At 45.3% G+C, this 57,671-nt stretch carries 47 protein-coding genes, 2 tRNA genes and 1 other annotated feature (1 of these 50 running past the window's edge); of the genes, 6 read left to right on the plus strand and 43 right to left on the minus strand.

Annotated elements, in window-relative coordinates; translation table 11 throughout:
* Window positions 1-606: 606 nt before the first annotated feature.
* Window positions 607-1,701, plus strand: a complete 1,095-nt coding sequence (gene ychF, locus KVG29_RS01310) for a redox-regulated ATPase YchF (RefSeq protein ID WP_252225906.1) — start codon at window positions 607-609, stop codon at window positions 1,699-1,701.
* A 35-nt stretch (window positions 1,702-1,736) separates the two neighbouring features.
* Here ychF and pgeF read toward each other — a convergent pair whose 3' ends face one another.
* The 33 genes from pgeF to KVG29_RS01470 form a co-directional block, all read right to left on the minus strand.
* Window positions 1,737-2,570, minus strand: a complete 834-nt coding sequence (gene pgeF, locus KVG29_RS01315; RefSeq protein WP_252225907.1) for a peptidoglycan editing factor PgeF — start codon at window positions 2,568-2,570, stop codon at window positions 1,737-1,739.
* Window positions 2,571-2,590: 20 nt separating this feature from the next.
* Window positions 2,591-3,055: a transcriptional regulator NrdR gene (gene nrdR / locus KVG29_RS01320; RefSeq protein WP_252225908.1), complete on the minus strand. Its 465-nt coding sequence runs from the start codon at window positions 3,053-3,055 to the stop codon at window positions 2,591-2,593.
* Window positions 3,056-3,288: 233 nt separating this feature from the next.
* A complete protein-coding gene (locus KVG29_RS01325; RefSeq protein WP_252225910.1) occupies window positions 3,289-3,540 on the minus strand; it encodes a YlmC/YmxH family sporulation protein in 252 nt (83 codons plus the stop codon).
* 208 nt (window positions 3,541-3,748) lie between these two features.
* Window positions 3,749-4,522, minus strand: a complete 774-nt coding sequence (sigG, locus tag KVG29_RS01330; RefSeq protein WP_252225912.1) for an RNA polymerase sporulation sigma factor SigG — start codon at window positions 4,520-4,522, stop codon at window positions 3,749-3,751.
* Window positions 4,523-4,619: 97 nt separating this feature from the next.
* Window positions 4,620-5,351, minus strand: coding sequence for an RNA polymerase sporulation sigma factor SigE (sigE, locus tag KVG29_RS01335; protein ID WP_420840508.1), 732 nt, complete (start codon window positions 5,349-5,351; stop codon window positions 4,620-4,622).
* Between the two features lie 20 nt (window positions 5,352-5,371).
* Window positions 5,372-6,286, minus strand: coding sequence for a sigma-E processing peptidase SpoIIGA (spoIIGA, locus tag KVG29_RS01340; RefSeq protein WP_252225914.1), 915 nt, complete (start codon window positions 6,284-6,286; stop codon window positions 5,372-5,374).
* A gap of 257 nt (window positions 6,287-6,543) precedes the next feature.
* Window positions 6,544-7,590 carry a cell division protein FtsZ gene (gene ftsZ / locus KVG29_RS01345; protein WP_420840512.1) on the minus strand — a complete coding sequence of 349 codons (1,047 nt, stop codon included), beginning with the start codon at window positions 7,588-7,590 and terminating at the stop codon, window positions 6,544-6,546.
* Between the two features lie 332 nt (window positions 7,591-7,922).
* A complete protein-coding gene (locus KVG29_RS01350; protein WP_252226195.1) occupies window positions 7,923-8,270 on the minus strand; it encodes a small basic family protein in 348 nt (115 codons plus the stop codon).
* Between the two features lie 4 nt (window positions 8,271-8,274).
* A complete protein-coding gene (locus KVG29_RS01355) occupies window positions 8,275-9,018 on the minus strand; it encodes a DUF881 domain-containing protein (protein ID WP_252225916.1) in 744 nt (247 codons plus the stop codon).
* A gap of 10 nt (window positions 9,019-9,028) precedes the next feature.
* Window positions 9,029-9,757 (minus strand): DUF881 domain-containing protein, encoded by a 729-nt coding sequence (locus KVG29_RS01360; protein WP_252225917.1) that lies wholly within the window; start codon window positions 9,755-9,757, stop codon window positions 9,029-9,031.
* The gene (locus tag KVG29_RS01365) at window positions 9,757-10,497 is read right to left on the minus strand and encodes a cell division protein FtsQ/DivIB (protein WP_252225918.1); all 741 of its coding nucleotides are present in this window, start codon (window positions 10,495-10,497) and stop codon (window positions 9,757-9,759) included. Before KVG29_RS01365 ends, KVG29_RS01360 begins: the two co-directional genes overlap by 1 nt.
* Before the next feature lie 39 nt (window positions 10,498-10,536).
* Window positions 10,537-11,796: a UDP-N-acetylglucosamine 1-carboxyvinyltransferase gene (gene murA / locus KVG29_RS01370; protein ID WP_252225919.1), complete on the minus strand. Its 1,260-nt coding sequence runs from the start codon at window positions 11,794-11,796 to the stop codon at window positions 10,537-10,539.
* Between the two features lie 112 nt (window positions 11,797-11,908).
* The gene (gene spoVE, locus KVG29_RS01375) at window positions 11,909-13,018 is read right to left on the minus strand and encodes a stage V sporulation protein E (protein ID WP_252225920.1); all 1,110 of its coding nucleotides are present in this window, start codon (window positions 13,016-13,018) and stop codon (window positions 11,909-11,911) included.
* Window positions 13,015-14,382 carry a UDP-N-acetylmuramoyl-L-alanine--D-glutamate ligase gene (gene murD / locus KVG29_RS01380; RefSeq protein ID WP_252225921.1) on the minus strand — a complete coding sequence of 456 codons (1,368 nt, stop codon included), beginning with the start codon at window positions 14,380-14,382 and terminating at the stop codon, window positions 13,015-13,017. The genes spoVE and murD overlap by 4 nt, the downstream gene beginning before the upstream one ends.
* Before the next feature lie 259 nt (window positions 14,383-14,641).
* Window positions 14,642-15,631: a phospho-N-acetylmuramoyl-pentapeptide-transferase gene (mraY, locus tag KVG29_RS01385; protein WP_252225923.1), complete on the minus strand. Its 990-nt coding sequence runs from the start codon at window positions 15,629-15,631 to the stop codon at window positions 14,642-14,644.
* The gene (locus KVG29_RS01390; protein WP_252225924.1) at window positions 15,619-17,016 is read right to left on the minus strand and encodes a UDP-N-acetylmuramoyl-tripeptide--D-alanyl-D-alanine ligase; all 1,398 of its coding nucleotides are present in this window, start codon (window positions 17,014-17,016) and stop codon (window positions 15,619-15,621) included. The genes mraY and KVG29_RS01390 overlap by 13 nt, the downstream gene beginning before the upstream one ends.
* Window positions 17,016-18,470 carry a UDP-N-acetylmuramoyl-L-alanyl-D-glutamate--2,6-diaminopimelate ligase gene (locus tag KVG29_RS01395; RefSeq protein ID WP_252225926.1) on the minus strand — a complete coding sequence of 485 codons (1,455 nt, stop codon included), beginning with the start codon at window positions 18,468-18,470 and terminating at the stop codon, window positions 17,016-17,018. Before KVG29_RS01395 ends, KVG29_RS01390 begins: the two co-directional genes overlap by 1 nt.
* Before the next feature lie 61 nt (window positions 18,471-18,531).
* Window positions 18,532-20,754, minus strand: a complete 2,223-nt coding sequence (locus KVG29_RS01400) for a stage V sporulation protein D (protein WP_252225927.1) — start codon at window positions 20,752-20,754, stop codon at window positions 18,532-18,534.
* Window positions 20,755-20,782: 28 nt separating this feature from the next.
* The gene (locus KVG29_RS01405; protein ID WP_252225929.1) at window positions 20,783-21,232 is read right to left on the minus strand and encodes a cell division protein FtsL; all 450 of its coding nucleotides are present in this window, start codon (window positions 21,230-21,232) and stop codon (window positions 20,783-20,785) included.
* Between the two features lie 49 nt (window positions 21,233-21,281).
* Window positions 21,282-22,208: a 16S rRNA (cytosine(1402)-N(4))-methyltransferase RsmH gene (gene rsmH, locus KVG29_RS01410; protein ID WP_252225930.1), complete on the minus strand. Its 927-nt coding sequence runs from the start codon at window positions 22,206-22,208 to the stop codon at window positions 21,282-21,284.
* 19 nt (window positions 22,209-22,227) lie between these two features.
* On the minus strand, window positions 22,228-22,659 hold the full coding sequence (gene mraZ / locus KVG29_RS01415) for a division/cell wall cluster transcriptional repressor MraZ (RefSeq protein ID WP_252226197.1): 432 nt from the start codon (window positions 22,657-22,659) through the stop codon (window positions 22,228-22,230).
* A 258-nt stretch (window positions 22,660-22,917) separates the two neighbouring features.
* Complete coding sequence (locus tag KVG29_RS01420; protein WP_252225931.1) at window positions 22,918-24,702, minus strand: ABC transporter ATP-binding protein; 1,785 nt, start codon at window positions 24,700-24,702, stop codon at window positions 22,918-22,920.
* A gap of 6 nt (window positions 24,703-24,708) precedes the next feature.
* Window positions 24,709-26,520, minus strand: a complete 1,812-nt coding sequence (locus KVG29_RS01425) for an ABC transporter ATP-binding protein (RefSeq protein WP_252225932.1) — start codon at window positions 26,518-26,520, stop codon at window positions 24,709-24,711.
* Between the two features lie 201 nt (window positions 26,521-26,721).
* Window positions 26,722-27,735, minus strand: a complete 1,014-nt coding sequence (locus KVG29_RS01430; RefSeq protein WP_252225933.1) for a LacI family DNA-binding transcriptional regulator — start codon at window positions 27,733-27,735, stop codon at window positions 26,722-26,724.
* A 14-nt stretch (window positions 27,736-27,749) separates the two neighbouring features.
* Window positions 27,750-27,872: a hypothetical protein gene (locus KVG29_RS12350; protein WP_276576335.1), complete on the minus strand. Its 123-nt coding sequence runs from the start codon at window positions 27,870-27,872 to the stop codon at window positions 27,750-27,752.
* A 286-nt stretch (window positions 27,873-28,158) separates the two neighbouring features.
* Window positions 28,159-30,069 (minus strand): threonine--tRNA ligase, encoded by a 1,911-nt coding sequence (thrS, locus tag KVG29_RS01435; protein WP_252225934.1) that lies wholly within the window; start codon window positions 30,067-30,069, stop codon window positions 28,159-28,161.
* A gap of 417 nt (window positions 30,070-30,486) precedes the next feature.
* Entirely contained in the window at window positions 30,487-31,455 is a 969-nt protein-coding gene (gene ytxC, locus KVG29_RS01440; RefSeq protein ID WP_252225935.1) for a putative sporulation protein YtxC, read from the minus strand.
* Window positions 31,456-31,613: 158 nt separating this feature from the next.
* Window positions 31,614-32,918, minus strand: a complete 1,305-nt coding sequence (locus KVG29_RS01445; protein WP_252225936.1) for a PHP domain-containing protein — start codon at window positions 32,916-32,918, stop codon at window positions 31,614-31,616.
* A gap of 88 nt (window positions 32,919-33,006) precedes the next feature.
* A complete protein-coding gene (locus KVG29_RS01450) occupies window positions 33,007-33,924 on the minus strand; it encodes a YncE family protein (protein ID WP_252225938.1) in 918 nt (305 codons plus the stop codon).
* 108 nt (window positions 33,925-34,032) lie between these two features.
* Window positions 34,033-34,272, minus strand: a complete 240-nt coding sequence (locus KVG29_RS01455) for a hypothetical protein (RefSeq protein WP_252225940.1) — start codon at window positions 34,270-34,272, stop codon at window positions 34,033-34,035.
* Between the two features lie 111 nt (window positions 34,273-34,383).
* Entirely contained in the window at window positions 34,384-35,673 is a 1,290-nt protein-coding gene (locus tag KVG29_RS01460; RefSeq protein WP_252225942.1) for a bifunctional folylpolyglutamate synthase/dihydrofolate synthase, read from the minus strand.
* 20 nt (window positions 35,674-35,693) lie between these two features.
* Window positions 35,694-38,348, minus strand: a complete 2,655-nt coding sequence (locus KVG29_RS01465) for a valine--tRNA ligase (RefSeq protein ID WP_252225944.1) — start codon at window positions 38,346-38,348, stop codon at window positions 35,694-35,696.
* 18 nt (window positions 38,349-38,366) lie between these two features.
* On the minus strand, window positions 38,367-38,567 hold the full coding sequence (locus tag KVG29_RS01470; protein ID WP_252225945.1) for a hypothetical protein: 201 nt from the start codon (window positions 38,565-38,567) through the stop codon (window positions 38,367-38,369).
* A gap of 37 nt (window positions 38,568-38,604) precedes the next feature.
* Window positions 38,605-38,911 (minus strand) — a binding site (T-box leader).
* A 254-nt stretch (window positions 38,912-39,165) separates the two neighbouring features.
* Here KVG29_RS01470 and melA point away from each other — a divergent pair.
* A complete protein-coding gene (gene melA, locus KVG29_RS01475) occupies window positions 39,166-40,491 on the plus strand; it encodes an alpha-galactosidase (protein WP_252225946.1) in 1,326 nt (441 codons plus the stop codon).
* A gap of 179 nt (window positions 40,492-40,670) precedes the next feature.
* Here melA and pgsA read toward each other — a convergent pair whose 3' ends face one another.
* The 4 genes from pgsA to KVG29_RS01495 form a co-directional block, all read right to left on the minus strand.
* Window positions 40,671-41,195: a CDP-diacylglycerol--glycerol-3-phosphate 3-phosphatidyltransferase gene (pgsA, locus tag KVG29_RS01480; protein ID WP_252225947.1), complete on the minus strand. Its 525-nt coding sequence runs from the start codon at window positions 41,193-41,195 to the stop codon at window positions 40,671-40,673.
* 137 nt (window positions 41,196-41,332) lie between these two features.
* A tRNA-Pro gene (locus KVG29_RS01485) sits at window positions 41,333-41,409 on the minus strand.
* Window positions 41,410-41,415: 6 nt separating this feature from the next.
* Window positions 41,416-41,491, minus strand: a tRNA-Thr gene (locus KVG29_RS01490).
* 331 nt (window positions 41,492-41,822) lie between these two features.
* Window positions 41,823-42,917 carry an IS30 family transposase gene (locus tag KVG29_RS01495; protein ID WP_252225948.1) on the minus strand — a complete coding sequence of 365 codons (1,095 nt, stop codon included), beginning with the start codon at window positions 42,915-42,917 and terminating at the stop codon, window positions 41,823-41,825.
* 553 nt (window positions 42,918-43,470) lie between these two features.
* Here KVG29_RS01495 and KVG29_RS01500 point away from each other — a divergent pair.
* From KVG29_RS01500 to KVG29_RS01510, 3 genes are all read left to right on the plus strand, one after another.
* Window positions 43,471-43,938 carry a MarR family winged helix-turn-helix transcriptional regulator gene (locus KVG29_RS01500; RefSeq protein ID WP_252225949.1) on the plus strand — a complete coding sequence of 156 codons (468 nt, stop codon included), beginning with the start codon at window positions 43,471-43,473 and terminating at the stop codon, window positions 43,936-43,938.
* A complete protein-coding gene (locus KVG29_RS01505) occupies window positions 43,935-45,683 on the plus strand; it encodes an ABC transporter ATP-binding protein (RefSeq protein WP_252225950.1) in 1,749 nt (582 codons plus the stop codon). The genes KVG29_RS01500 and KVG29_RS01505 overlap by 4 nt, the downstream gene beginning before the upstream one ends.
* Window positions 45,684-45,783: 100 nt before the next feature.
* Window positions 45,784-47,670, plus strand: coding sequence for an ABC transporter ATP-binding protein (locus KVG29_RS01510; protein ID WP_420840513.1), 1,887 nt, complete (start codon window positions 45,784-45,786; stop codon window positions 47,668-47,670).
* 143 nt (window positions 47,671-47,813) lie between these two features.
* Here the strand turns inward: KVG29_RS01510 and KVG29_RS01515 are convergent, their stop codons facing one another.
* The 4 genes from KVG29_RS01515 to bglX all read right to left on the minus strand — a co-directional run bounded on the left by KVG29_RS01515 (window position 47,814) and on the right by bglX (window position 53,174).
* The gene (locus tag KVG29_RS01515) at window positions 47,814-48,320 is read right to left on the minus strand and encodes a 4Fe-4S binding protein (RefSeq protein ID WP_252225952.1); all 507 of its coding nucleotides are present in this window, start codon (window positions 48,318-48,320) and stop codon (window positions 47,814-47,816) included.
* A 108-nt stretch (window positions 48,321-48,428) separates the two neighbouring features.
* A complete protein-coding gene (locus KVG29_RS01520) occupies window positions 48,429-49,337 on the minus strand; it encodes a radical SAM protein (protein WP_252225954.1) in 909 nt (302 codons plus the stop codon).
* Between the two features lie 154 nt (window positions 49,338-49,491).
* Entirely contained in the window at window positions 49,492-50,955 is a 1,464-nt protein-coding gene (locus tag KVG29_RS01525) for a sulfatase family protein (RefSeq protein ID WP_252225956.1), read from the minus strand.
* 62 nt (window positions 50,956-51,017) lie between these two features.
* A complete protein-coding gene (gene bglX / locus KVG29_RS01530) occupies window positions 51,018-53,174 on the minus strand; it encodes a beta-glucosidase BglX (RefSeq protein ID WP_252225958.1) in 2,157 nt (718 codons plus the stop codon).
* 1,433 nt (window positions 53,175-54,607) lie between these two features.
* Between bglX and KVG29_RS01535 the strand changes: the two genes are divergently transcribed.
* Window positions 54,608-55,603: a LacI family DNA-binding transcriptional regulator gene (locus KVG29_RS01535; protein ID WP_252225959.1), complete on the plus strand. Its 996-nt coding sequence runs from the start codon at window positions 54,608-54,610 to the stop codon at window positions 55,601-55,603.
* Between the two features lie 325 nt (window positions 55,604-55,928).
* Here KVG29_RS01535 and KVG29_RS01540 read toward each other — a convergent pair whose 3' ends face one another.
* Both KVG29_RS01540 and KVG29_RS01545 read right to left on the minus strand, forming a co-directional pair.
* Window positions 55,929-57,536 (minus strand): extracellular solute-binding protein, encoded by a 1,608-nt coding sequence (locus KVG29_RS01540; RefSeq protein WP_252225961.1) that lies wholly within the window; start codon window positions 57,534-57,536, stop codon window positions 55,929-55,931.
* A 73-nt stretch (window positions 57,537-57,609) separates the two neighbouring features.
* A protein-coding gene (locus tag KVG29_RS01545; protein ID WP_252225963.1) for a carbohydrate ABC transporter permease crosses the window boundary here: on the minus strand, window positions 57,610-57,671 show its 3' portion. It continues 847 nt past the right edge of the window; the window shows 62 of its 909 coding nt (coding positions 848-909); its start codon lies off the right edge, out of view — the gene reads right to left on this strand; its stop codon occupies window positions 57,610-57,612.

Here is a 57,671-nt window from a genome sequence, read left to right on the forward strand (position 1 = left end):
GCCAGGATCAAACTCTTCACTTAAAATCTATATCCTAAACTCATATCACTTGCCGCAAATCAGTCTTACCTCTCCAGAATTGACCTGGCCTTCCAACCACTGTTCAGTTTTCAAGGACCATTTCCCTCCGCCGCCCCCTCCAGAGCGGCGAATTATATACTATCAAATCAACTTTACTTTGTCAATACCCTTTTTTTGTTCCTTTTATTACGCTCTCTTAAGCCGCCATCAGCTCCCTTGGCCAACAGCCGTTATAGATTATCATACACAACCCCTGCTTGTCAATACCCTTTTTATTGATTCAAGTAATCCTCATTTTTAGTTTTTCCCGCAGAGCTGCTTTTATGATAAAGCACACAAAGACAAAAGTATCTATATCACAAGCTTAGCAAATTGATTTAAAAGGCCAAATTGTCTTTTCGTAATATAGTTGCTATCTTCGCCCTCACGTACAAACATATGATATCAAAAAACGGCATTTTATTCAACATTTTAAGACATTCCCAACGCTGCTGCCTGCGATTTAACATTGATTATTTTGGGCAAATAATATATAATTCTTCAGATGTAAACGTCTATATTAACAGTATTTGGAGGAGTATGAACATGAAGCTGGGAATAGTAGGGTTACCCAATGTAGGAAAGAGCACCCTGTTCAACGCCATAACGAAAGCCGGAGCGCAGGCCGAAAATTACCCCTTCTGCACCATAGAGCCCAATGTAGGGGTGGTACCGGTTCCGGACCCCAGGCTGGACAAGCTAGCCGAAATGTATAAGCCCGAAAAAGTCACCCCTGCGTTCATCGAATTTGTTGACATCGCGGGTTTGGTCAAAGGCGCCAGCAAAGGCGAGGGACTGGGCAACAAGTTTCTGTCTCATATACGCGAAGTGGACGCCATCGTGCATGTAGTCAGATGCTTTGAAGATGAAGATATAACCCATGTGGAGGGAAGCGTTGACCCTATCCGCGATATAGAGATTATAAACCTGGAGCTCATATTTGCCGACCTGGAAAGCCTAGAGAGGCAGATGGTAAAAGTGCAAAAAATGGCAAAAAGTGGGGATAAGCACAGCATAGAAAAGTTGCAGATAATGGAGTACATAAAGGAAAACCTGGAAAAAGGAATTCCTGTAAGAAGCCTCACCTTCTCAGAAGAACAGCAGGATTTTGTAAGACAGCTGTTTTTGCTCACCTCAAAGCCTGTCATATACGCGGCAAATATATCCGAAAAGGACGTAGGCAATGCTCAGGATTCCCCGCTGGTCAAAAAGGTCGTAGAATACGCCCAAAAGGAAAACGCTCAAGTAGTGGTCATATGTGCCAAGCTCGAGGAGGAAATCGCGCAACTGGATAACGAAGAAAAACAGATGTTTCTGCAAGAGATGGGTTTGGAAAGCTCGGGGCTGGACAAGCTGGTATCGGCATGCTATAGCCTGCTGGGCCTCATAAGCTTTTTGACTGCCGGTCCCAAAGAAGTTAGAGCTTGGACAATCAAAAAGGGCACCAGAGCTCCTCAAGCCGCAGGTAAAATCCACAGCGACTTTGAGAGGGGTTTCATCAAAGCCGAAGTCATCCCCTATGACACTTTGGTAGCCGTGGGGTCCTATACAGCCGCAAAGGAAAAGGGGCTGGTAAGGTCTGAAGGCAAAGACTACGTCATCCAGGACGGCGACGTGGTGCTGTTCCGCTTTAACGTATAACAGCAGAACATACTGGTATTGTTGCTTATTTAGCCTTAACCCTTTAACATCAATATAGCGGCCATTCTACCTGTATTGCCTTTATCCCTGCGATGAGAAAAGAACAGGTCTTGATTGCAGCTAGTACACATGTCCGCTACAGTTATGTTGTGGTGTGGAATCCCCATTTCTTCCAACTGCAGGGCATTTGCCATCCACAAGTTTACGTAATACCTGCTCGGTTTCTGACCGGGCTTTATTATTATATCCTTATATTTGTCAAAGACTTTTGCAAATTGCTCTGCCACCGGAAGGTCCACCTCAAAACAACAAGGGCCTATAGATGGGCCAATCCCTATCAGGCACTCCTCGGGGCGCGTACCAAACATCCAGCGCATGCCCTCCAACGTCTTTGCGCCTATGCAAGCTACCGTACCCCTCCATCCTGCATGGCTTAAGGCTATGGCCCTGCGAACAGGATCTAAAAAGAACAGAGGCACGCAGTCGGCATAGAACGTCACCAAAGCCACCTGCGGCTCTTGAGTTATAAGGCCATCCACCTGGAGTATATCGCTCTCCTTAAAGGCACCCTTCCCCCTATCACCGGCGCCAACCACAGCTACTTTGTCGCTGTGTACCTGGTCGGAGAACACTGTATTATGAGGGTTTATATCCAGCGCACGGCAAAACCTTAAAAAGTTTTGCATAACCGCATCACAAGAATCGCCTTTCTTAAATCCCAAATTCAAGGTGCTATACTGTTGATCGCTTACTCCTCCCTTTCTGGTGCTGAAACCATGGTTCACCAATCCGGTCCTTTCAAAACTTGGTATAACGCAGTACCATACGCCTTGTCTTTCTTTCAGCTCAAAACCCATATTGAATTCCATGCCTGAACATCCTTTTCCCTTCATTCAGTCATTTTTTCCTTCAAAAGCTTGTTTAGCTCTTCCATAAAGGTATTTATATCCTTGAACTGTCTGTACACCGATGCAAACCGCACATACGCCACTTCGTCCAGCTTCTTTAGCCTTTCCATCACCATCTGGCCAATTTGCTGACTGGTAACCTCCTGCTCAAGGGAATTGAAGACCTGCTTTTCGACATCCTGAACCAGCGCTTCTAAATCCTTGAGGGATATAGGCCTCTTTTCACAGGCTTTCAACAGCCCCCTCATGATCTTATCCCTATCGAAGGATTCCCTTCTGCCATCTTTCTTGACGACAAATACCGGCAGCTGCTCAATTTTCTCATAAGTAGTAAACCGCTTGCCACACTTGGTACACTCACGCCGTCTGCGAATGGTAAGGCCTTCATCGGTAGGACGAGAGTCCACCACCTTGCTCTCCATGTGGTAGCAAAAAGGGCATTTCATGGCTGGCCAATCGAGCATCTAAACCTCGCAAATATACGCCGGTTTAGATGGTTAGGGTATTTATAATCCGCCTTTTTAAAGGCTGCCCCACCCCCAACAGGCGGTATTTGGGACAGCTAAGCAAGAAAGCAGGGCTAAAAGCCTCGCCTTCTTTTTTATTATTATAGCCCTTTTAGGTCAGCTCGTCCACACTTATGTGTTTTTAAAGCCACACTGCCCTTCCCTGGATAGATTTACCTCTTTATGACTGCCGGATCCACATCAACCAGTATAACATCATCCCCTATCTTCTTTATATTCTCCCATGGGATGACCAGGTCCTGATCCCCTTTTAAAAATCCCAGCCACCGGCTGGGGCCAGGCACCACAATGGCTGTAATCCTCCCGCTTTGCAGGTCAAACTCCATATCGACTATTACACCCAACCGCCTGCCATCTCTGATATTGATAACCTCCTTCTGCCTGAAGTCAGAAGTTTTCTCCATGGTAACCCTCCCCCGTTTTTATCCGCGTTTTCGTCCAATTAAAGTTTATTCACATTGGAACTTGAAAATGCCATATAGCTCCATATGAAATTCAATTACATCTACAACGTTCATCCTTCGAACAGGCATTGAGCAAAACAAAATGACAAAAAGAGAAGCCTTACACAAAAGCAAAGGCTTCTCTTCTGAATCTGATTTTAAATTAACATCATATATACTTCCTCATATGTGCAAGGGCCGTTTTCTCAAGCCTGGACACTTGGGCCTGTGAGATGCCTATCTCCTTCGCCACCTCTACCTGGGTCCTACCTTCAAAAAACCTTAGGGTCAATATGATCTTCTCTCTCTCGTTAAGCTTCTTCATGGCCTCCCTTAAAGCTATCCCCTCAAGCCAGCTCTCGTCCTCATTTTTCTCGTCTTTTACTTGATCCATCACGTAAATGGCATCCCCTCCATCATGATAGATGGGCTCAAAAAGGGAAATCGGGTCCTGGATGGCATCCAGAGCAAATACCACCTCTTCCCTTGGAAGGTTGAGCTCGTTAGCAATCTCGGTTATGGTAGGTTCCTTAGCGTTTTTGCTTATGAGTTGATCCCGTACCTGCAGTGCCTTGTATGCGATATCCCTCAACGAGCGGCTAACCCTTATGGAATTGTTGTCCCTCAGGTACCGCCTTATCTCTCCGATGATCATGGGTACAGCATAGGTTGAGAATTTTACATTTTGAGAAAGATCAAAATTATCAATAGCCTTAATAAGTCCGATACACCCCACCTGAAAAAGGTCATCGATGTTCTCCCCTCGGTTGCTAAACCTTTGAATCACGCTTAATACCAGCCTGAGGTTTCCCTGGATGAATTCGTCTCTCGCACTTTTATCGCCTGCATGCATCCGTTCAAACAACTCTCGCATCTTTTCGTTGGAAAGTACCGGTAACTTGGATGTATCCACGCCACAAATCTCAACTTTGTTTGCCGACATACCAAAAATCCTCCATCCCTTTCACGCGATGTTGCTGCTAACTCTTCGAACAGATTCTATTGAAAGTATTACCTTGGACAGAGGATTTTATTCAGCATCACACCATGCGACTAATTTCCTTTTTTAACCTTTTTATTATCCTTTTTTCTAACCGCGATATGTATGATTGGGAAATTCCTAGCATATCAGCCACTTCTTTTTGCGTCTTTTCTTTGCCGTTACCCAGCCCGAACCTCAGCTCCACTATGCGCTTCTCCCGCTTTGAAAGCTTGTTTATAGCCATATCCAACAGCTCTTTCTCCACTTCGTCTTCAATGCTTCTATAGACCAGATCGTTATCGGTCCCAAGTATATCGGATAGCAGCAGTTCATTGCCATCCCAGTCCACGTTCAAAGGCTCATCAAACGATACCTCTGCTTTCATCTTGCAATTTCTTCTAAGGTACATCAAAATCTCATTCTCGATACACCGTGAAGCATAGGTGGCCAGCTTAATCTTCTTTGATGGATCAAACGTATTAACTGCTTTAATAAGCCCGATGGTTCCAATTGAAACCAGGTCTTCCACCCCAACCTTTGTGTTTTCAAACTTCCTGGCAATATACACCACCAATCTTAAATTTCGCTCAATCAACGTGCTCTTTACAGAGGTATCGCCCTTTTCCAACCGATGAAGAAGCTGATCCTCTTCCTCATTGGTAAGGGGAGGCGGAAGGGCTTCGCTCCCGCTTATGTAGAAGATGGGCAAGCCTTCTAGTGGGGAAAATTTAATGAGCAGTTTCATGATGAAAAAGTAGTATTGCATGGTAAGCCTTTTGCAAAATGTCATTTTACAATTCCCCCCTTTTTTCAAGCGACTATCTCTGGATGGACCAATGCCTGGTAATGCTCACTCTTCGACAATTTATTGTTATATATCCCAACAACAACGTTTCCAACGGTATACCATTTTCCGTTTTTTAATACTAAAACCTCATCGGGCTTAAAACCCATCAACAGACCACTAGGATTCCCTACCGTGGTATATGGAATTATTCTAAATCTCTCAATCCACCCTGACTTGCTGACAACCTGGACCACCGTATGAAAGTCACCCTCCAGCGACCTAGTAAATATCTCTCGTATTTCCTGAGGCAACAACTCCTTAACCCTTGAAAACTCTACCACCATAACAGGGTGCTTACTTATGGGGTCTAAAAGCATGTTGCCAGTATCAAGCAGTGCATCAACCATGACTTCCTTCCCATCAAAGTGTATTTTTACCTTATACAGCAGCTCGTCTTTGGAAAAGTGCAGGCGAATAAACCGCCACATGGCATGCATTAAGATTATGACTAGCACCCCGGTTACTATCAGCTTATTGACAGGGTAATCTTTTATCACAAAAACGCCTTTCTCGATAGCCATATAATCCTGTGTAAAAAAATACAGCCCCAGCGCAACGCCTCCAAAAACAAAAGTAGTAGCATAGAAGAAAGTGAATGCCTTAAAGAAGTCTTTAAAAGTGTTAAACTTAAATGCTACCAGCAACATTATCAACGATAAAGCTATTTTGAGGAAAAAGCTATGCAAAACTTCAAATCCCGGTATAAAAAATATGATTGCATATAAAGCCCCTATTCCCGCTGAAATCCACAACCTCCAAAGAGAACCCTTTACCTTAGATATCCTGAAGGTAATCCACAGTATCGAAAAATTTATTACAAAATTATCTAGCCATAATATATCCACATATCTGTACTCTACCCCATACAGCATCCCCATTCCCCTTACCTTCACCTTTATTATAAAGCAGGGCATGTTTAAAAATTTGTAAAAATAGGTCTGATAAAACAAAAAAATAAACGACAATAAAAACAATTTTTATTGTCGTTTTGCACCTTTGAACTAAAATTCCCTCTATTTTTGTATGTTACAACAAATACGCATAAACTACCAGCCACCTGTAGATGTGGTGGCTCACACGAAGCGATGGGGTCTCCTTGCGTACTTTTAACCAACCCTACATGAAAAGCCTCCTATCATCTAGTTCTTCTTAAGAAAATGGGTATATCCAGGTCATCGTCATCCCGGGTACTTGAAAAGAGCTTTTCTGCCGCCCGTTCTATTTTCTTTTTCCCGTCGTCTTTCTTATTCTTTTCCTCAAAACCGGTAGCAATTACGGTTATTCGTATTTCGTCCTGAAGGCTTTCATCGATCACCGCTCCAAAGATTATATTGGCATCCGGATCTGCAGCCTGAGCCACCAGCTCTGCTGCTTCATTGACCTCATATAGGCTTAAGTTTTCGCCTCCGGTTATATTCAGCAGCACGCCTCTGGCACCTTCAATGGTGGTCTCAAGCAGCGGGCTTTGGATGGCCTGTTTGGCCGCTTCTAAAGCACGTCCTTCACCGCTGGCCCTGCCAATGCCCATGTGTGCCAATCCCCTTTCTTTCATAATGGTCCTCACATCGGCAAAATCCAGATTGATTAAGCCCGGAACCGCTATGAGGTCGGAAATACCCTGCACGCCCTGCCTTAAGACATCGTCCGCTATTCGGAACGCTTCTAACACAGAGGTACGCTTTTCGACGATCTGCAACAGCCGATCATTGGGTATGGTGATCAAGGTATCAACCCTTTGCTTGAGTTCCTGAATCCCTTTTTCGGCGTTCATCATCCTCTGCCTACCTTCAAACGCAAAAGGTTTGGTGACCACCCCTACCGTCAAGATCCCCAGTTCCTTGGCGATCTCGGCAATAACCGGAGCAGCCCCTGTCCCAGTACCTCCACCCATGCCTGCTGTTATGAATACCATATCAGCCCCTTTTAGTGCCTGCGTAATCTCCTCTCGGCTCTCTTCAGCTGCCCTCTGTCCAATCTCGGGATTGGCACCGGCACCCAGGCCCTTTGTCAGCTTTTCGCCAATCTGTATCTTCTGGTTAGCCTGGGAAGCAAATAAAGCCTGCTTATCGGTATTTACGGCAATAAACTCTACACCCTTCAGGCCAAACTGTATCATCCTGTTTACGGCGTTGTTTCCTCCGCCCCCTACCCCGACCACCTTAATTTCAGCAAATTGTTCCATGTCGATATCAAACTCTATCAAAATACACCCTCCCCTTTACAACCTAAAAGATTTCACTCAACTGATTTCAAGGTAGTCGACACTACCTTTATCTTCAAAGGATATTCGTAGATGCAGCACTGGCTGTCTGCTCATTCACAGATTGGTCAGCACAATCGAGGCATATGTACCTGCCTTTATTTTCATTGCTTATTTTTACCAATCAACTAAACATGCTTTTGTATAAGGCATGTCCCCTATCAATTTAGTATAAACTGACAAATTTACTATAATAGTATGTTACCACATAATTGAATAAAATTAAATCTCTTTATAGCAATTTTTATTTAATCTCATTGCCTTAATCTTTCACGCCAACGATTCAAAAGATAGCGCCTAATCATGGCAAAATTCTGAAAAAGCCTGGTACCAAAAGCAAAGATGGCTGCCAGATATATAGGCACGTCCAGCCTGTCTCCTATATAAGCCAGACCTGCAGCTAGAAATGCATTGCCAAAAAATCCGGATATAAAAGCATCTGGCTCAAATTTTTGTTCGAGGCTTGCCCTTATCCCACCGAAGACCGAGTCTAAAGCTGCAAGGACAGCAATTGACATGTAGGATGAATACGCCATGGGTATATGTATAGGCAACGTTAACCCCAGTATTATGCCCACTAAAATTCCGATAATGGGCAACAACAAACTACTCACCTCCTTCAACGGGCCTGGCGTAATCGAAATTCACTTCCCCATAATATCGGGGTATCTTTACATTATCAAGCTTTTTGATGCTGAACTCAAGGCCATAAAAGGTAAGTATATGATATACACTATCAGGTCGTTTAAAATAATCAGCAAGGGCATCGGGATCACCGATAGCATGAATGATAAACGGCGGAGCAAACCGTTGGCCTGCTCCAACGGTGATGGTAGGCCCCCCGCAGCTTATCCTGGATGTGGCCAAAATCCTTGCACCGTTTATAGCAATGGCCTCGGCACCCGCTGCCTTAAGCTCATTGACCACCTCTAACAGGTCTATATCATGCACGATAAAATCGGAAATAGAATAAGGCTCATCTGGCATGATGGTATCTTTTTTTCGATCATTGAGTATGACTTCAATTCCAGGCCCTTCCAAATCAGTAAGCCCTGCCAGTATCCTTGCCTGTTCAAGCTGCTTTCTAATCTCCTCTCCCCTATATATTCTTTCTGTAGCTTCCTTTTCATACTTATTGAGTACAACCTCTTTTTGGCTTAGGTCATCCTTCAGTTGACGGTTTGTCTCTTGCAGAGCCTTAAGCTGGCTCATCAATTCCTGAATCTTGTGTACAGAAGTTGTAACCCCTATATCATAGCCTATCCTCTGATTGTCAAAACACTTCACAATGAAGTAACTCAAAAGCATGGCCATAAAGCTTAAAATTAACAAGTCCTTCCTTACCTTCATTCCCTACCCCTCAACTCCTGGCATCTGTATCCTGAACCGGCTTTGCAAATTTATACTGAAAAGTTCCCCTGTATTTAGGAATCCTGATATTGTCCACCCTCTTGATGTTGATCTGCAAATATACACCAAGGTCATCGGCAACTCCTCCTAGCAGCTTGAGAGCCGCCTCCAACGTGTCAGGATTTCCAATTGCTTTTATCTCAAAGGGCGCCGAATAGCGATTGGTATTTATGACTATATAGTCGCCTGCATTCCGTATTTCAGTGGTGGCAATTATTCGCTCGTCATTGATTGCAATTGCTTCGGCACCGGCAGCGTTGAGCTCGTTCACCAACTTTAGCAGGTCATCATAGCGTACGTTTTGAACGATGGCATCCTGCCCCCATTCGTTTACATATTTAACATTGACAGTCACCACCACGCCAGGGCCCTGGACGTCTACAAGGCCAGCCAGCATCCTGGTACGCTCCAGCTCCTCGTAAATCAGCTTATTGCTCTGGCCTTCGCTCTGAACCGCATTCTCAAACTCCTTTATCCTCCTCTCATACTCCTCTATACGGGCTTCCAACGCTTCATTTTCCTGCTCCAGCTTTTGTACCTGCCGTGTAAGTTCCTGGGTCCGCTGCAGAGAGACGCTTCCCCCTACTCTTTGAACGTTTTTGAACTGGGCAGCCAAAGCCAGTCCTAATATCAAGCTTACAAGAGTTACCGACAACTGGGCACTTAAGGATTTCTTCATTAGTCCACCTCTTCCTCCAAAGGTTTGAATATTGCCTGATTTGCAATGCTTACATCAAGCATACCCTTTGCTCCTGTACTGTCAATCTGACGAAAGTTGGGGGTTTTAAGCCATTTTAACTTCTTATCAACCTCTATGGCTTGTCCCAATCTTACAACAGTGCCATTACGGGAAACGATATAAATATCATTTGGATTGTCCATAATTATCTCCGAGATATCTTCTTCGAGTTGCTGTTTATATACCTCATCCAGCACGCGGCTTAAAGCCTTCATCTGATACGAATCAGCAACAGAAAGGGGTTTGCCCACTGTACATCCCCGCAACCCCAATCCTTGTACCAGTGGATAAGGCATGTCCTCCAGATTATCATATATCTCCATCACATAGCCTTCTATATCGACAACTACATAAGAACCCAAATAAGGAATAGCCGCTACCGGCTTTCTCTCCTTTACATTGATGATAACCTCGTCAGGATATTTAAAATTTATAGACAAAACCTTTAAAAGAGGATTGGACTCAATCCTTTCTCTTATTTGTTTTCTATCTATTTTAAAAATATTTTGGCCTATGGGTATTCCTGCTATCCGAATAATATCATCATCTTTTATATTCTGATTACCTGTAACAGTTACTTTTTTTACCTGAAACACTTCTGTACCAATATATACCATAGCAACTAGCACAGTCAGCAAAAACAATAGCAGGAATAACCCCTTTCTTCTTCCGTTTCCCATAAAACTCCCTCGACTTTTCATTTATATACAAGCTCAGATTTAATCGTTTGTTTTCACAATATCAGCTCCTATGTTGCTCAATACGGCTTCAAGCTGTTCATAGCCTCTATCAATGTAAAAAGCGTTTTCCACAATGGTTTGGCCTTCGGCGCGCAGTCCGGCCAGCACCAGCGCCGCTCCTCCTCTCAAATCCTTGGCCACAACAGTAGTACCCTTCAAACTCCTGACCCCGTGTATAATGGCGGTCTGTCCGTCAATCCTGATATTAGCTCCCATCCTCACAAGCTCCGGCACATGCCTGAACCTGTTTTCAAATATCGTCTCGGTTATTATGCTGGTCCCCCTGGCCACCGACAACAGGCTTGTAAACTGAGCCTGCATATCAGTTGGAAACCCCGGATACGGTAAAGTCTTGATGTGTTCTATAGCCCTGAGCCGGTATTTTCCCTTCACCCTTACGCATGAGTCCTGCACATGAACAGTACAGCCTGCTTCCCTCAGCTTGTATATGATGGACTGAACGTGTTCGGGTATTACGTTATCGATTAAGACATCGCCTCCCGTTATAGCAGCTGCAACCATATAAGTACCCGCCACAATGCGATCAGGAATAATGGTATATTCTACTTCACTGAAACCACTCTGCACGCCTTCCACCACTATGGTATTGGTACCCGCTCCCCGTACATTCCCTCCCATGGCATTGATAAAGTTTTGCAGGTCCACAATCTCCGGCTCCTTGGCAGCATTATGGATAACAGTACGCCCTTTGGCCTTTACCGCTGCCAGCATTATGTTTTCGGTAGCTCCCACGCTGGGATAATCTAGATGAACAATTCCTCCTTCCATCCTGGGCGCAACGCAATCCAGGTACCCATTAGATTCGTCTATAAGTACTCCCAGCTGCCTGAGCCCTTTGAGATGGAGGTCAATGGGGCGCTGCCCTATCTCACAACCTCCAGGATATGTGATCCGTGCCCTCTCAGCCCTAGAAAGCATTGCTCCCAAAAATATTATGGAGGAACGAATCTCCCGAACATAGCAATCCGGTATTACCCAGCTGGACACCGTAGAAGGGTCAATGATTAAATCCCTGCCTTCCCTCTTCACCTTGCAACCGATAGCTTCAAGGATCAAGATGGTCTTTTCGACATCGAGAAGCTTGGGACAGTCATGTAAAACAACTTGTCTTTCAGTCAACAAAACCGCTGCTAGTATGGGAAGAATGGCATTTTTAGCACCGCCTACACGCAGCTTTCCCTCCAATCGCCTGCCGCCATTTATGATATATTGTGCCATTGGTCACACCTCTTTTCACAAATATCGTGCTCAATATTTTAGTATTTCTCAACTCTTCACAACACCATGATATGCAGTCTCAAAAAGAGGTGTGACACAGTGGCCAGGCAAGCTAACTCGCTTTAGCGTATTTTGATATATTGAGTAGCACTCCTATGCTGGCCATGAAAATGGCCAGTGAAGAACCTCCAAAGCTTATAAATGGAAGTGGCAAACCAGTAGGTGGCATGGAGGCGGTTACCACCGCTATATTTATAACGGCCTGAATGCCTATCATGCCAATGATCCCGGCTGCCAGCAGACATCCAAAGAGGTCAGGGGCCGTAATTGCTATCTTCAAACCCCTCCATATGAGGATAACGAACAGCAGTATGAGCAGTGTGCATCCAACAAATCCCAGCTCCTCACCGATTATGGCAAATATGAAGTCGGTTTCCGGATAGGGTATGTACAGATACTTCTGCCTGCTCTCGCCAAGCCCCATTCCAAACAAGCCACCTGCTCCCAAAGAATACAGCGACTGTATTATCTGATATCCCGTTTCCAAAGGGTCCTTCCATGGGTCCCAAAATGCTATCCACCTGTCCATGCGATATTCAGCCGCCATTATAAGGGCAGCAGCCGCCGCAGCACCTCCAGCCACCAACAAACCTAGATGCCACAGCCTGGCACCCGCCACAAAAAGCATCACCATTACAAGCAGCACCAGGCTGCCTGCCGTACTCATATTGGGTTGCATCATTATAAGCCCGAACAGTATGCCCGTTACTAGAAAATAGGGTATTATCCCTTTGAAAAAGTACTTCATCTTGTCTTTCCTTTGAGACATGTTGTCGGCCAAAAACAGCACAAGGGCAAATTTGGCGATCTCTGAAGGTTGAACGCTCAAGCCACCTATATTCAGCCATCGTTTTGCGTTATTCCGTTCAATGCCCACAAGGAGCACAGCAACCAAAAGCGCTATGCTCAGTACCAGCAACAGCTTTGAAAACTTTTTAAGCCTCCAGTAATCCAAGTTTGCCGTAAACGCCATGGCCACAAAGCCAACAACCGCCCACAGGCACTGGCGTTTAAAAAAGTAATATTTATCCCCCCACCTCATTTGAGCGTAGTAAAAGCTGGCGCTGAATACCATGATGGTACCAAAGGCAACCAGTATTATAATGGTAAGCAGAATGGGATAATCAAACGGTTTTTTTACCTTCTTGGGCTTTTTGGTCATTCAACTTCCCCCTTAAGAGCCCTGACAGCGCTCTTAAAGACTCTACCCCTTTCCTCATAATCCCTAAACATATCCCAACTAGCACAGGCCGGAGAAAACAGCACGTTATAGCCCGGGGAAGCCAGGCTAAAAGCCTTTCTTACGCTCTCTTCTACGCTTCCTACACGGTATACCCTGTCAAATCCCTTTTCTTTTGCGGCCTTGATCAACTTATCTGCCGTTTCTCCCAGCACCACCATATGGGTGACGGTTTCACCAAAGGCATCTATGAACTCATCAAAGCTGCTGCCCTTATCCATTCCACCCGCAATGAGGACGGTAGGGCCTCTCATGGCCTGTATGGCTTTTATAGAAGCATCGGGATTGGTACCCTTTGAGTCGTTATAAAATTTGACCCCGCCAATGGTGTCCACATACTCGATGCGGTGCTCTACTCCTTTAAAGGTCTTCAAAGTAACAGCAATGTCTTCTGCCGTTGCCCCCATTACCCTGGCCATTAAAGATGCAGCCAAAGCGTTTTCCAGATTATGTGCTCCCGGTATGAATATGTCTTGCACGCCGCATACGGCTTCTTTTCCATGCCCTATATCCAGCATCACCGTGCCATCTTCTACCCATGCACCCCTGTACAGAGGTTTTAAGCGGCTAAAAAACAGCACCCGGCCCTGGGCCTGCGCTGCCAGCCTTGCTGTCGCTTCATTATCTGCATTTAAAACCACCCAGTCATCAGAGGAGCAATTTTCAAAAATCCTGGCCTTGGCCGCTATGTAATTTTCCATGGTCTTATGGCGATTGAGGTGGTCTTGAGTAATGTTGAGAATGGCGGCTACTCGAGGATGAAAGTTATGTATCGCCTCCAGCTGAAAGCTGCTTACTTCCACCACCGCTATATCATCTTCATCCATTTCCAAAGCCTTGCTGACAAACGGCACGCCAATATTGCCTACTACGTATGCATTAAACCCGGCTTTTTTCAATATCTCCCCCGTCAGGGTTACAGTAGTGGTCTTACCATTGGTACCGGTAATAGCGACAATAGGCGCCCTGCACAGCCTGTAGGCCAGCTCTAGTTCGCTTATGACCTCTCGCCCTAGACGTTGCGCCTTTTGAATAAACGTCGAGTCAATGGGCACAGAAGGGCTTATAACCATCAAGTCGACCTTATCAACCAAGCCATCGGGCGTATCGCCTAGATAAAATTCCACATCAAGCGACTCAAGCTCTGATATAGAATCGCCCAGCTGCTGCCGCGTCTTTATGTCATTTGCTATAACCTTTGCACCCAGGCTCTTCAATGCTCTGATAGCAGCAATACCGCTTCGCGCAAGGCCTACTACAAGAACAGTCTTCCCCTGGTACGTCATACTATCCTCCCGTACAATTGCTGATTTTGCTGGTTCTCTAACTTACACCAATGTGAACTGCCAACCACCTATAGAGGTGGTGGCTTCATGAGAAGTATGCATCTTGCAAAAGATGGAGTTTTCTTGCGTATTTCTGATAAAACACACTCTATCCAGTAATCTATTGAGAATTCTTCAGCCTTTCTCAGCGTTTTTTCTAGGGTTTACCTCTTTTCATAATCTACAAAACGAAAAGCAGCAGATAATGCTCGCTTTCCCCTCATATGGCCAGCAAACCAATGAGGCATAGCACAGTGGTTGCTATCATGAACATGGTGACCACCTTGGGCTCGCTCATGCCGGTAAGCTCAAAATGGTGATGAAGCGGGCTCATGCGAAATACCCTCTTTCCGGTCAACTTATACGACGCCACCTGTATTATAACCGATAACGCTTCTGCCATATATATGCCGCCGATTATGGGCAAAAACAGCGGCAGCTTAAGCAAAACCGCCAGAGCCACAACCGCTCCACCCAGCCCCATTGAACCGGTATCCCCCATAAAGACCTGTGCAGGGTAGGCGTTGAACCGCAAAAAGCCAAGACATCCCCCTGTTACAGCTCCAGCAAACACCATAAGGTTGCCGTAGTTTACCGCCAAATACTCCAGGCCTTCCTGCCGCATAGAGGATGCCAGGTATGCCGCCAAAATGCTGAATGTGGCTGCCACTATAAGAGTAACTCCTGAGGCCAGGCCGTCCAGCCCATCATTCAAATTTAGGCTGTTCACAGTACCGACTATTACAAATGTCATCAACGGGATGTACATAATGCCCAGGTCCCATTCCGACTTAAAAAAAGGGATGGTCACGGTGCTGCCCAGATGAGTATAGGCATAATAAGAAAACACGACTCCGATGGTGATCTGTGCCAGCAGCTTCTGATAAGCCTTAAGCCCCAGCGATCTGCGCCTGGCTATCTTGATATAGTCATCCACAAACCCTATAAGCCCAAACCCCAGCATCACCAATAGAGCTGCCAACAGAAAATCCAGGCTGCCCCTGGCCAACATGAGCGATGCCACGCAAATCGGTATTAAAAATATTATCCCTCCCATGGTAGGGGTGCCGGCTTTTTGCAGGTGAGTTTGTGGACCTTCATGGCGCACGTGTTGACCAAACTTGAGCCTCCTGAGCATGGGTATGGCAACTACTCCTATCGCAAGCGAAAGCACAAACGATATTATTACCGCGTATATCAGTGATTCCAAGGTTTATAACCCCCTTTTAAGAGATGGGACACCACTTCTTCCATCCTCATCCCCCGTGACCCTTTCACTAATATTGTATCACCGCTATGGACAATTGTGCTTAACAAGTTTATTACATCTTTATTACACTCGCAATGATATATGCTTGAGGGCGGCATACCCGCCGCCTGTGCTTCCATGCCTATCCAGCGGCTGTTCTGACCGCGGGTGATGAGCAAATCGACTTTATTTTCCACCACCGCCCTGCCCACCTGACGGTGTCCTTCTTCGGCATAATCTCCCAATTCCAGCATATCCCCCAGCACAGCAATCCTGCGCGCAGCCGGCATGTCCCTCAAGACTGAAAGAGCGGCTTTCATGGAATCAGGGCTGGCATTGTACACATCATCAATCACCACAACGCCTTCCCGCGTCTCAAAAATATTGAGCCGCATGTTGCCCGTTTTAAAATCCCTTAGAGCCTCCCTCATCTCCTGAAAGCTTATCCCAAAAAGCCGTCCCACAGCAATGGCCGCCAGGCTGTTATACACGTTGTGCCTTCCGGGCAGCGAAAGCTCAAATGGATGCTCTTCATTATCGCTTATCAATTTAAACTTGATGCCCGGCTGTCCCGTACTTATGTCCACAGCTCTGAAATCTACGCCCTGGCGCGTGCCAAAATATCTAATTCCAAAGCTGAAGCGTTCTTTCACTCCCCACAGCATGTCATCATCGCCGTTCAATACGGCAATCCCATTTCCGGGGAAATAATCGAAAATTTCCAGCTTTGCCTTGAGTATGTTTTCCCTGCTGCCCAGCTTTTCTATATGGGAAACGCCTATGTTGGTAATCACTCCCACACAGGGAAGGGCCGCTTCAGCCATTCGATGGATTTCCCCAAACCCGCTCATGCCCATCTCCACTACCGCTATTTCATGATGGCGTTGTATCCTAAACAATGTCAGTGGCAGGCCAATTTCATTGTTGAGGTTACCTTCGGTTTTGAGAACATTGTAACGCGCCGAAAGCACGCAGTGTATCATGTCTTTGGTGGTGGTCTTACCCGTACTGCCTGTCACCGCCACTACAGGGATATTGAATTTCTTTCGATAATAGCCGGCAAGGCGCTGGAGAGCGGCAAGGGTATTATCAACTTTAATCACACTCATACCCTCGGGAAGCTGATCCAACATATGCTGGACAAGAACAGCCTTCGCACCTTTTTCTGCCGCCTGAGGGATAAAGTCGTGGCCATCAAACCTGTCGCCAATCAGAGATACAAACAGCTCCCCCTGCTTTATCGTCCTGCTGTCGGTACTTACTCCCGCTATTAAACCCTTTGCCTGTCCTTTGATCAGCGTTCCGTTTGTAGCCTCCAGCACCTCTTGCATCGATATGGGTTCCATCAAACCTTCTCCTTTCCCAGCAGCTCAGCAACGACTTCCCTTTCATCAAAGGGAATTACCTGGTTATTCTTCAATATCTGGTAGGTCTCATGGCCTTTGCCGGCAAGGATAATCACATCCCCTGCCCTGCCGTGGTTTAAGGCATAGGCAATGGCCTCCCTGCGGTCCTCGATGACCACATAGGGACAGGTGGTATTCTCGATGCCGGGTATGATCTGCTGAATGATGGCCATGGGGTCCTCGTTGCGCGGGTTATCAGAGGTAATGACGCAAAAGTCGGAATACTTCCCCGCCACCTCTCCCATTATGGGCCGCTTTGAAGGGTCGCGGTCGCCACCGCAGCCAAACACCGTAATGACCCGTCCTTTTGTGAAGTCCCGTGCTGTCTTAAGCACGTTTTCCAGCCCGTCAGGCGTATGAGCATAGTCTATTATCACAGAATACTCAGTGCCGGTGTTTAAAAGCTCAAACCGCCCCGGGACACCCTTTACCTTTTCAAGACCGGCTTTTATGTGTCGAACGGGCACTCCCAGCGCATGGCATGCCGTTGCAGCAGCCAGGGCATTGTACACGCTGAAAAGCCCGGGGATATTTAAGCTTACCATGCTGCTTTCGCCCGGTAAAAACAGCTGGAACGACACGCCCCTGGAGGTAATCTCTATGTCCCTTGCAAACACCTGCGCTGTTCTACTTATTCCATATGTCCACAGCTGTCCCTGTACTCTCTCTGCAAACATCCGTCCGGTCTCATCATCGATGTTTATGGCCGCCTGCCTGCTCTGCAAAAACAGCTTTGCCTTGGCCTCACGATACTCTTCAAGGGTATGGTGGAAATCCAGATGGTCCTGGGTCAAATTTGTAAATACACCGACTTCAAATTCAACGCCGGCCACCCGTTTAAGGCTCAACGAATGTGAAGACACCTCCATCACAATGGCATCTACGCCCTCATCCTGCATATCTTTGAAAAGCTTTTGCAGGTCCATCGACTCGGGCGTGGTCCTCTCAGCAGGGAGCATCTTAGAGCCTATCATGTTTGCAATGGTACCGATAAGCCCTACCTTTTTACCTGCTTCCTCGAGTATGGATTTTATCAAATAGGTTACCGTAGTCTTGCCGTTGGTACCGGTCACTCCAATTATGGGTATATCCCGTGCGGGATACCCGTAAAAAGCTCGCGACATCAAAGCCATGGCCATACGCGTATCCTCAACAAATATCCTGGTGACATGCTGCGGCAGGGGGACATCCTTGCGCAGCACCACGGCATGTGCCCCTTTGGATACTGCCTCAACGGCAAAATCGTGCCCGTCGAATCGAAAACCTTCAATGCAAAAGAACAAAGATCCAGGCGTAACCCTGCGCGAATCGTAATATATGGCATCTATTGGTTTATCGACATCGCCTTCTATGCGAGAAACCTGTATTTCTTTTAACAGCTCCTTCAGCAACATTTCGCCATCCTCCCATACATCTTTTACCTATTTAAAGTAGTATTTACATATCATGGTAACATTATTCGCCATTTCGGCGTACACCGTTCTGCTGCCCTTCTGTTGGCAGTGCAAACCGTACCGTCACTTCAGTACCGAGTTCAACCTGCGTCCCAGGCGCCGGGTCCTGCCCCACCGCAATTCCTGAACCTTCTATTCTAAGCCTCAGGCCTTCCGAAACCAGGATCCGGTTAGCCTCGCGAATCGATTTGCCCAGCACATCGGGCACGATTACCATCCCCTCAGCAGGCGGCTGTGCAGCCTGCTCCTCCGGCTGGCTCTCTGCCCCTCGCTCAGTGTAAAGCAAAACGGTAGTCCCCGAGATAACCTTTGCGCCCGGCTTGGGCATCTGGTCTTTTACAACGGTCCCTGTCTCATCAGCCAAATACTCCAGCCCTGCCTCTTTGAGGGCTTGGGCAGCCTCTTCCAAACTCATTCCTATAACGTCCGGCACTTCCACCTGCTGCATATCTTCCTGTGTTTCCTCATCAAACACCGGCTCAACGCCCAGATACTTAAGAGTATCCTCCAGTATGTTCTTCACATAAGGCGCCGCGATAATGCTACCAAAAGTAACTGGCGCCTGTGGTTCATCCACCATAAACAGTACGATCACCCGTGGATTGTCAGCAGGTGCAAAACCGATAAACGACGATATATTCTTATTGGGTATGATCTTGCCCCCCGGTCCATATTTCTGCGCTGTACCGGTCTTTCCTCCTACCCTGTAGCCAGGAATATATGCGTTTCTTCCACTTCCATCGGTCACAACGCTTTCCAGCACTTCTCTCATGATTTTTGACGTCTCAGGCGATATCACCTGCCGCACCTTTTGGGGAGTAACAGTTTTGACCACCCGCTCGGTTTCCTGGCCGTTTTCATCGACCACCACCTCGCGAAGCTCCTTGGCGATATAGGGCTTCATCAAGTTGCCGCCGTTTATGACCGCCGAAACCGCTGTGATGAGCTGAATCGGCGTAACTGAAATGGCCTGCCCGAACCCCATTCTAGCCAGGTCAACATTCTTTGCAGACTCCTTTGGCATTATGATGCCTCTCTCTTCGCCAAGTACATCGATCCCCGTGGGCTGGCCAAACCCAAATTCGTTCAGGTAATGGTAAAACTTATCCTTGCCCAGCCTCAATGCCAGCTCCATAAATACCGGGTTACAGGAATTCTGTACGGCTTTAGAGAAAGTCTCGTGGCCGTGGCCACCAGCCCGCCAGCAGTTTATCCTCTGCCCGTCCACCATCTTATACCCCGGACAATTGAAGGTGCTATTCAGGCTGACAACCCCCTCTTCAAGGGCCGCAGCAGCTGTTATTATTTTGAAAGTAGACCCTGGATCGATGTTGTCCTTACACGCAAAGTTCTTCACGTACTGCTGCATCTCTTCGAAATCGCCCACATCGCGCGGCGGGTCATTGGGATCGAAAGTCGGCCAGTTTGCCATCGCAAGTATTTCACCCGTATTGGGGTCCATGACGATGGCATACACCTTCTTGGGATTATACTTGGCAACTACATTGTTTACCTCTCTCTCGGTGAAATACTGTATAACCTGGTCGATGGTGAGCACCAAATTAAGCCCGTCGATGGGCGGAATATACCTGTCTACATTATAAGGCATTTCTCGACCTGCAGCATCGGTCTCCATTACTATTTTGCCTGGAAACCCTTTCAGATACTTGTCATAGTAAAGCTCTATACCCTCCTGGCCTTTTAATCCTTCCCCCGGTTCTGCATATTTCATGGTAAACCCCAAAACATGAGCAGCCAGGCTGCCGTTGGGATAATACCTCTTGGGCTCTTCGGTGAAGTCAAGGCCCTTGATATTCAGGGCACGGATCTTGTTAGCAGTCTCCCTGTCAACCTGGCGCTTTATCCACACGTATGTACTTGATGTGTTGGTCAACTTTTTATATAGCTCCTGTTCGTCCAGCCCTAGAATGGGCGCAATTAAAGAAGTCACCTTCTGTGGATCGCTTATCTGGCTGGGCCTTGCCGCTATAGACTCGGAAGTAGCGCTCTGCGCCAGGACCTTGCCATTTCTATCCTTAATGACCCCTCTTCTTGGGAAAACGTCCAAATCACGGGTCCACTGGTCTGCCGCTTTCTTCTGAAGGTCCACTCCCCATACCAACTGTATGTATCCCACCCTGATGGTTAAGGCAAAAAAAATTAGAGTAAATCCTAGCAACAGAGCCACCAAACGCTTTCTGTTGGTAACTCCTGGTAATGCCACGGAATTACCACCCCCCTTGCTTCACCCCTCAGTCGATCAATCTTAGAATAAAATCCCATATGTCCGTCTCCTGGTGCTTTGCCACTTCTGTCTGTTTCTGTTGCCCCTCATCCTCGGGAAGCTCAACAAATTGTATCTGCGTTTGGTCAGGATAGTCCATATGAAGCTGATTTTTGGCAACTTCTTCTATCCTTCTCAAATCCTCGCTTGCCGCAAGCTCCAGTTTCAGCAATTCACTTTGTTTAAGCGCTTGATCCAGCTTTTTCTCAAGCTCAAGTATCTGCTGATGATTTTCTGCGATCGTAGCATGCCGGCTAACTACCAGGAATGCCATCATGAATCCTAGCGCTACCAAAATTACAGGCTTTATCCTTCTGGCAAGCTTTGGCTTGGGTTTAGCCTTTGCCTTTGGTTTGACTTCCCTTCGGGGTTTAGATAGCTGTTCTACCTGATATTGTCGTTTTGGAGCTACTACCAATTTTATTCATCCTCCTTATCTTTTATGTATCCTCATTCCTGGTAGCGGTTCATAACTTTTGGCAGCACCTCGCCTTAGCGCTGCGCGAACGAGGATTGGCAGAGACCTCCCTTGAGGTAGGGGTTACTGGCTTGCTGGTCAGCAACTTCACCAGAGGCCGTCTACCGCAGATGCAGACGGGAGAATCAGGGGGGCATGTACATGGGTTGCTCAAACTGCGGAACATCTGCTTTACTATCCTGTCCTCCAGCGAATGAAAGGATATGATACACAGCCGTCCGCCTGGCTTTAGAACTTCTACCGCGCTTTCTATTGCCCTGGGAAGCAAATTAAGTTCCTGGTTTACCTCTATGCGTATGGCCTGAAAGGTACGCTTTGCAGGATGCGGGCCTTCGCGCCTGGCCGCAGCGGGTATGGCCCTCTTTATGACATCTACCAGCTGTCCCGTAGTCTCAATAGGTCTACTGCTTACTATGAACTCCGCTATGCGCTTGGCCCACCGCTCCTCGCCGTATTCCCTGATGACACGTTCCAGCTCTTGCTGCGAATATTCATTGACGACATTGTAAGCGCTGAAAGTTTGTGTAGGGTCCATTCTCATGTCAAGTGGCGCATCCTGCATATATGTAAAGCCCCGAGCTCTCTCTTCCAGCTGATAGGATGAAACGCCAAGGTCCAACAGCATCCCGTCAACAGCATCTATTCCAAGGCTTTTGAGCACCTCTTTTACATTGGCAAAATTGGCATGCACCAGTTTAAAACAGCCTTCAAATTCCTCCAGCTTTTTCTGCGCCGCTTCCAATGCATTCGGGTCTCTATCAATGCCGATCAAAAATCCACCGGGAATTATCCGCTTCAGTATCTCATAGGCATGGCCTCCGCCTCCGACCGTCCCATCCACGATGACCTGTCCAGGATGGCAATCCAAAAGTTTAAGCACCTCATCAAGCAAGACAGGCGTATGACTGAACTCCATCTATCCACTCCTCCGGCTATCAAATCCCAAGCTCCGCCATCCTCTCCACAATTGCTTCATGGTCGAGATTTGAAGCGCTATTATACTCATCCCATCTGTCTTTGCTCCAAATCTCCACTCGGGTAGATACGCCTATTATAACCACATCTTTTTCTAGCCCGGCATACTCTCTCAAATTGGCTGGAATGAGAATCCTACCCTGCTTGTCCAGCTCACACTCACACGCACCCGCAAAAAAGAAGCGTATAAAAGCGCGGGCATCCTTATTGGTTAAGGGAAGTGAACGGAGCTTCTTTTCTAAAATGCCCCATTCCTCATTGGGGTATACAAACAAGCATTGATCCAGCCCTTTGGTCAACACGAATTTTTCTCCCAGACCTTCTCTGAACTTGGCTGGCATTATGACCCGGCCTTTTGGGTCTATGGTGTGCTGGTACTCCCCAATGAACAAGCCCCCCACCCCCTTAACCTATTATCCCACCACTTCTCCCCACTTTCAACCACTTTTATGAATTATTTCTCTAAAACTTTTTAAAATCCTGCTGTCATAAGTAAAAAAATAAAAATTTAATCCCGGAGTCCTATAGTATATTTTTTCAAAACAAAAACCCTGCTCTTGATGTACTACTTCGTTAGTACCCAGGCAGGGTTTCCATCCCAACGCATAACATTTAAATGCTCATATCCAGCTATCCTGTCACAGCCATACCTAGGCAATACACTGATATACAAGCTGTTTCTCATAAAGCTGACGGTACAGGCCTCCCTTTTTGAGCAGCTCATCATGGGTGCCAATCTCCTTTATCCTGCCTTTGTCAATCACTATGATCTTATCGGCATTTCTTATGGTGGAAAGCCTGTGGGCTATGATGATGGTGGTCCTTCCACCGGATATATTGGCCATGGCCTGCTGAATGGCCATCTCGGTCTCGGTATCGATATTTGCCGTTGCCTCGTCCAGCACGAACACCGCAGGATTGAAAGCCACTGCCCTGGCAAAGGATATTAGCTGCCTCTGTCCAGCCGAGAAGGTACATCCCCTTTCCTTTACCTCTTCATCATATTTATTAGGAAGGGACTCGATAAATCTGTCGGCGCAAACCAGCCTGGCTGTTCGCACGATGTCCTCATCGGTTATTGAGCTGTTTCTCAAGCGTATATTGGATTTGACATCACCCGAAAACAGAAATACGTCTTGCATTACCACCGCTATTTGCCGCCTCAAATCCTTCAAGTTGTACTCCCGTATGTCCACCCCATCGATCAATATTTTCCCTTTTTGTATATCGTAAAATCTTGCCATAAGGTTTATGATTGTAGATTTTCCTGAACCAGTGGCTCCTACAAAAGCCACCGTCTCGCCCGGTTCAATCTTAAAGCTGACGTCTTTTAGCACCCAGTTTTCATCGTCGTATGCAAACCACACGTTCTTAAACTCAACCTCTCCCCTGATACGCTTGACATGTCTTCCTCTCTCCATATCCTCTAAAAACTCTCGGGTGTCGAGCACGTCGAATATACGCTCTGCCGAAATCAAAGCCGACTGTATGGATGTATAGAATTCTGCAATCTCATTGATGGGCGCAAAAAACTGCCTGATATAGGTTATAAAGGCGTACAGGACTCCTATCTCCAGGTATCCACCCGTAATCCTGCCGCTGGCATACCATATCAGCAGTGCGATGATCAAGGTGTTTATAACCTCTATGATTGGTCTCCCCAGGCTGTTTAAAACTACTTCCCTCAGGCTGGTGTCAAAATACTCTTTATCCAACTTCTGAAACTCCTCCAGCTTTTCCTTTTCCCTGTGAAAGATGCGCACCTGCTTCATGCCGGATATGTTCTCAGCCAAAAACCCGTTTATCCTGCCTATGAGCACCTTCATCCTCATGAAGTTCTTTCGCGCCGCCCTTCTATATATAACAGTAACCAGCGCTATCAAAGGAATGCTGCACATGCTGATCAGCGCAAGAGAGGCGTCCATGGCAAACATGGCGGCTATTATCCCCAAAATCATGATCATGTCCCTTATGGAATTGACTAGCACCCCAGAGAATATCTCATTCAAAGCCTCCACATCGTTTGTCACCCTGGTGAGTATCCTGCCCGATGAGTTCCTGTCGAAAAATTTCATGGACATGTTCTGTATATGTGTAAAAAGCTGGTTTCTTATGTCATACATTATTTTTTGTCCGATATAAGTCAGTATATAGGCCTGAGAATAGGTGAGCCCGCATCCTGCCAGCACAACTGCCAAATACAGCAGCCCCATGCGCATGAAGACGTCAGGAGCGTATATCTTCAAAGCCAGATAGTTGTCTATCACATACTTTATGATATACGGCTTTATGATGGTGGCACCGTTTATCAAAAACGCAAACAGTATATTTAAAGCCAAAAGCGGTAAATAGGGCTTAAAATATTTAAGCAGCCTTATGACCAAAGCCTTTTTATCCCTGCGCAAAGAGTATTCGCTGTCTATCCTGTACTCCATTTTAATTTACCCCCTTCCCTGTAACAACAGATTATCCTCAACCTGTTCTATTTGGGACCTGTACAGGTTGTAATAAGCCCCCTTAAGTCTCATCAGCTCTTCATGGGTACCCCTTTCGATGATCCGCCCCTCATCCATAAATATGATGTGGTCACAGTACCTCACAACCGAAACTCGGTGAGATATCACTATACCCGTCCGCCCCTTTAACACATTTCTAAGGTTCTCCAAAATTTTCTGCTCGGTCTTCGTATCCACAGCCGAAAGGCTGTCATCAAGTATAAGTATAGAAGGGTCTTTGATAATGGCTCTGGCTATTGAAACCCTCTGCTTCTGGCCGCCCGAGAGGGTTACCCCCCGTTCACCCACGATGGTGTCAAATCCTTCAGGAAAGGACATTATCTCATCGTAGATACCCGCCATTTTGGCAGCCTGTTCAATCTGGCGGTCACTATATATCGGCTTGAAAAACTCAATGTTGTTCTTTATTGTAGTGGAGAAAAGGAAATTGTCCTGGGGTACATAGCCTATGTTTTCCCTCAATACCTTTAGCGGTATGCGGTTTATATCCCTTCCTCCTATGAATATGTGACCATCCTCCACCTCGTATAGCCTCAATAGCAAATTGACCAGCGTGGTTTTGCCGCTACCGGTCCTACCCAGTATGCCTAAAGTTTCGCCTTCTCTGATTTCCAGATTGATATCCTGCAGAACTTTTTTATCCGTACCCGGGTAGGCAAAGGTCAAATCCTTTATTACGATATCGCCTTTCAACCTCTCTATCTCTGTTGAATCATCTCTTGCCTCGTCGTTTAATCCAAAAAGCGATACAGCAGCCAGTGCATTCTCTGCATCCTTTTCGCTCTTTTCGCAGAATATCCTGTCAAGCCGCTGGATGGACGCCAGTCCCCTCTGCCATACCTCTATAACCCTGCCTATGCTTACGATAGGCCCCATGATTACCATTATATATGAGCTGAAGGCCACATAGTCACCTAGGGATATCACGCCTCTTGCCACCAGGCCGCTGCCATATATGATAAACAGCACAGTGCTTATCCCAAAGGTCAGCTGGGTTACCGGCCCCAGTACGGCTGATACCCTGGTCAAGCTCATCTGGGTATCAACCCGGGCCTGGTTGTATCTTAAGAAATCCTGAACCTCTTCCTCTTCCTGCGCAAAGGCTTTTATAACCCTGATGCCCGATATGTTCTCCTGGACTTTGCCGGATATCTGAGCAAAAGCTTTTTGTACCGCCCCAAACCTCTCCCTGATCTTCTTTCGTAAAAGGTATATGATCATCACTATGAGGGGCGCCGGTGCAATGGCCATCAATGTCAATATCGGATTTATGGTCCTCACCATGATTATAATCGATATGGTATTGACCACCAGGCCATCCAGGATTGAAGTAAAGCCGAAACCAAAAACCCTCCTTATGGCCTGTATATCGTTTATGGCATAGGCTATAAGGTCTCCCGTCTTGTTGTTGTCATAAAAGGAGGCCGGAAGGGTTTGCATGTGCGCAAACAGCTTCTCCCTCAAATAACACTCAAGGTATCTGTTGTTGCCAACCAAGAAATACCTCCAGGTAAACCTCAACACAAATGCGCCAACGGTTGCAGCTACCAGAATGAGCAAATACCTATTCGTAACCGAAGCCGGCATCCTGTCGTTGATGCTGTCGGTCACATACCCCATTATCTTGGGGATCATAGACGATATAAAAGACGTGACGAATAGGACAATTATACCTATTATATACCTCCACTTAAATTGCTTTATAAACTCCCACAGCAGCTGCGTAGTTTTCATCATATACGAGCGCAGGAGACTCCATCTCCTTCAAGATGGAGATGAATGCGCTCTTCCCTCCTTTCTAACATTAACGCCTTTGCCTTCTCTATAAGTCTTAACTTGCTACGTTTGGCACTGTCGTGTATCTTCTCCCCTGAAAGACTCTTATATGTTTTTAACCGTATTGGGGAAAACTTTTTAAGAACCGCCTGAAAATTGCTTTTAAGACGACTCCCTTATGACGAATTCCGAAGGCAGGACGGTGGTGGTAGGAACCATATCCCCCTTATCAATGGCTCCCAGAATCATCTCGGCCGCTTTTAAGCCCATGTCATAAAGCGGAAGCTCAATAGACGAGAGAGTGGGGTGGATGAGCTCAAAAAAGTTGGACGAACCCACGGCCACAATCCTCACATCCTGAGGTATCCTTATGCCCAACATGTGACACGACTTTACAGTCAGCATGCCAAACCGCGGAGAAGCCGCAAGGATGGCATCAGGCCTGCAGCCTTTGTCTTCAAGCAACCTCATTATGGCCTGGCATACCTCGCCGTTATCATGCCCTCCCAAAACTATAAGCTCCTCTTTCACCTCATAGCCGTGCAAAGCCATGGCTTCCTTAAAGGTCTCCAGCCTTCTATCATTGGTGCGCCGGGGAACAGGCCCGGCATATGCTATATCTTTCACTCCCTGGGATTTAAAATACCCTATGACAGCTTGAATATGGCTCAGGTGATCGGTACATACCTCACCCACGTCTCTCCCTGAAGGATAGGTATTAACCATCACATAAGGAATACCCATGCTGTCCATATACTCTATATCTTCATCAGATATTGAGGCAAATGCAAAAATTATACCGTCTATCCTGTTTGAGCTGTAGTATTTTATGAACTCGGCTTCCTGTATGGATTCATATTTGTTAAAGAGGAGGCTTACCGAATAGTTGTGGGCCTGAAGCCCATCTCTGATGCCCTCAAGGGTTTTCATAAAATAGAAATTGGTGACATTTCTGTCGGTGACCACGCCCACCGACATCGACCTTTTAAGCTTCATTCCCCTGGCGATCTGATCAGGGTGATAATTAAGCTTTTTTACGGCATCAAGCACGGCCTGCCGGGTCTCGGGCCTTATCTTTATTCCCTTTACATTGTTGAGTATATACGACACCGTAGCCTGGGAAACACCGGCCTCCCTGGCTACATCCTTGCTTGAAACCGATTTTTTCTTCCTCATATTTTACCTGCGTACTAGACCACCTTCCTCAAGATGGTAAATACGCGCTCTCCCTCCCTTCTAAATGATGTAAATTTACGCCTTCTTTTGCAGCTATACTCCCGATACCGCGTTGCCAGCCAATACTTATCATCCATTTTTTCGTCCTATTAATCCTCCTCCATTGCCCCCTCATGCACTTATACGTATAAATTATTCTTTGACATTAATTTATACGTATAAATGGAGCCGTAAATAGGTTGAAATGCACTATTTTTAAAGAAGTATGCTCTCCTGGTCCGATAGAGTATCGAACATAACCTGGTTTATTTATACGTATAAATTCTAAAGCATATAAACTGATTTGTCAATAACAACCAGCCAAAAAAGTTAAAAAGGCAGATCAGCTGCCTTTTTAACTGCTGAAGCGTCCGTGAAAGCGCTTCAATTTATAGATTTGGTACGAATTTCCTCCAATATCATATTCATGAACTCATCAAGCGACATAGCGCCAAGGTCTCCCTTGCCTCGGGCCCGTACTGCCACCGTCCCATTTTCCTGCTCTTTATCGCCCAGCACCAGCATATATGGAATCTTTTCCAGCTGAGCCTCTCTCACCTTGTATCCTATCTTCTCGTTTCTCAGATCGGCCTCCACCCTGATGTCGGCATCCCTGAGCTTCTGAGCCACCTCTTCTGCATAGGCATTGGTCCTATCGGTAATGGTGAGTACGCGCACCTGTACCGGCGCCAGCCATGTGGGGAAAGCGCCCGCAAAGTGCTCTATCAGGATACCTATAAATCGTTCAATGCTTCCAAACACCACCCGGTGTATCATCACTGGACGGTGCTTTTCACCATCCGGACCAACATAGGTCAGGTCAAACCTCTCGGGCATCTGGAAATCCAGCTGGATAGTCCCGCACTGCCACGTCCTGCCTATGCTGTCTTCCAGATGAAAATCAATCTTGGGTCCATAAAAAGCCCCTTCCCCCTCATTGATCTTGTATTCCAGGCCCTTGGCCTCCAACGCTTCCTTCAGCGCGTTGGTGGCCCGCTCCCAGTCCTCATCCGAGCCCATCGAGTTCTCTGGCCTAGTGGACAGCTCCACATGATACTTAAACCCAAATATGCTGTAGAAATAATCCACCAGGTCAATAACGCCTAGGATCTCGTCCTTTATCTGCTCGGGCAGCATAAATATATGGGCATCGTCCTGCGTGAAACAGCGTACCCGCATCAGGCCGTGCAGCACGCCCGACAGCTCATGCCGATGGACAAGCCCCAGCTCGGCCACTCTGAGGGGCAGGTCCCTGTAGCTGTGTATCTTGCGCTTGTACAGGATCATGCTGCCTGGACAGTTCATGGGCTTTATGGCATAATCCTCGCCGTCAATCTTGGTGAAATACATGTTTTCGCGATAATGGTCCCAGTGCCCCGACCTGATCCACAGCTCACGGTTTAATATTATAGGCGTCTTTATCTCCTGATACCCTCTCTTATAGTGTTCTTTCCTCCAGAAATCCTCCAGTATATTGCGAATTATCATGCCCTTTGGATGGAAGAACGGGAACCCCGGCCCCTCCTCATGAAGGCTGAAGAGGTCTAGCTCCTTACCCAGCTTTCTGTGGTCCCTCTTCTTTGCCTCCTCCAGGCGCTGCAAGTATTCCTCCAGCTGGCTCTTCTTGGGAAACGATATGCCGTATATCCGCTGCAGCATCTTGTTTTTCTCATCGCCGCGCCAGTAAGCACCGGCCACGCTGAGCAGCTTTATGGCCTTGACCATACCTGTGGAGGGAAGATGCGGGCCACTGCACAGGTCCACGAAATCTCCCTGTTTGTAGAACGAAATCTCGGCCCCCTCCGGTATATCCCCAATGAGCTCCACCTTATAGAGCTCGCCTCTCTCCTTCATGAACTCAACAGCCTGCTCCCTGGGCAGCACAAACCTCTCAAGGGGCAAATCCTCTCTGACTATCCTGTTCATCTCCTCTTCGATTGCCTGCAAGTCCTCCGGGGAAAAAGGCCTTTCCACATCGAAGTCATAATAAAAGCCATTGTCTATCGCAGGCCCAATAGCCAACTTTGCATCCGGGAACAGCCTTTTTACAGCCTGCGCCATAATGTGGGATGAGGTGTGCCAGAAAACCTTTTTACCCTCATCATCGTCAAATGTCAGTATATTGAGCTGACAGTCCTCATGCAGTTTTGCCGACAGGTCAACAGTGCGCCCGTTCACCTGAGCAGCCACAGCCGATTTTGCCAGCTTCTTGCTTATATCGTTTACTATATCCGCTATGGCCGTCCCTTCAGGATACTGCCTTACCGAGCCGTCTTTCAGCACCACATTCACCATAACTCATTCATCCTTTCGTATAAATATTGTGAGTATTTTTTTGTAAGTATTTATTTAAACCCATTGCGACGTCAAAATCACACAAAACCAACGCTACTTTACGTAAACAATTAAAAAACCTCCCATCCCTTCAAGGGACGAGAGGCTACCCGCGGTTCCACCCTTATTGGTCCCAAAATCAGGACCCACCTCCATCGGCCGTTAACGGAGCCAACCGCCATGCTCAAAGGGTGGTCTTCAACTGGACCTAGTGCGGAATGCTTCCAGCCTCAGGCATCCCTTCTCTATCACCGGTTTCCAGCCTACTCTTCCTCATCATTGCATGTGAACTATCAACTTTAAGTCGGTTTGGAATTATTATAATCTAGCGTCACCCGTAAGTCAAGACTTGCCCCTTCCTTCAATTCTGTGGTTCCTTCAATTCTGTGGATACAGCCCTTCGTGGCTCATAACCACTTTACCCCTGAAGACCTTATTTATGGTATTCAAAAGCTCGGTATTCTTTATTTTATCACACCCGTGTATGGTGATCTTGCTTGGTGCAATGGTTATGAGCGAGCTTATAAGCAAATCGTCATAGCTCATCTCAGTATCCGATATCTCCCTGGCCAGCTCCTTCAGTATGTCGTTGTTTATGACCCTCATGCTGTCATCCAGCAGTATATATCTCCTGTCATCGTCCACCAACACGTGAACCTCCCTTACCTTTGGTTCCTGGATCTCCACAAAATACCTGAGCAGCTTGATAAACTCGTTGTACTCCCTCTCCACCAGCAGTTCTTCTACTATTTTATCCACAGTTTCTATCAATTCCTTCATGAAGTCCTTTAGCCTAAACCGTATAAAACCCTCTACGATGAGTTCGTTGTGCGTATCCAGGTGCTCCAAAATTCGCTGCCTTATCGGATCATGCCATTTCTCCCTCAACTGGTTAAACAGGCTCTCGTATTCTTTCCCTTCAAATACAGCATTTAATACTTCCTGCCTTATCTGCTCCCTGTCCTCATTTTCAAAATAAAAATATTCGTCTTCTATAATCCTCTCAATCATCATATGCTGTAAGTCATTCACGATAAAATCCGACAAGATATCGGCAATACGGTATTTGAGAGCATCTCTCAACTCGCTCCATGACTCACAACTGTCGGAGTCATTGACCATATAATTTATAAACAGCAGGTCGCCTGCTTTTCTTTCTTCAATTTTAAACCCCTGGAACCTGATATCTTCCATCTTTTCTATAACCGAATCCATAAGGCCAAGGTTGCGTCCCTCAAAGCCAATGGAAAAAAAGCGCATCACACCACTCCCTTCATTTAAATCCCTTGACCTAATTCGCTTATAAACCGCTTCACGCCGATTCTCGGTAAACATTATATGCGCCATTTACTAAATAGTTGATTCATATTAGTAGTATTCCCAACAACGCGTTAAACTCATGATGTATTAACTGGTTACAGAGTAGGACATTTACATTTAAAAATAAAAATTGGGAACGAACTCTAAAAATGCTCGTCCCCAATCTTAACCCCCAACTATTATGATTACAGACCGTCCCCATTGTCCAATCCCTGACCAATCCTTTTATATATCTCAATCCTCTCATTAAGGTCAGGGTACCTGTACACAATATCTGGCGAAAACATTCCCTTGTTTATATCATGCGTGGCCATCTTTTCGTGTCCGATCAGAGCCCATGTGGCATCAACAAGATTTCTAAACTCCTCATTTCTCAAATGAGTACACACAAAGGACTGCCTTGGAGAATTTATGTCCTCACCGCTTATCTGGAAAAATCCATATTTTTCGCACAACGCCTTTACCCTTTTAAGCTGCTGTATGGTGTTTCGTGAAGGCATATACGTCACCGCGTTAAAGCCCAGCTGGCTTATCACCTCAAACAGCAGTTCAAGATAATCGTCTTCAAACTTCTGGCTTCTCTTATCGCCGGTGACTGAATCGGTCACATCACCTAAATATGCATAGGCCAAAATAGCCCCAATGCTCCTTGTCAGCTCAACCACTTCCCTTACGTCAGGGCATTCCCGCGTAGCGTCAATGTAAAACCGCGGTACCAGATCGCTCTTCAAAGCCCCCAGCAAGTCATATTCATAAAACGGATTGTCGGCATCCAGCAAGTATCCCGCTACTCTTGGGTTGACCTCCAGCTTTAAATCGTTTACCAAAAAGTCAACCAGTGTCTGACCTTTCCCCAATTTACCTACCAACTTAAGCGACAGGGCATACAACAGGTGGCGCTCGGTTATACTTCCCCCTTCATGGCTCTTTGATAACGGCATAACATCGTGTTCAAAGCTGAGTCGAATGCCGAACGGCTGGAAAATCTGATTGATTCTGTCCACCATCATGGCATTTCGCTTATTCCTCTCCTTGACGTAAGGCACAAAAAAATTCCTCACTGCATCGATCTGAGTATGGGGAATACCGTGTATGGCCACATAAGCGATAGATTTCTGGTCCGGGTTGTTGATCCTCCTGCCATTTAAAGGGGTGTTTGAAAAGTCAGCACGGCATTCGACACCTATCGTAGTTGCAATACCTGCGATCCTCCCCGCTTCAATGAATTCCCTGGCCCCGCTTATCGAGTCGTGGTCCATAATGCCGGCGGTTTTCAGCCCTACCCTGTAAGCCATCCATATGGCCTTTGTAGGAGAATAGGGCGAAAATGAATATGTAGTGTGTATGTGATTGTTGACATCATCGCCCTGCCGTGGCCTTTCTATTTTCCCCTCATGCACTTTTTGCATCAAAGCTCTTAAAGACTGTAATCTAACGCTTACATCGTCATCATTTAGCTGATCCACATACCGCATGGTTTCAGCATCCATGATATATACCCCCAAACTAGATTATCCACTTTGCATTATACTACCATGCGGCTGACAATTCAACTTCAACATTTCCCCGAGACTTGTTTCATTCTCCCAGATACACAATTCCGCTGGGTTCCCTTCCCACCTGAATATCGTCCAATTTCTTACCCGCTCTCCAGTCTACCACATACACTCGTCCTTCTTTCGGAGCGGTCACATACGCATATCTTTCTCCTTCATCCAGTGCTATATCCTTTACAACCTCTCCTATCTCGATGCTGTGCACAACCGACCTGGAGGCCAGCTCCACCACTTCCAACCTTCCCACCTCACACGAGGCCACAAGTAAAAACTCTCCACCGCTGGTCTCCAATAGCCTGTGAGGCATGCATCCCACGGCAATCTCATGGCAAACCGTATCTTTATCCAGGTCAACCAGCAACACCTTGTTGAACAACCTGTGGTTATGGAAATAACACCCCACATAAAGGATATTGCCTTTTGAGCTGAACTTAACCTGAATTGGATAATCTTCTATCACCATCCTTTTCACCATCGTATACCCTTCGGTTTCCACAAGCCATATGTCCTGCGAGTTAATATGGGCGATGGCCAAAAGAGGAAGGTAAGGATGACAGTCAATTCCCTGGGGCATAGACCCTACTGGTATTTGACTGACCACCTTCAAAGCATTACCGTTTTGTACAATCGAAATCGAGTCGGAATCCACATTGGTAACGTAAACAGTGTGCGTCTTGTCACAAACAGCTACAAAGCTTGGGCAGCACCCAACAGGCAGAATTTTTTCTACAACACCTTTATCCAGGTCAAGGCATGCCAGCGAATTATCATAAGCTTGGACTATCAGCAGGGTTGAGGCGCCCTTCATCTTGGCAAGTGCACATGGTCCCGTCCCTGGTTCCAAATAGATGCGATACTCTTCCCTCTTGAGGTGAGGGTTCAAAAAAGATATGCTATCCTCTACTTTGTTGGCAACTGCAATCTTTCCCTGCCATATCATAAAAACAAATACCCCCATTGGAATTTCTCTACAACAAGCGGATACTTCATTATATGACCGCCTGCTGCAAAGGGTACCAACAGGGGCTAAGCGCTACATTTTAAGATTTCATATACGGGGATATAAAATGCGCTCCAGCAATTGCCTGCCGTTTAAAGTCACACTTTTTCTCCTGGCCTCTTTCAGCAGATAAACGTAAATGCTTTTTAACCAGCGCACCTTTTCATGATCCAAATGAGAGTCTTCGGCTTTCTTCCAGAGTATCAATGCCCTGTGCACAAGCTCCAGCAATACATCGTTTTCATCCTTTTTAATGTCACCATTTTGCACCATACCACCAGCTCTCATTTTTAAACCTTCAAGTTGTTACAGTAAATATCTATGATGGCATGGCCAAGAAGATTCGCATATTTTCTTAAAAATAAGGAACTTTTACCCGAATTGGCAACAACACAGGGCTTAAGCTGATTTTAACAGACCGCGGATCTTCCCTATCAAATACAGCGACCCTGTAAATAGCAGCACGCCATCCTGACGCACCCTGCTAAGTCCCATGGTAGTCGCCTTTTCTATATCGGGCTCCACCATCACATCCTGGCAATACTTCTGTACCCGCTTTGCCAGCTCAGCCGGATCCATGGCCCTAGGGCTGTCAGGCCTGGTCACGATGACCGACTCAGCCAGAGGACAAAGATGCTTCACTATCGCATCGGCATCCTTGTCCTTCAGCATGCCTATCACCAGCGTCACAGGCTTTCCCTCAAAATACTCCTTAATGGCACAGGCCAAAGCCTCCGCACCCGATTCATTATGAGCCCCGTCCAAAATCACATAGGGCTGGCGCCTTAGCACCTCCAGGCGCCCCGGCCAAAATGCGCGTTCCATACCCCTATACACGGCATCATCGGGAATCGCGATGCCTTGTTTTCTCAATGCAGCTACAGCAGTCAAGGCAGTGGCAGCATTGAGTATCTGGTGGCGGCCCGTCAACCGTATGACGACGCCCGAAAATCTCTCCCCGTCAAAGGAATAATTGAAAATTTGCCTTCCCACCTCGGAAACAAGAACCTCTATCCTGTCTTTATTTACCTCAAACAGAGGAGCGTTGTGCTGATGCGCCACCTTCTGTATCACGGCCATGGCCTCCGGCTGCTGAGGGTAAGTCACCACCGGCCTGCCCTGCTTTATGATGCCAGCCTTTTCAGCTGCAATCTTCTCCAGCGTATCCCCCAGCACGTCCATGTGGTCATAGCTTATGGAGGTTATAACCGATACGATGGGGTTTACCACGTTGGTGGCATCCAGGCGGCCACCCAACCCCACCTCCACCACCGCACAGTCCACTTCCCTTTCGGCAAAGTAAACAAAACCTATGGCGGTCACGATCTCAAACTCGGTTGGATGGTTTTTTCCCTCGCTCACCATCTCCTCTACCTTTTCTTTAACCCGCTCGGTTATGCGTGCCAGCTCGTCAGGCTCAATCTCTTTTAAATCCACCTGAATCCTCTCGGTAAACCTTTCAAGGTATGGGGATATAAACATCCCCACCCTATAGCCGGCCTCGTGCAGCACATGGGTCAACATGGAAGTGACCGAGCCCTTCCCATTGGTACCGGCCACGTGCACCACGCCAAACCGCTCATGGGGATTGCCCAGGCGCCGCAACAAATCCTTTATGTTCTCAAGCCCCAGCTTGGAGCCAAACCTGTAAGTGCCGTGTATATAATTAAGCGCCTCTTCATAGTTCATTCAACATCCCCCTGCAAATTTTACTTTCTCATGCTGTTTAACGCCTCAATGCGGCTCAATACCTTGGCCATCATGTCCTCATACTTTGCCTTCTTCTTTCGCTCTTCCTCCACCACCGCCGGCGGCGCTTTCTCGACAAAATTGCGGTTGGAAAGCTTTCCTTCAACTCGCGCCAGCTCCTTTTCAAGATTGGCTTTTTCTTTGAGCAGGCGCTCCATCTCCTTCTCAAAGTCAACCAGGTCTTCAAGCGGCATGAATATCTGCGCTTTGTCGGTCACCGCAGAAACAGCGTTGGAAGGGATGCCTCCCTTATCGCTCTTCAGTACCACCTCAGATGCCCAGGCAAGCCTTTCAAAATATGCCTTGCTCTCCTCGAAGATGTCCCTCCAATCATCGTTGACCACCAGTATAACCTTCGCCCTGCGGGAAGGCGGCACCTCCATCTCGGCCCTTATATTCCTGATGCTCCTTATGGCATCCATCACAGCGGCCATTTGCTCTTCGGCCTCGGCATCTATCTCCTCCTCATTAACCTTGGGCCAGGAGGAAATCATAATGCTGTCGCTCTCACGAGTGGGCAGGTGCTGCCATATCTCCTCGGTGATAAATGGCATAAACGGATGTAGCAACTTCAGGGTATTGACCAGCACATAGGTGAGGGTATACAGCTTGGACTCCTTAAGCCCCGGATCCTGGCTGTATAGCCCGGGCTTTGCAAGCTCAATGTACCAGTCACAGAATTCATCCCATATAAAGTCGTACAGCTTTTGTACGGCTATACCCAGCTCAAACTTTTCAAGGTTGTCTGTGACTTCTTTGACGACACGGTTATACCTGCTTATGATCCAGCGATCGGGAAGTTCTAGTTTCCCCTTTCGCGGCTTATCTATTCCGGAGTTCTGCATGTTCATCAATATGAACCTGGCGGCATTCCACAGCTTGTTGCAAAAGTTCCGGTTTGCTTCCACCCTCTCCCAGTAGAACCGCATATCGTTGCCTGGCGAGTTTCCCGTCACAAGGGTAAGGCGCAAGGCATCTGCACCGTACCTTTCAATCACCTTCAGCGGGTCTATACCGTTTCCAAGGGATTTGCTCATCTTCCGCCCTTCCGAGTCCCTGACAATCCCGTGTATGAGGACGTACCTGAACGGGATCTCGCCCACGTGTTCCAGGCCCGAGAATATCATCCTGGCTACCCAGAAGAATATGATGTCGTATCCGGTCACAAGCACGCTGGTGGGATAGAAATACTTAAGGTCCTCGGTCTCATCCGGCCAGCCAAGTGTAGAAAACGGCCAAAGCGCCGAGCTAAACCACGTATCCAGCACATCCTCGTCCTGTTTTAGGTTTGTACTGCCGCAACTGCTGCATCTCTCTGGCATGCTGCGCTCAACCATCGTCTCGCCGCAGTCCTGGCAGTAATACGCCGGAATTCGGTGTCCCCACCACAGCTGCCTGGAGATGCACCAATCCTTTATGTTTTCCATCCAGTTGAAGTAGATCTTCTCAAATCGCTCGGGCACGAATTTGATTTTGCCCTCTTTGACAGCCTTTATGGCCGGCTCGGCCAGGGGTTTCATCTTCACAAACCACTGCTTTGAAATGAGTGGTTCAACGACTGTGCCACACCTGTAACAGTGGCCCACGTTGTGCTTAAGGCTTTCTGTCTTTTCAAGGAGCCCCAGGCTCTTAAGTTCTTCCACAATCGCCTTTCTTGCCTCATACCGATCCATTCCCTCATACTTCCCGGCATTGTGGTTCATAACGCCCTTCTCGTCTATAACGCAAATCCATGGCAGGCCATGCCTTGCAGCTACCTCAAAGTCATAGGGGTCATGGGCGGGGGTAATCTTTACCGCACCTGTTCCAAATTCGCGCTCCACGTATTCATCAGCAATAATGGGTATCTCCCTGTTCATGACGGGCAGTATAGCCATCTTTCCGATGAGGTGGCGGTATCGCTCATCTTCGGGATGCACGGCAACGGCGGTATCGCCCAGCATGGTCTCGGGCCTTGTGGTAGCAACCATTATGCTCTCATCGCTGTCCTTGATGGGATAGCGGATATACCACAGGTTGCCCTGCTCCTCCTCGTGCTCTACTTCGGCATCCGATAGAGCGGTTCTGCAGTCGGGACACCAGTTTATTATCCTGTCACCGCGGTATATGAGGCCTTTTTTATACAGGCGCACAAAGACCTCCACCACAGCCCTGCTGCAGCCCTCGTCCATGGTAAACCTTTCCCTGGACCAATCAAGCGACGAACCCAGCTTCTTAAGCTGCTGCGTAATCCTGCCCCCGTACTGCTCCTTCCACTGCCAGGCCCTCCTCAAAAACTTTTCTCGTCCCAGGTCGTTTTTGGTGAGGCCCTCCTCGGCCAGCTTCTCCACAATCTTTACCTCGGTAGCGATGCTGGCATGGTCAGTCCCGGGAAGCCATAAAGTTACATATCCCTGCATCCTCCTCCAGCGGATGAGTATATCCTGCAGGGTATTGTTCAAAGCATGCCCCATGTGAAGCTCCCCTGTGATATTGGGTGGGGGAATTACTATACAAAACGGCTCCTTGTTCCAATCAACCTTGGCCCTGAAGTACCCTTTTTCCATCCACATGCGGTATATTCGATCCTCTACCTGACTTGGGTCATAAATCTTGTCGAGCAACTTGTCTGGCATGTCCTCAACCTCCTGTTTCTAGAATGTATTCATTATCTTGAACATCCCCAGTATCACAAGAATCAAGCCGGCCAATTTCATCGCTATTGTCCACTTCATCGACTGCTCCTGCGGCGGCTTTAATGTATACAGCACAATCCACCTTGCCCCATATCCCAGTATGCCGCCCAGCAACATAAATATCATGCCTACAGGGTCTATATGTTTTACCTCAAACAAGACCACACTCCCCTTTTAACAAAAAATCCTTCATCCCGTAAAGGACGAAGGATTGTACTCCGCGGTACCACCTTTTCTCCTGCCGTTCCAGGTGCACGTTTGTAAGCACTTGCCCGCCCCGCATTCCTCTACAGCAGCGCAAAGCACTTTGGTCTGTAGGGCTCCGGTAAACCGGCAGGCACTCCTTTGCATAACGGTAGCGTCCCGTTTCAGCCTACTGCCATTCAGCTGAAATGCTCTGAAGCGACCTTCCATCCCGCCATATCGCCCAAGGAGACCTTTCAGCCGCGGGCCCCCCTCTCTGTTGGGAAGCGAGATGTACTCCTCTTCTTCATCGCATCTTGCCGTTATTCCATTATTTGCGTTGTCTTTATTATACGCTAAGTATGAATTTTGTCAAGGGGGCTGTCATATTATAAACGCCGTGTACCTTATGGGTACATTTAAAAATCATCTGATAAAACATTAAAATCGTCATGAAGTCACAATATCTTAAAAATTTTAATTTAAATATCACAGTACTGTATAGAAAAAATAAATTATCCCTTTATAATTAAATTATAGCCAAACGCAAAACATTTAAAGGGGGTTACCAACAATGTCTAAAAAAATTGCTTTTATAGGTGCTGGCAGCTTTGGCTTTACTAGAAGCCTGGTGCGCGACATCCTTACATACCCTGCACTGCAGGATTGTACCATTGCCCTCATGGACATCGACGAAGAACGCCTTGGCTACATAAAAAAGGCGGTCGACAAGATCATCGAAGCCGGCAACTACCCAGCCAAAGTTATAGCCACCACCGATAGAGCTGAAGCTTTGAAGGGCGCTGACGGAGTTATATGTACCATCCTGGTAGGGGGAGTGCATGTATGGCGCCACGACATTGAAATTCCCAAGAAATACGGTGTGGACATAAACGTAGGGGATACCCGTGGACCGGCCGGTATCTTCAGAGCCCTCAGAACTATCCCTGTCATGCTGGATATATGCAAGGACATCGAACGCTATTGTCCTGATGCCATATTGCTAAACTATACCAACCCCATGGCCATGCTGTGCCGGGCCATGCAAGGCGAGACCAAGGTAAAGGTAACCGGGCTGTGCCACAGCGTTCAAGGAACGGCTGAAATGCTGGCCTCATGGATAGGAGCCCCCATTGAAGAGATCACATATGTGTGCGCCGGCATAAACCATCAAGCTTGGTTCCTGGAGTTCAAGTGGAACGGAAAAGATGCCTATCCCCTCATCCGAGAAGCGGTTCAGCGGCCCGAAATCTACAACCAAGAGCAGGTCCGCAACGAGATGTTCCTCCACCTGGGCTATTACGTCACTGAATCCAGCGGCCACAACTCGGAATACAACGCATGGTTCAGAAAAAGGCCTGACCTCATAGAAAAGTATTGTACCCATGGCACAGGATGGAATCCCGGAGAATACGCATATATACTCAAGGAATACTTAAGGCGAGAGGATACTTGGAGAGACGAGATCAAAAAATGGCTGGAGCAGGATACCGTTAACTTAAAGCGAGGGAAAGAATATGCAGCTGGCATCCTCAATGCCGTCATTGGCGACGGAACTCTGTATAAGTTCAACGGTAACGTAAGAAACTTTGGACTTATCGACAATCTGCCTGAGGGCTGCTGCGTAGAGGTACCGGTGCTGGCGTCCAAATACGGGTTTGAACCCATCCACGTAGGTCCATTGCCGCCACATCTGGCAATCCTGAACAACGTAAACGCCATGTGCGAGGAGCTGGCGGTTGAAGGCGCTTTAACCGGCGATCCCACCAAGATATACCAGGCCATCTACTTTGACCCCTTGACGTCGGCAGTGCTCAGCCTGGCAGAAATCAAGCAGATGGTCAGGGAAATGTTTGAAGTGAATAAGGATTGGCTGCCTCAATTCAAGCACTTCTGCTGATACAAAACTTCGTTTTAAACAATGCTTACATCACTCTCTATCGATAGATGTGTGCTCGTGTATGCTGCACTATACTGCTTTTAAGTTTATCTCACCGCTTTTCAAGTTTAAAAGGGGCTGAACTAGTACGTCCAGCCCCTTTTCGTTTTAAATTAGTTTTAAATCAAAATTTAGTACGTTCACCTTTTGACGGCATTCCTTTTGAATGCCTTGTAACCATACTGTACCAGAGCTATGAGAGTCAAAACCACGGCTATGTACAGCAGAATATTATAATACGGAAATTTAAGCACAGTGGCCACCACTGCCACATAAAATGAAGCCGTAGCGGCTTTGCCAAAAAAATTTGCTTCCACCACTATGTTGCGATTCTTATAAAGAAAAGCGGCTCCAACGATCATGAGGAATTCCTTCACAAACACGATCAATATTATGGGCGCAGGGATAATGCCTTTGACGTACAGTGAGATAAGAACGGTGATCAACATGAGCTTATCGGCCAATGGGTCCATCAGCTTTCCCCATTTGGTAATGAGACCATACTTTCTGGCGATGTACCCATCCAAAAGGTCAGTTGCCCCGGCCACAATAAAGACCACAATACCCCACAAGACATTGTTCTGTATATCTGGGTTGTAAAACACATATACAAAAACAGGAATCAAACAAAATCTTATAACCGTCAATATATTAGGTATGTTCATTCCATTTACCTCTTTCGTTGATTGCGTTTTAATCAGCCATGTTTAAGCGTTTTTCTCATAAATAAAAAAATTTAGGTCACACTAACGCAAACAGTCAGACCTTCTTGTAAATTGGCATTACATTAACTATTAAAAAATGGTCGGGGTGACAGGATTTGAACCTGCGACCTTCTCGTCCCGAACGAGACGCGCTACCAAGCTGCGCTACACCCCGACTTTCTGGAGCCAACAAGGGGATTCGAACCCCTGACCTGCGGTTTACGAGACCGCTGCTCTACCGGCTGAGCTATGTTGGCGTATTAAACTCTCAATGCAGTAATAGATTATAGCATAATTTTTTTTACTTGTCATCATTATTTTTCAGGTTTTTGCTATTTGAAAATTGCAATATTAAATGCAACACTTTTTTAAAGGAAAGTATGATATAGATATCCAAATTTTTACTGTTTAAAATGTAAAACCTTATGTTGTCAAGGGAAGGGTGGAGATTTTCGAGCGTAAGCGAGAAAATACTACCCGACCTTGACAACATAAAACAAATGATATAATTGTTTCCAGGCCATTTGGCATACCTGGCCAAATGGCCTTAACTGTAAACTATCATTGTGTCTTCTTCAAACTACCACATTAGCCTACTTGAACAAACTGTCTCTCTAATACTTTGCCTTTTTCCTTGCAGATATTTAATAGCTCTCTGTAAAAACATTGCTCTGCCGTACTGTAATCTAGTATTTTCCTCGGATATTGATTCATCCATTTCTCTATCTCCTTAACTTCTGATGATGGTATGTTTTTTATCGCTTTGCCCTTGGGAATAAAACGCCTTATAATCCCGTTTTGCCTCTCATTGCTTCCCCTCTCCCATGATGAATAAGGATGGGTAAAATATGCTTCGCTTTTCAGACTCTCTAGAATAGTTGATAGCTCACTAAACTCTGAACCGTTGTCGGCTGTTATACTCTTAAACACCTCCCCAAACAGTTCCCCATAGCAGGCTTTAAGCTCCATAAACACTTTCTTTACCGCTTCACTATTCCTTGATTCTAGAAGAAATATGTGCTCGTACCTGGTTTTCCTTTCAGTCAATGTCAAAAGTACCGCGTCATTAGAACGTTTGCCTACTACAGTATCTATTTCCCAGTGCCCAAATTCCTCACGTGTCTCTACTTCCTTTGGCCTTAAATCTATGCTTTTGCCCATAATCCGTTTAGGCTCTCTTTTCTTCGTCTTATCCCTGGGTTTTAGCCTCGGTTTGAGTAACAAATCAATATTGCGTACTCTAAGCAGTCCCCTGTCTATATAGTTATACAGAGTTTTAGTACAAACAATAGGCTTATCTTTCCAACTAGGATCCTTCTTACAGTACCCCACTATAGTATCTGGAGCCCATGGCTTTTCTTGGAGCATCTTTTCCTCCGCAAATCTGATGAAGTCCTTAACAAGCGGTAGTTTGAGTTTAGTACCACAATTTTTTCGTCTCTTTTCATATACTGCCTGCCCTGCTTCGGGGAAGTATGCTTCATAAGTAGACAAGTCAGATTTAAGCTGAGTAACGGTACCACGTTTAATTTCCCTGCTAATAGTACTTGGAGCTCTGCCTAGTTGTTTTGCAATGTATCGTATACTTTTGCCTTCTTTGTACAAGGCAGCAATTTTCCCTCTTTCATAGACACTTAGGTGTTTAAAAGAGCGACATTTCGTGGTACAATTATGTTGAGCCATAGTGAGACCTCCCTGTATGTTTAGTGATTTTGGATATCTATATCATACAGGATTTCTCACTATGGTTCTACTATTTTTTAGGTGTTGCATTTAATTTTACAACGAACCGGTTTTTGCTATTTCAATTAAAAATCTTCACTGCAACGCTCAAAGATAAACATAAAGGAAAAAGAACAGGTCAATGCCTGATCTGTTCTTACGGTACAAAATAGCAAACCCGCTACTCTTAATCTTTTATAGCCCTTGTCTCATCTTTTTTATCCCTTCTACCGCGCCATCAAATCAAATTTGGTTCCTTAAAAATCCAACAATATCGATAAAAAATAATTATTCCACACCCTCAGAAAATACTCTCTGAGAGTGTGGAATAAAATCATTTACACTACAGAAACCTCAATTAAAATTATACAAGTTTCTGCTTGACAATGCAAATCCAAATTTTATAAAATAAACTCGTAATAATTAGTTAGTTAACTAACTAATTTGCCCGTAGTTAACCAAAATTATTCCAATTAATTATCAAGACTTAACTTATTATATGGAGGTAATAATCATGCATTCATGCCATCCAGTACAGGATGAACCTTTGGGACGCCTGTTTGCCCACACTTGTAAACTGCACCGTGACCTTTTCAGAAAGCTGGCCCACAGAAACGGCCTTGAACATGGCCAGCCCATCGCACTGGCGGTTATCATAGCTAACGAAGGTATAAGTCAGCGCCAGCTCAGTGAAAAGCTGTTTATCACTCCTGCCTCCACTACTGCACTTCTGCAAAAGCTGGAAAAGGCCGGGTTAATTGAGAGAAAGCCCGACCCCAACGACCAGCGTGCTTTTTGCATCTACGCAACTGAAAAAGGGCGTATGGTGGATCAGCAGATGAAGGAAGGGTTGAAAGAACTGGAAGAAGCCTGTTTTCACAACTTTTCCGAACAAGAACTTAAAGAATTTCGCAGACTTCTTCTAAAACTCTACGACAACTTATACAACTTAAATGAAGGGGAATGGAGGAGCAACCCATGATAAGAATATCTCGCTATTTAAAGCCTTACTGGGCATATGTCTTGCTGGCACCTCTTTTTATGGCGCTGGAAGTCTACATGGACCTATTGCAGCCCAACTATATGGCAGACATAGTAGACAACGGCATTGCCAATGGAGACATGAACTACGTCTTAACCAGGCTTCTCATTATGCTCGTCATCGCCTTTGTGGGCATGCTGGGCGGCATAGGGTGCGTCTACGCATCCAGCGTTGCCGCCCTTGGATTTGGCACCGATATCCGTTCGGATCTGTTCCGCAAGATCCAGACCTTTTCTTTTGCCAATCTTGACCGTTTTCCAACTTCCTCACTAATTACCCGCCTTACCAATGACGTTACCCAGCTTCAAAACGTAGTCACCATGTCCCTGGCCATGATGATACGTGCCCCCCTGCTATGTATCGGTTCCATAATAATGACCATAAAAATCAGTCCTTCCCTGGCTTCAGTGCTTTTAATAGCCTTGCCGCTCACTATCATAGGCGCAATAGCCATAATCAGAAAGGGCTTCCCTCTGTTCAGAAAAGTCCAGTCTAAAATAGACAGGGTAAACACCATAATGCGGGAAAACCTGGCAGGTGTCCGGTTGGTGAAGGCATTCCTACGAAAGGATTTCGAGGAAAACCGATTTCAAGCCGCCAACGAAGACCTTCGCGATACCGCCATCAAAGCTGGCAGGATCATGGCAACCGGAATGCCGCTTTTGATGCTGATTACCAACCTTGCCACTGTGGCGGTATTATGGATGGGCGGTATAAAGGTGCAAAATGGCGGCCTACAAATTGGAGACCTTATTGCATTCATCAATTACCTGGTGAGGATAATGATGTCGCTGGTGATGATCGCCTTTAACCTGATAGCCTTTTCCAGAGGTAAGGTTTCGGCTGACCGCATAAGAGAAGTGCTGATGGAACAGCCCGACATCGTCGACCCGGCGGAAAATACAGATGACACTTCACAAGAGCCCAAAATAACCCGTGGACAGGTAGTATTCGAGAATGTCACCTTCAGCTACAGCCCGAACGGGGAACCGGTTTTGAAAAACATATCTTTTACAGCTGAGCCGGGAGAAACAGTGGCCATACTTGGCGAGACGGGATCCGGCAAGACCACGCTGGTAAGCCTTATACCACGGCTTTATGACCCACAGGAAGGCCGTGTATTAATAGATGGTGTCGATGTGCGAAAATATAGCCTTTACAACCTGAGAAAGGAAATCGGAATGGTGATGCAAACCTCTCTCCTTTTCTCGGGAAGCATTCTCGATAACCTCCGCTGGGGAGATGCCGATGCAGACCTGGAAAAAGCCATAGAAGCGGCGACCATAGCCCAGGCCCACGACTTCATTATGCAAACCCCCAACGGCTATCAAACCGATTTAAGCCAGGGAGGAGTCAATCTGTCAGGCGGTCAAAAGCAGCGCTTGAACATCGCGCGTGCGCTCATGAAAAGGCCCAAAATACTTATTCTGGATGACGCCACCAGCGCTGTCGATATGGCAACAGAGCTTAAAATACAGCAGGCTTTAAGAAGGTGGAACCACAAGTGTACCACCTTCATAATAGCTCAACGCATAAGTTCAGTCATGGATGCCGACAAGATCATCATCCTGGAGCAAGGACGCATAGCAGGAATAGGCACCCACGAAGAGCTTCTTGCTTCCAACCCGCTGTACCAGGACATTTACAGATCACAGATAGGAAAGGAGGTAAAACAATATGCCTGATGATAGAAGTAATGCCCAGCTCAGTCCACGTAAAGTTGATAAGGGAAGCTCGGTTTTACAGGATAATACTCATAGCATCGGCACCTCTTCTGTCCACGGCATGCGCGGCGTCGGGGGCCCTGGTATGCACCGGTTTGACAGGAGGGGACCACATGGCCCACATGGTCCACATAGCCGGTTCATGGGACCAGGAGAAAGGCCAAAAAATCTGGGTAAAACCCTTGTCAGGCTGAGTAGATACTTGAAAGAAGATATTCCAGGTCTGATAATAGTCATACTATCCGTCTTACTCAACATGGCATGCACCCTTATAGGGCCATTGCTCATCGGGCAGGCCATAGACCAATACATCATTCCCGGAGATTTTCAAGGGCTAGTGCGGATCTCATTTCTCCTTCTGGGTGTTTATATACTAAACTCGCTTGTTGCCTTTTTGCAGGGATTCTTTATGGCTTCTATATCCGAGAAGACGGTAGCTCGCATGCGCAGGGACCTGTTCAGCAAGTATCAAGTACTGCCATTAAAATTCTTCGATTCTCACACCCACGGGGAGTTGATGAGCCGCATCACCAACGATATAGATACCATATCCTTCACCCTCCACGCCAGCCTAACTCAGTTCATATCAGGCGTCATCACCATAATAGGTACCATAATACTCATGCTGTTAAAGAGCATAATACTTACCCTTATAACTCTATCGGTAATCCCATTGATGTTTCTTCTAACCCGGCTTATAACCAAACATACAGGCAGGCTATTTATAGAACAGCAAAAAACTCTGGGTGAGCTCAACGGCAAGATAGAGGAGACAATTTCAGGCCAAAGAGTTGTCAAGCTGTTCTGCCGCGAACAACACGTCATCGCCGAATTTGAAGAGTCCAATCAAAAGCTGAAGAAAACAGCATTGAAGGCACAAGTGCTATCGAGAATCATGGGACCCACCATGAACATGCTCAATAACCTGGGCTTTGCGCTCATCGCAGGAATCGGGGGTCTGCTGGCCGTCAGAAACGTCGGAGGCGCCATAACAGTAGGTACAATTTCGGTATTTCTCAACTACTCAAGGCAGTTTACTCGCCCCCTAAACGAGATGGCAAACCAGTACAACATGGTGCTTGCGGCAGCAGCCGGCGCTGAACGGGTATTTCGGGTTTTGGATCAAGAACCCGAGCCGGCCGATGCTCCCGATGCTGTAGACCTCAGAGAAGTAGGTGTAAAAGGCCACGTAGAATTTGAAAACGTCTCGTTTGCATATGACGGTGAAAACCTGGTGCTGAAAAACTTTTCCCTTGAAGTAAAACCTGGTCAAATGGTGGCCCTGGTCGGGGCAACCGGAGCCGGCAAGACCACAATAATAAACCTTCTCATGCGATTTTATGACGTTAAAGAGGGGAGTATACGCATAGATGGCATCGATATAAGAAAAATCAAGCGCGAAAGCCTGCGCTCTTCACTGGGAATCGTGCTGCAGGATACCTATCTATTCAACGCCAGCGTTCGCGAAAATATACGGTATGGCCGTTTGGACGCCACCGACGAAGAAGTGGAACAGGCAGCCAAAATCGCCCATGCCCATGACTTCATCATGCGCCTGCCCCAGGGGTATGACACCATTCTTACAGATGACGGCGGAAACTTGAGCCACGGCCAACGCCAGCTTTTGGCCATTGCCCGGGCAGTGCTGGCCGATCCGGCCATACTCATATTGGATGAAGCAACCTCCAGCGTAGATACCCGTACCGAGATATATATTCAAAAAGCGATGTTAAACCTGATGAAAGGCCGTACCAGCTTTGTCATAGCGCATAGATTGAGTACCATAAAAGACGCTGATTTGATTGTAGTGATAGATAATGGTAAGCTTGTAGAAAAGGGCACGCATCAGGAGTTGCTGGAGCGAAAAGGGGTCTACTACAACCTTTATCAAAGCCAGTTTGTTCGCACCAGGCAAGTTGAAGACAAAAACATAGAAGCGGTTTTGTAAAAATAAAAGGGAGAGAGCATTTGTGCTCTCTCCCTTTTTGCATTTCAAATACTTTCTATAGTTTTTAATCATATAACAACGGTTTTAGCTCCTCTGAATCAATGTTGGTTTTATCATACCAGTAGAAGCCTGTATCGATTTCCTTACACCACATTATCGCCAACTGCATCCCTTTTCATCATACCCTTTTTTATCCTGTTCTTCAGCTTAAACACCCATCCACCCATGGTTCCCATGGGGCAGAAGGCACACCAAGTCCTCTGGTGATAATAAATACCAAGTATGATATCAATTATCGTGGTAATAAGAACCATGCGAACAAATACCGCCCCTATAGCGGCCCAATTGCCCCATGCGAAGATCAATTGTACGGCGAAAAAGCTCATCAGTATTATCAAGAATACCACCTTAAATGTAGTGGTCTTAAACATGCCGGGAATGCCCTTCTTTAGGGTGATCTTCTTCAATATCACGTCGTTGAAACTACCCCTTGGGCAAAACGAGTTACACCACTTCCTCCCCATGAAGGGCGCCGTAACCACCGGTGCAAGCATGCACACCAGCGCAACTACCCCTATTGGCGGATATACGAGGCCTGCAATGCAAAATGCTATCAGCACAAGCCATAAATATTGTTTAGCTGAGTTCATTACCATATCACCTCCTGCAATTATTTTATGACATTATCATTATATTAGAAAAATACGATATTTATTATATTAAAAATCTACAAAAATGCAAACCCCTTAATTTCAATTTTATTCGATCAATCTAAGCCCCAACTCTTTGGCATAAAGCCTTGCTTCTTTATATTCTTCCGGACTCAACCTCCGCGCAATCTCCTCGTATTTGTAAGCCTTATAGTAAGGGTAATACTGATCCATGAGGTTAACTGCGCAGTCGGACGAAAGTTCTTCTTTTATAAACCTCAAAATTTCCTTGGTATCTTCAAGCCCTCCGGGCATCACGAGATGCCTTATCAAAAGCCCCTTGTAAGCCACTCCCGTTTCGTCAAGCTTCAAACCACCCACCTGGCGATCCATCTCCTTTAAAGCGCTCTTTACATATCTGGGATAATCCCTCACCGTGGAATATTTTACACCTCGTTCCTCTATGCTATACTTGAAATCTGGCATGTATATATCCACTACTCCATCGAGCAGCTTAAGGGTTTCTATCCTCTCGTATCCTCCACAATTGTAAACCAGCGGCAGTTGTAGTCCCTTTTGCGCTGCAATATACAGCGCTTCCAGGATATTGGGCACGAAATGCGTGGGAGTGACCAGATTTATGTTATGGCAGCGGTAATGGTTCTGTATCACCAGCATTATTTCGGCTAACACCTCGTTGGACACAACCTCCCCCTCTCCCCCATGGCTCAGCTCACAGTTCTGGCAAAACACGCATCTCATATTGCAGTAACCAAAGAATATGGTGCCTGAACCATTACTACCCACCAAGGGAGGCTCTTCGCCAAAGTGGGGACCATAGCTGGCCACCACCGTCTTATCATAAGAGCGGCAAAACCCTATTGCTTCCCTTCTGTTGACCCCACATTCATGGGGGCACAGGTTGCATTCATCCAGGTGTTTTCTGGCCTTTCTGACCCTGTTTTTAAGCTCACCATTTTCCAGAAGCTTTAAATAACCAGGTTTATACTTTGCCATACAAAGCCCTCCTTAAACAAACGCATATTGAAGCCACCTGCAATTCTCAATACTTACAACATTATTGTTTTCCAAAATAAAATTATACCCTGCAAATCAAATTGCAGGGTATAATTTTAACGCTATTGCTTTAAATAGCAAGATAACCTACCGGTTATCTTTCAAACTCGCGGGGATGCCTGCGCTTGAGCTCGGGTATCGCATGGCCTCGCCCTGTCTTTTCAAGCCACTCACAGTAACGCTTTAGATGTCCTTTAGCATGGAATGGTCCACCCTCATTGATAACCGTCCATAGAGGGTCCACCGCATACGGCATGGTCTTCATCATATTATCGTGCCACTCATTGAGGTAATACACCGCTTCCCAGCAAACCGAGCGATTTTGCTGTGCCACATCAAACTGCTCATGAGGGTCCTCCTCTACGTTAAACAGCATCTCATCAGGGAAGAGATGATAGCCATCGTGATAGGTGCGTATGTAAATCCATGGGCCAAATCTCACACTTCTCTGGCACACATGCGCACACTGGCTCAAGACGAGGTAGTCCCTTCCGCAATCCTCTCCATTTAAAATAGCTGGTGCATAGCTCTGTCCATCCCACCGCTCACTGGGCTGTTTGCCTAAAAGCTGTGCCAATGTAGGCAACAAGTCAAGGTTGTAATGAAGGCCCTTATCGACATGGCCCTTTTGGCCCCCTGGCCATCTGATAATCATTGGTATCCTGCAAGTTATATAGTCAGCTGTACCATGTTCGGCGTAAATTCCCAGCTCTCCCATATTTTCCCCATGGTCCGCACTTATTATAATCGCCAGATCGTCAAATACACCCTCTTCTCGCAAGGCATCAAATATTCTACCTATATGCTCATCCATATATCTGATACCGCAATCGTAGCCATCTATCATCTTCCTTAAGTCCTGCATATCTTTTATTTCCCCGGGATACCTAGGATATCTAGGATCTGCATAGTTATCATACATATTTATTTCTCGTGCGCTGTGGGGACCGACTTTCCTACGGTGCTGTTCCAAAACTTCCTCCGTTATCCAGTCAGGGAGAGGGTCTTTTTCAAACGGGTTCCCAAATTCTATGGGGGCGCGATAGGGAGTATGTGGATCCCAGTAATTCACATGGAGAAACCAGTTGTCTTGCTTTGCATTACGCTTGATCCAATCTATTACAGTTGGTGTAATCTCTTCTGCCGATTCCGCTCCACATTTACCGGTATTGTACATCTCGTTAAAACCAGCATAAAACCACCAGGCCGAGTGACGTTCAGCAAATGGGCTAATAGTGACCGTCCTGAAACCTGCCGAGCGTAAGAAGGCCGGTAAGCTGTCCCACGAAAGCCTGTCGCGGAATCCCCTTGGTTCACCCTCCATGCGCATATCGGCCGCTGTACCGCCATGGCCCACTACACCCGTATGAATACCAAAGCGGCCAGTCATTAGTGCTGCACGCGATGGAAGACAGGGCGCATCTGAACAGTAGTAGTTATCGAAGCGCACTCCTTCTCTTGCTATTCTATCGATATTGGGCGAGGTATTGCGGTGATAACCATAGCACCCAAGGTGATCCGGTCGTAACGTATCCAGATCAAGGAATAGAATCCTCATAAAGATAACCTCCTTTTCTCCGCTAAATTGTTGTACTTACTTTATTATTTGCCCACAAAATATCAAACTAGTTCAAAAGGTTGTTCCAACAATTGTGCAGAATTAGGCCCGACAAAGGCTATAAAATGGCCAGGCTCTGACTTAAACGAAAAATCTTTTCTATGGAAACGCAACATGGGCTCAGTAATGATAAAATTCACCTTTCGAGACTCACCAGGTTCGAGATAGATTTTCTGAAACCCCTTCAATTCTTTTACAGGTCTCACTACACTAGCACTTACATCCCTGATATATAGCTGAACAACCTCCTCCCCCGCTCGCTTCCCAGTGTTTGTTACCGTTACAGAAGCGGTAATAGCACCATCCACCGTCAATTTGTTGCTATCTAAAACAAAATCGGAATATTGAAAAGTAGTATAACTTAAACCATATCCAAAAGGATACAATGGGGCATTTGGAATATCCAGATATTTGGAACAAAATCGAAATTCATTATTCTCCCTACCCTTAGGCCGTCCTGTGTTATAACAATTATAATATACTGGTATCTGCCCTACAGTGTAAGGAAAACTCATTGTTAAACGACCAGAAGGATTTACATCTCCAAATAAGATATCGGCAATTGCGTTTCCTCCTTCTGTACCCGGAAACCAAGCTTCCAAAATAGCTGGTGCTATGTAATCAAGCTCGGTAATCTCCAAGGGTCTGCCATTGAATAGTACGACAACAGTAGGTTTTCCTAACTCCAACACCGCTCGAGCTAAAACTAGTTGTTTTCCAGGTAGGGTAATAAAAGCTCTACTGCCTGCCTCCCCACTCATATCAGGATGTTCCCCCAATGCAAGGATGATCGCATCAGCTTGTTGTGCAGCTGCGATGGCCGAAGAGAGATTGAGTTGTTCGCCCATCACATCACAACCTTCAGCAACAATGACATTATCCTGGCCAATCTTGGCCACAATTCCCTGTTTGAGTGTTACAGCCTCCTCATTTCTCCCTTCACAAGACCATCCACCCAGAATATGATTGGCTTCTGCATAAGGACCAATGATGGCGACTTTACCAATATTTTTATCAAAAGGTAGTACCCCTTGGTTTTTTAACAACACCATGGACTGAGCAGCTATCTTTCGGGCCAACTTCCGATGTTCATCACATAGCAGCACTGTCTTTTCTCTTTCAGGGTCAGCTCCTCTATATGGGTTTTCAAAGAGTCCTAATTGCTCTTTTAATTTCAGAATTCTCATCACAGCTTCATCTATTAGGGCTTCATCCACAATACCTTTTTGAACCAAGCTTTCCAAATGATGTACATACTCCGAACTCATCATCTCAATATCTACCCCGGCTTTAATCGCTTTTTCAGCAGCCTCTTGCCCATCAGCAGCTACACCATGAGCAATGGTTTCCTTGACAGCCCCCCAATCGGAGATAATAACGCCGTCAAAGCCCCATTCTCCTCGTAGCAGATCTCTCAACAGCCACTGGTTAACCGTTGATGGTATACTGTCCACCGTAGTAAAAGCGGTCATTACCATAGCACATCCTTCATCCACTGCTGCCTTATAAGCCGGAAGATAGTATTCTCTCAGGGTTCTTTCTGACATATCAACAGTATTATAATCTCGCCCAGCTTCTACCGCACCATAAGCAGCAAAATGCTTAACACACGACGCCACACTTTCTTTGTCAGAAAGCCCCTTCCCCTGATATCCGCGGACAAAGGCTCGAGCAAAAAGTGAATTAAGCCACGGGTCTTCGCCAGTGGACTCCATAACTCTTCCCCAGCGAGGATCTCGTACTAAATCCACCATAGGCGAGAAAGTTACATGGATGCCTGCTATTGAAGCTTCTTTGGCCGCCACCCGAGCCGATTCTTCTACAAGTTCTGGATTCCATGAGCAGGCCATAGCTAAAGGTATGGGGAATATGGTGCGAAACCCATGAATTACATCAGCCATAAAAATCAGAGGAATTTTATGGCGGTTATTCTCCAAATATTTTCTCTGTATATCCATTGTCAATTCGGCACCAGCCGCACCTAATACACTACCGGCATTGTAAATGATATCCTCGGTTAATTCTAATTCTTCCATGGGGCCGGTAATCGCTCCTTGACGCAAATAAAAATTTGGAGCAATTTGAAGCATTTGTGAAATCTTCTCTTTGAGAGTCATGGACTCAAGAAGTTTTTTTAGTCTAACTTCATTGTTCTGCATCATTTTCATCTCCTATTCCATTATCTGAATTTATATTTTGCATATTTATAATCTTAATTAAAAGTAACATATAGGTAAGTAATTCATGAAGAATAATAGGTCTTAGGTTAATATTACCTTGCTGCTGTTGTTTTTCTTACTATAAAATAGAGTACACCTCTACTATAAATATCGTATTTTATACGTAAAAACCAAATAATAAACCATTTTTTATGTTGTGACCAAAATCAAAAGCGCAAAAATCATAAAACCTCTATAATCAACTGTTGTTATTTTTAATACATTGAGAACTTTAAGTTTTTATTATTATACAACATAATTTAACAAACGTCAATATTTTAACTTAACATTTATTTACATTTTGTAAAATTTAATTTAAAAATTAAATTTTAACTTGTTTGCATGGTCCAGCATATCAAGCGTTGTCTCTTGCTTTTGGCCAATTTCAGAACTTTCGTTTTATAATTTAGGCACTTTGACTCTTTTTAGCTTTTCAGTATCTTTTTTATTACTAGTGGTATATAAGCTCGCATTTACTTGCTAGGCACCTAAATTTTGCACAAACATAATCTTGATAAATGGTTAAATAAGGAAACTCAACCGGATATGCTTTTGCTTTGATAATGCTTCTATTAACAGCTTGGCCAAAGTAATTTCTGGGTAACTGTATAACAGGCTTCTTTCGTTTTGAGAATAAAAGTTTTAAATGGTCTGAAAAAGCCGATATCAAAGGCAAACTGTATTATTGAAGCTAACCATACCGAAATAGTTCCCTTTTTAAAACTATCGAAAAAATCTTAGATTTGCCCAAATTTAAAATAGTGATATTTCCTTTTTCGCTATACTTATATTGATTAAATATGTGTTATTATTACAATTGGCTTAATTGTTTTAGTTCGCACCGGGCGCATTTTCAATATATGAGGTAACATTTGCCAATACACTAAAATTAAGCACTTTGTGGTTGTCTAAAAAGTAAAAATGTTTTGCCTAGAAGTACAAGTGGTTTTAAAACATTTGATATAACCTCGTTTGGTAATCATTTCTTCAAAAATATTAAATGCGCCCGTTCGCACCTATTACATTGACATGTTAAGTAGTATTGTATATAATTTAACCAGTAAAAAATTAAATGTGATAATTTTCTGCGCTATGCTAGTGATTAGAAATTTGTTAGGATTTTAAAAATCTTTTTTGCAATGCAGAGACATAAAAGTAGAAATTAGGTAGAAAATAATAAAATACAGGATCTTAGAGCCTATTATAATATATAGGTAGCGAGTATAAGATTAAAGTTTTTATCGTATCGTTTAATAAGAGGAAAACATCTACCTAAAAATAAAAAACAACCCTGATTTTTTAATATTTAAAAATCCTCATTCTTTTTAGGATATAGAGAAAACCAAACATCAAGTGGGAAGGAGAAATAAGATATGGCTACTTTAAAAGACATAGCTGTTAAAGCTGGAGTAAGCATAGCCACTGTATCCTATGTTTTAAATAATAAAGGAAAAATCAGTAGAGAGACTCAGGAAAAAGTTATAAAAGCTGCAAGAGAATTAGGTTATCAGATAGATATTAAAACAAGATTACATCAATACAAAAAGCCAAACATTATTGGAGTAGTAACTTCTAATTTCGGAGGTCCATTTTTTAGCAGGTTGTTAAAAAGCATTGAGAAAAGTGCAAATGACAATGGATACCATCTTATAGCATATAGCACCAATATTGGAAGTACTGATTACTTTATTAAGCATGTTTTTAATACTCATCGGCCTAGTGGCCTCATTGTTATGGCTTACAATGTAACAGATGAAATTTTAATTAAATATTCATCGCAAGATTTCCCTATTGTAACCATTGACCGTGAAATAGAAGGTCCACATTTATATTCAGTTATTATAGATAATTTCCAGGGAGCATATGATGCAGTTAAATATTTAATAGACTGTGGACATCGGGAAATTGGATTTATGGGTGGAGCCTATAATATGGTATATGAAACTCAATTGCGATATAAAGGATATTGCGATGCCCTAAAAGATGCAGGGATAGATCCTGAAAAGCAACTTTACTGTCAAGGTGCCCATACAGAAAAAGGCGGATATACTACTGCTAAAATGCTTTTAACACAAAGAAAAATGCCTCCGGCAATGTTTTGTACCAATGACGAAATGGCTATAGGAGTAATAAAAGCCTGTACAGAGGCAGGAGTACGGATACCAGACGATGTATCAATTGTAGGTTTTGACGATATAGAAAGTGCCAAAAATATTAAACCTTCTCTTACTACAATTCGACAGCCCATGGAAGAATTAGCCGAGACGGCAGTTCAAACTTTAGTTATGGCCATGCATGGCAATAGTCCTATAAAACATATTAAGTTACCAACCAAATTAATTATACGAGAAAGTGTTAAATGCTTATAACTAACATTTACTCTGTATGCTCTTCTAAACTTCTACTCCAAATAAAAATACTATTCTTTACAATGATCTTTGCCCCGTACTCTCTTTTTTAATATCTTAAACGACATTTCTTACAAAATTTGTTACAATTAACTTTTCTAAAGAAAACTCAATGAAATTTTAGAGTAATGGTAATATACACCATTTAACATCTTTTATATTCCTATTTAGAGAACCACCAAATATTTGATAAAGATCAAAATATTTCATATATGCAAAATTAAAGCTCCTTTCTGGTATATATTGGTAGTTTACACCAGAAAGGAGCTTTATTAAATTACTTTACTTAATTACCAATATTAATAGGAGTAAAATCTTTTAGTTGTCTTTTCACTTCTTCTATTACTTTTTCAATACCTGCCTGTTTCAATTGATTTCTATACTCCTCAACAGCTTTTTTGGGATCCGCTGTTTTACCCAACATAATCTGAACACCTAGCTGGGAATTTACATTAGCAATAGCAGCAAGCTCGGAAGATATACTGGTAGAATCAAAGCTGAAACCTACATACGGATTATCTATTGCAACTTTACTCCACTTTTTAATTAATTCATAACGACGAGGATCTTCTGTATCATATGGGATATTAAATCTATCATTACGTAAAGCCCATGCAGCAAATCCACCTGCATCAACATCTGGATTAAATTTTTCTGGTTTTCGAGCAATACCGTCTACAATTTCATATTGTCTACCTTCTATTCCATATTGTATTAAACGGTAATACTCTTCTTCAGTCATAAATTTTTCAATAGCCATCAAAGCTCTTTCAGGATTTTTAGAGTTTGCACTAATGATAGTAATGTTCTCAACTCCTAATTTTCTTTTAATCTTACCATTCTTTTCAGCAAAACACCAGAAATCTGTTTCAACACCGGGCATATTCTTTTTCACAGTACCATAATTACCGGTCCAATCCGGCATATGAGTAATAAAACCACCTGAAATACCATTATTAAAGTTTGTTTTTGCATTCTGCTGAGCAGAAAGAATATCTTTAGGCCAATAACCTTTAGAAGACCATTCATGCATCATGACAGCCCAATCTTCAAATTCTTTCGTAAATGCAGGGTGGATAATATCATCATACTTTTCTGGACTGACAGCAACTAGATGCATTTCAGATAACGGAATACCAGGAGCCTCAATCCAACTACCTGTAAGATCTACAAACATCCTATATAAATTTTGTGCATCACTAGAATTACCATTTAAAGGAGGAAAACTTTCATTTTTAGCAATAGCATCCATATATGCTTCCATAGTTTCAATAGAGTTAATTTCGTCTAGACCATATTTTTCTTTAAGATCTCTTCGATATACGTAACCATAAGGAGTAAACTCAGTATATGCAGTAGGAACACCATAAATTCTACCTTTATATTCTGCACTCTTCCATGATTCCTTCGGAATTTCTGCTTTTAACTTAGGGACAACTGTATCTAGCATATCCGTTATATCTGTTAAAGAACCTTGTGCAGCTAAAGTAAAGTAAGAAATAACAGCGTTAGACGAAGCATGAGCCATGTCAAACTGCTCACCAGACGCAAATAAAAGAGGATATTTGGTTGCAACGTCTGGCCAATCAATATATTTGACTTCAATAGTAGCATTTATATCTGCTTTTAATTTTTTGTTGATCTCATTTAAAATATCACGATTTGCAGGCCCTTCACTCCCCCATAGATAATAAATTAAATGAACTTCTTTAGATGTGTCGACCTTGCTGGTATTATCAGAAGAAGCATTTGTAGAATTTTTAGATGTACCATCAGAACTTGTGTTTTCTGAGGTTGTACTTTCATTATTGGGCTTTCCAGTACAACCAGCTAGTGTTGCCACGATAAATGTCATTACGAGAATTAAAATTAGCATTTTTTTGTAATTATTCATAACAACTCCTCCTTTTTGTTTATTTTAAATTAATATATAATACAGTCCCTCACACGGAGGATACTGATTTAAATCATCCTTTTATTGCACCAATAGTTAGTCCTTTAATAAAATATCGCTGAACAAAAGGATATA

It is taken from the genome of Caldicoprobacter algeriensis (assembly GCF_023838525.1).
GTDB classification, from domain to species: domain Bacteria; phylum Bacillota; class Clostridia; order Caldicoprobacterales; family Caldicoprobacteraceae; genus Caldicoprobacter; species Caldicoprobacter algeriensis.

Coding starts and splice junctions, on each gene's coding strand:
- KVG29_RS01460 (WP_252225942.1), bottom strand. CDS start 35,673: ATGAACTATGAAGAGGCGCTTAATTATATACACGGCACTTACAGGTTT.
- KVG29_RS01425 (WP_252225932.1), bottom strand. CDS start 26,520: ATGATGAAAACTACGCAGCTGCTGTGGGAGTTTATAAAGCAATTTAAG.
- ychF (WP_252225906.1), top strand. CDS start 607: ATGAAGCTGGGAATAGTAGGGTTACCCAATGTAGGAAAGAGCACCCTG.
- murD (WP_252225921.1), bottom strand. CDS start 14,382: ATGACGTACCAGGGGAAGACTGTTCTTGTAGTAGGCCTTGCGCGAAGC.
- KVG29_RS01420 (WP_252225931.1), bottom strand. CDS start 24,702: ATGGAGTACAGGATAGACAGCGAATACTCTTTGCGCAGGGATAAAAAG.
- bglX (WP_252225958.1), bottom strand. CDS start 53,174: ATGCAGAACAATGAAGTTAGACTAAAAAAACTTCTTGAGTCCATGACT.
- KVG29_RS01360 (WP_252225917.1), bottom strand. CDS start 9,757: ATGAAGAAATCCTTAAGTGCCCAGTTGTCGGTAACTCTTGTAAGCTTG.
- KVG29_RS01495 (WP_252225948.1), bottom strand. CDS start 42,917: ATGGCTCAACATAATTGTACCACGAAATGTCGCTCTTTTAAACACCTA.
- KVG29_RS01455 (WP_252225940.1), bottom strand. CDS start 34,272: ATGAGAGCTGGTGGTATGGTGCAAAATGGTGACATTAAAAAGGATGAA.
- thrS (WP_252225934.1), bottom strand. CDS start 30,069: ATGGTGAATGTGGTGCTGAAAGACGGCTCGGTAAGGCAGTATCCTGAA.
- KVG29_RS01520 (WP_252225954.1), bottom strand. CDS start 49,337: ATGGCAAAGTATAAACCTGGTTATTTAAAGCTTCTGGAAAATGGTGAG.
- KVG29_RS01465 (WP_252225944.1), bottom strand. CDS start 38,348: ATGCCAGACAAGTTGCTCGACAAGATTTATGACCCAAGTCAGGTAGAG.
- KVG29_RS01430 (WP_252225933.1), bottom strand. CDS start 27,735: ATGAGGAAGAAAAAATCGGTTTCAAGCAAGGATGTAGCCAGGGAGGCC.
- pgeF (WP_252225907.1), bottom strand. CDS start 2,570: ATGGAATTCAATATGGGTTTTGAGCTGAAAGAAAGACAAGGCGTATGG.
- ytxC (WP_252225935.1), bottom strand. CDS start 31,455: ATGGCGCATATAATGTTTACCGAGAATCGGCGTGAAGCGGTTTATAAG.
- KVG29_RS01325 (WP_252225910.1), bottom strand. CDS start 3,540: ATGGAGAAAACTTCTGACTTCAGGCAGAAGGAGGTTATCAATATCAGA.
- sigE (WP_420840508.1), bottom strand. CDS start 5,351: ATGACATTTTGCAAAAGGCTTACCATGCAATACTACTTTTTCATCATG.
- rsmH (WP_252225930.1), bottom strand. CDS start 22,208: ATGGAGTTCAGTCATACGCCTGTCTTGCTTGATGAGGTGCTTAAACTT.
- KVG29_RS01510 (WP_420840513.1), top strand. CDS start 45,784: ATGCGCGGCGTCGGGGGCCCTGGTATGCACCGGTTTGACAGGAGGGGA.
- melA (WP_252225946.1), top strand. CDS start 39,166: ATGTCTAAAAAAATTGCTTTTATAGGTGCTGGCAGCTTTGGCTTTACT.
- KVG29_RS01505 (WP_252225950.1), top strand. CDS start 43,935: ATGATAAGAATATCTCGCTATTTAAAGCCTTACTGGGCATATGTCTTG.
- ftsZ (WP_420840512.1), bottom strand. CDS start 7,590: ATGGAACAATTTGCTGAAATTAAGGTGGTCGGGGTAGGGGGCGGAGGA.
- murA (WP_252225919.1), bottom strand. CDS start 11,796: ATGGCACAATATATCATAAATGGCGGCAGGCGATTGGAGGGAAAGCTG.
- KVG29_RS01445 (WP_252225936.1), bottom strand. CDS start 32,918: ATGGATGCTGAAACCATGCGGTATGTGGATCAGCTAAATGATGACGAT.
- nrdR (WP_252225908.1), bottom strand. CDS start 3,055: ATGAAATGCCCTTTTTGCTACCACATGGAGAGCAAGGTGGTGGACTCT.
- KVG29_RS01500 (WP_252225949.1), top strand. CDS start 43,471: ATGCATTCATGCCATCCAGTACAGGATGAACCTTTGGGACGCCTGTTT.
- spoIIGA (WP_252225914.1), bottom strand. CDS start 6,286: ATGGGGATGCTGTATGGGGTAGAGTACAGATATGTGGATATATTATGG.
- KVG29_RS01525 (WP_252225956.1), bottom strand. CDS start 50,955: ATGAGGATTCTATTCCTTGATCTGGATACGTTACGACCGGATCACCTT.
- KVG29_RS01355 (WP_252225916.1), bottom strand. CDS start 9,018: ATGAAGGTAAGGAAGGACTTGTTAATTTTAAGCTTTATGGCCATGCTT.
- sigG (WP_252225912.1), bottom strand. CDS start 4,522: ATGTCGGCAAACAAAGTTGAGATTTGTGGCGTGGATACATCCAAGTTA.
- KVG29_RS01395 (WP_252225926.1), bottom strand. CDS start 18,470: ATGTTGCTGAAGGAGCTGTTAAAAGAAATACAGGTTTCTCGCATAGAA.
- KVG29_RS12350 (WP_276576335.1), bottom strand. CDS start 27,872: ATGGATGATAAGTATTGGCTGGCAACGCGGTATCGGGAGTATAGCTGC.
- spoVE (WP_252225920.1), bottom strand. CDS start 13,018: ATGACCAAAAAGCCCAAGAAGGTAAAAAAACCGTTTGATTATCCCATT.
- KVG29_RS01515 (WP_252225952.1), bottom strand. CDS start 48,320: ATGAACTCAGCTAAACAATATTTATGGCTTGTGCTGATAGCATTTTGC.
- pgsA (WP_252225947.1), bottom strand. CDS start 41,195: ATGAACATACCTAATATATTGACGGTTATAAGATTTTGTTTGATTCCT.
- KVG29_RS01535 (WP_252225959.1), top strand. CDS start 54,608: ATGGCTACTTTAAAAGACATAGCTGTTAAAGCTGGAGTAAGCATAGCC.
- KVG29_RS01365 (WP_252225918.1), bottom strand. CDS start 10,497: ATGGGAAACGGAAGAAGAAAGGGGTTATTCCTGCTATTGTTTTTGCTG.
- KVG29_RS01450 (WP_252225938.1), bottom strand. CDS start 33,924: ATGATATGGCAGGGAAAGATTGCAGTTGCCAACAAAGTAGAGGATAGC.
- KVG29_RS01540 (WP_252225961.1), bottom strand. CDS start 57,536: ATGAATAATTACAAAAAAATGCTAATTTTAATTCTCGTAATGACATTT.
- KVG29_RS01390 (WP_252225924.1), bottom strand. CDS start 17,016: ATGGAACCCATATCGATGCAAGAGGTGCTGGAGGCTACAAACGGAACG.